Origin of the sequence: Okeania sp. SIO2C2 (genome assembly GCF_010692625.1) — a bacterium.
Classification (GTDB): domain Bacteria; phylum Cyanobacteriota; class Cyanobacteriia; order Cyanobacteriales; family Microcoleaceae; genus Okeania; species Okeania hirsuta.
The window spans coordinates 1-55,646 of the sequence record NZ_JAAHGM010000046.1; the positions used below are offsets into that span (position 1 = coordinate 1).

General features: G+C 37.6%; 35 protein-coding genes. 20 read left to right on the top strand and 15 right to left on the bottom strand.

What is annotated here, in order from left to right:
- Positions 1-237 precede the first annotated feature (237 nt).
- Both F6K18_RS26495 and F6K18_RS26500 read left to right on the top strand, forming a co-directional pair.
- Positions 238-1,908 (top strand): ShlB/FhaC/HecB family hemolysin secretion/activation protein, encoded by a 1,671-nt coding sequence (locus F6K18_RS26495; protein WP_287525266.1) that lies wholly within the window; start codon positions 238-240, stop codon positions 1,906-1,908.
- Between the two features lie 1,000 nt (positions 1,909-2,908).
- Positions 2,909-5,566, top strand: coding sequence for a CHAT domain-containing protein (locus tag F6K18_RS26500; protein ID WP_287525267.1), 2,658 nt, complete (start codon positions 2,909-2,911; stop codon positions 5,564-5,566).
- Between the two features lie 684 nt (positions 5,567-6,250).
- Here the strand turns inward: F6K18_RS26500 and F6K18_RS26505 are convergent.
- From F6K18_RS26505 to F6K18_RS26520, 4 genes are all read right to left on the bottom strand, one after another.
- Complete coding sequence (locus tag F6K18_RS26505; protein ID WP_353735182.1) at positions 6,251-7,351, bottom strand: heat-inducible transcriptional repressor HrcA; 1,101 nt, start codon at positions 7,349-7,351, stop codon at positions 6,251-6,253.
- A 1,031-nt stretch (positions 7,352-8,382) separates the two neighbouring features.
- Entirely contained in the window at positions 8,383-8,745 is a 363-nt protein-coding gene (locus F6K18_RS26510) for a rhodanese-like domain-containing protein (protein ID WP_287525269.1), read from the bottom strand.
- Positions 8,746-9,556: 811 nt separating this feature from the next.
- The gene (locus F6K18_RS26515; protein ID WP_287525297.1) at positions 9,557-10,861 is read right to left on the bottom strand and encodes a homoserine dehydrogenase; all 1,305 of its coding nucleotides are present in this window, start codon (positions 10,859-10,861) and stop codon (positions 9,557-9,559) included.
- Between the two features lie 1,156 nt (positions 10,862-12,017).
- A complete protein-coding gene (locus F6K18_RS26520; protein ID WP_287525270.1) occupies positions 12,018-12,224 on the bottom strand; it encodes a helix-turn-helix domain-containing protein in 207 nt (68 codons plus the stop codon).
- A gap of 1,030 nt (positions 12,225-13,254) precedes the next feature.
- On the opposite strand from F6K18_RS26520, the gene aroF reads away from it, so the two are divergent.
- The 13 genes from aroF (at position 13,255) to guaD (ending at position 31,788) form a co-directional block, all read left to right on the top strand.
- Complete coding sequence (gene aroF / locus F6K18_RS26525; RefSeq protein ID WP_287525271.1) at positions 13,255-14,352, top strand: 3-deoxy-7-phosphoheptulonate synthase; 1,098 nt, start codon at positions 13,255-13,257, stop codon at positions 14,350-14,352.
- 100 nt (positions 14,353-14,452) lie between these two features.
- Positions 14,453-15,037 carry a chorismate pyruvate-lyase family protein gene (locus tag F6K18_RS26530; protein WP_287525272.1) on the top strand — a complete coding sequence of 195 codons (585 nt, stop codon included), beginning with the start codon at positions 14,453-14,455 and terminating at the stop codon, positions 15,035-15,037.
- A gap of 138 nt (positions 15,038-15,175) precedes the next feature.
- Positions 15,176-16,714 carry a class I adenylate-forming enzyme family protein gene (locus F6K18_RS26535; protein WP_287525273.1) on the top strand — a complete coding sequence of 513 codons (1,539 nt, stop codon included), beginning with the start codon at positions 15,176-15,178 and terminating at the stop codon, positions 16,712-16,714.
- A gap of 49 nt (positions 16,715-16,763) precedes the next feature.
- Positions 16,764-17,018 carry an acyl carrier protein gene (locus F6K18_RS26540; RefSeq protein WP_287525274.1) on the top strand — a complete coding sequence of 85 codons (255 nt, stop codon included), beginning with the start codon at positions 16,764-16,766 and terminating at the stop codon, positions 17,016-17,018.
- Positions 17,019-17,155: 137 nt separating this feature from the next.
- Positions 17,156-19,756, top strand: coding sequence for a condensation domain-containing protein (locus F6K18_RS26545; protein ID WP_287525275.1), 2,601 nt, complete (start codon positions 17,156-17,158; stop codon positions 19,754-19,756).
- Between the two features lie 232 nt (positions 19,757-19,988).
- Positions 19,989-21,716, top strand: a complete 1,728-nt coding sequence (locus tag F6K18_RS26550) for an NAD(P)/FAD-dependent oxidoreductase (RefSeq protein ID WP_287525276.1) — start codon at positions 19,989-19,991, stop codon at positions 21,714-21,716.
- A gap of 437 nt (positions 21,717-22,153) precedes the next feature.
- Positions 22,154-23,356, top strand: coding sequence for a 4-hydroxybenzoate 3-monooxygenase (locus F6K18_RS26555; protein ID WP_287525277.1), 1,203 nt, complete (start codon positions 22,154-22,156; stop codon positions 23,354-23,356).
- 599 nt (positions 23,357-23,955) lie between these two features.
- Positions 23,956-25,074, top strand: a complete 1,119-nt coding sequence (locus F6K18_RS26560; RefSeq protein WP_287525278.1) for a cupin domain-containing protein — start codon at positions 23,956-23,958, stop codon at positions 25,072-25,074.
- A gap of 112 nt (positions 25,075-25,186) precedes the next feature.
- Positions 25,187-26,275 carry an SGNH/GDSL hydrolase family protein gene (locus tag F6K18_RS26565; RefSeq protein WP_287525298.1) on the top strand — a complete coding sequence of 363 codons (1,089 nt, stop codon included), beginning with the start codon at positions 25,187-25,189 and terminating at the stop codon, positions 26,273-26,275.
- A gap of 185 nt (positions 26,276-26,460) precedes the next feature.
- Positions 26,461-27,081 carry a glutathione S-transferase family protein gene (locus F6K18_RS26570; RefSeq protein ID WP_287277810.1) on the top strand — a complete coding sequence of 207 codons (621 nt, stop codon included), beginning with the start codon at positions 26,461-26,463 and terminating at the stop codon, positions 27,079-27,081.
- A 504-nt stretch (positions 27,082-27,585) separates the two neighbouring features.
- Positions 27,586-28,611 (top strand): sulfite exporter TauE/SafE family protein, encoded by a 1,026-nt coding sequence (locus F6K18_RS26575; RefSeq protein WP_287525279.1) that lies wholly within the window; start codon positions 27,586-27,588, stop codon positions 28,609-28,611.
- A gap of 84 nt (positions 28,612-28,695) precedes the next feature.
- Positions 28,696-29,304, top strand: coding sequence for a class I SAM-dependent methyltransferase (locus F6K18_RS26580; RefSeq protein WP_287525280.1), 609 nt, complete (start codon positions 28,696-28,698; stop codon positions 29,302-29,304).
- Positions 29,305-30,444: 1,140 nt separating this feature from the next.
- Positions 30,445-31,788: a guanine deaminase gene (gene guaD, locus F6K18_RS26585; RefSeq protein WP_287525281.1), complete on the top strand. Its 1,344-nt coding sequence runs from the start codon at positions 30,445-30,447 to the stop codon at positions 31,786-31,788.
- 224 nt (positions 31,789-32,012) lie between these two features.
- On the opposite strand, the gene F6K18_RS26590 is transcribed toward guaD, so the two are convergent.
- The 8 genes from F6K18_RS26590 to F6K18_RS26625 form a co-directional block, all read right to left on the bottom strand.
- Entirely contained in the window at positions 32,013-32,135 is a 123-nt protein-coding gene (locus F6K18_RS26590) for a hypothetical protein (protein WP_287525282.1), read from the bottom strand.
- A gap of 369 nt (positions 32,136-32,504) precedes the next feature.
- Positions 32,505-33,254 carry a DUF364 domain-containing protein gene (locus F6K18_RS26595; protein WP_287525283.1) on the bottom strand — a complete coding sequence of 250 codons (750 nt, stop codon included), beginning with the start codon at positions 33,252-33,254 and terminating at the stop codon, positions 32,505-32,507.
- Positions 33,255-33,381: 127 nt separating this feature from the next.
- The gene (locus tag F6K18_RS26600; protein ID WP_287525284.1) at positions 33,382-34,059 is read right to left on the bottom strand and encodes an endonuclease/exonuclease/phosphatase family protein; all 678 of its coding nucleotides are present in this window, start codon (positions 34,057-34,059) and stop codon (positions 33,382-33,384) included.
- Positions 34,060-34,870: 811 nt separating this feature from the next.
- Positions 34,871-35,719: an FkbM family methyltransferase gene (locus F6K18_RS26605; protein WP_287525285.1), complete on the bottom strand. Its 849-nt coding sequence runs from the start codon at positions 35,717-35,719 to the stop codon at positions 34,871-34,873.
- A gap of 843 nt (positions 35,720-36,562) precedes the next feature.
- Positions 36,563-37,654 carry a Gfo/Idh/MocA family oxidoreductase gene (locus F6K18_RS26610; RefSeq protein WP_287525286.1) on the bottom strand — a complete coding sequence of 364 codons (1,092 nt, stop codon included), beginning with the start codon at positions 37,652-37,654 and terminating at the stop codon, positions 36,563-36,565.
- A gap of 1,229 nt (positions 37,655-38,883) precedes the next feature.
- On the bottom strand, positions 38,884-39,636 hold the full coding sequence (locus tag F6K18_RS26615) for a glycosyltransferase family 2 protein (RefSeq protein WP_287525287.1): 753 nt from the start codon (positions 39,634-39,636) through the stop codon (positions 38,884-38,886).
- Between the two features lie 493 nt (positions 39,637-40,129).
- Positions 40,130-42,364: an adenylate/guanylate cyclase domain-containing protein gene (locus F6K18_RS26620; RefSeq protein ID WP_287525288.1), complete on the bottom strand. Its 2,235-nt coding sequence runs from the start codon at positions 42,362-42,364 to the stop codon at positions 40,130-40,132.
- 148 nt (positions 42,365-42,512) lie between these two features.
- Positions 42,513-43,241 carry a DUF928 domain-containing protein gene (locus tag F6K18_RS26625; protein ID WP_287525289.1) on the bottom strand — a complete coding sequence of 243 codons (729 nt, stop codon included), beginning with the start codon at positions 43,239-43,241 and terminating at the stop codon, positions 42,513-42,515.
- Positions 43,242-44,624: 1,383 nt separating this feature from the next.
- Here F6K18_RS26625 and F6K18_RS26630 point away from each other — a divergent pair.
- The 3 genes from F6K18_RS26630 (at position 44,625) to F6K18_RS26640 (ending at position 47,581) form a co-directional block, all read left to right on the top strand.
- Positions 44,625-44,918 carry a hypothetical protein gene (locus tag F6K18_RS26630; protein WP_287241142.1) on the top strand — a complete coding sequence of 98 codons (294 nt, stop codon included), beginning with the start codon at positions 44,625-44,627 and terminating at the stop codon, positions 44,916-44,918.
- Between the two features lie 443 nt (positions 44,919-45,361).
- Entirely contained in the window at positions 45,362-46,657 is a 1,296-nt protein-coding gene (locus F6K18_RS26635) for a type IV pilus twitching motility protein PilT (RefSeq protein WP_287525290.1), read from the top strand.
- Positions 46,658-46,801: 144 nt separating this feature from the next.
- Positions 46,802-47,581: a circadian clock KaiB family protein gene (locus F6K18_RS26640; protein ID WP_287525291.1), complete on the top strand. Its 780-nt coding sequence runs from the start codon at positions 46,802-46,804 to the stop codon at positions 47,579-47,581.
- Between the two features lie 817 nt (positions 47,582-48,398).
- On the opposite strand, the gene F6K18_RS26645 is transcribed toward F6K18_RS26640, so the two are convergent.
- Positions 48,399-49,913: a thioredoxin-like domain-containing protein gene (locus F6K18_RS26645; RefSeq protein WP_287525292.1), complete on the bottom strand. Its 1,515-nt coding sequence runs from the start codon at positions 49,911-49,913 to the stop codon at positions 48,399-48,401.
- Positions 49,914-50,080: 167 nt separating this feature from the next.
- On the opposite strand from F6K18_RS26645, the gene F6K18_RS26650 reads away from it, so the two are divergent.
- Both F6K18_RS26650 and F6K18_RS26655 read left to right on the top strand, forming a co-directional pair.
- Positions 50,081-50,212: a hypothetical protein gene (locus tag F6K18_RS26650; protein ID WP_287525293.1), complete on the top strand. Its 132-nt coding sequence runs from the start codon at positions 50,081-50,083 to the stop codon at positions 50,210-50,212.
- 79 nt (positions 50,213-50,291) lie between these two features.
- Complete coding sequence (locus tag F6K18_RS26655; protein WP_287525294.1) at positions 50,292-50,543, top strand: hypothetical protein; 252 nt, start codon at positions 50,292-50,294, stop codon at positions 50,541-50,543.
- An 809-nt stretch (positions 50,544-51,352) separates the two neighbouring features.
- Here F6K18_RS26655 and sbcC read toward each other — a convergent pair.
- The gene (gene sbcC / locus F6K18_RS26660; RefSeq protein WP_287525295.1) at positions 51,353-54,403 is read right to left on the bottom strand and encodes an exonuclease subunit SbcC; all 3,051 of its coding nucleotides are present in this window, start codon (positions 54,401-54,403) and stop codon (positions 51,353-51,355) included.
- A 962-nt stretch (positions 54,404-55,365) separates the two neighbouring features.
- A partial coding sequence (locus F6K18_RS26665; protein WP_287525296.1) for a CHAT domain-containing protein occupies positions 55,366-55,646 on the bottom strand: 281 nt, incomplete at its 5' end.

A 55,646-nucleotide genomic window follows, 5' to 3' on the forward strand; every position in this document is an offset into this window, starting at 1 on the left:
TATCATTTTCTTTGTGGGTTTAATACCCCACCGTCAACGGGGGTGTTCACGCATTACTTGGGGGAGCGAATCCCCATGTAATTTTCCTCCTGTCTCCAGTATAGCTGTCTCCTGTCTCCTTCTTCAAGTTGGGTCTTAACACTAAGCCATGAAAGGACACTATAAAAAAAAATTTATTATTTCGATGACCAAATTTTATTATTTGCTTAGGCAGGACCTCAACCTCGAAAAAAAGTTATGATTGTCTGGATAATAATTCTTATTTCTTTGTCTTATGTTTCTGCTTCTGAACCTGCCACTGCTCAAACAACTCCCAGGCCAGTTAACCCTAACCCTCAACCCATACCAGATGTAGAACCATTACCTCCACCAGATGATTTGCTCCAACCTCCACCAGTACCATCTCTATCTCCCCAGTCACCTCCTCTGCAAATTCCAGGTCAAATTACAGTAACCCAATTTGTAGTTGTTGGTAGTACGGTTTTTAGTTCTACAGAATTGGCGGAAATTCTTGAACCTTTTACAGATCGTCCTATTTCTTTTGCCGAATTACTAGAAGCACAAACAGCAGTAACTCAGCTATATTTCGATCGAGGATATGTTACTTCTGGGGCATTTATTCCCCCACAAACTTTGCAAGATGGTACAGTTACAATAGAAGTGATAGAAGGGATAGTTGAAGTAATTGAAATTTCGGGGTTAAAACGACTTAATTCTGGTTATATTCGTAGTCGAATTGAATCTGGTATTAAAACTCCTTTAAATCAAGATGATTTATTTCAATCTTTACAGTTACTTCAGCTTGACCCTTTAGTTGAGAGATTATCTGCTAATTTAACAGCAGGTTCTCGTCCTGGTTTGAGTAGGTTAGAGGTTGAGGTGGAAGAAGCACCTGCTTTTTTTGCTCAACTTTCTGCTGATAATTTACGTTCTCCTAGTGTGGGTACTGTTCGTCGTCAAGTTCAAATTTTTCATAGTAATTTGACTGGGTTTGGCGATCGCCTGAATGCGACTTATTACAATACAGATGGTAGTGATACTCTTGATGACTTTAGTTATACTATCCCCATTAATTCTAAAAATGGGACTATTAGTTTACGTCATCGTCGCACCAGTAGTGAAATTATTGAAGATCCTTTTAATGAACTAGATATTGAAACAAATTCTCGTACTTATGAGATGAGTTTTCGCCAACCTATTTATCAAACTCTTAGTAAAGAAATTGCTCTGGGTTTAACGGGTTCTGTAGAAGAATCAAAAACTACTCTTTCCGGTGACTCTTTTCCCGATACAAATGATGGGGAGATTAGAATTTCTTCAGTTCGTTTTTTTCAGGAATATACTTCTAGGAGTACTAATGATGTGTTTGTGGGACGGTCAGAATTTTCTCTAGGAATAAATGCTTTTGATGCTACTGTTAATAGTAATGCTCCAGATGGGAGATATTTTTCTTGGCGGGGACAAGCACAATATTTACGTTTATTTGCACCAGATACAGTTTTTTTAGTTAGGTCAGATATTCAATTAGCACCTAGAAGTTTGTTTCCCCAAGAACAGTTTAGTTTGGGAGGTGGGTTAAGTGTGAGAGGATATCGTCAAGATGCTTTACTTGGTGATAATGGTTTGTTTATTTCTAGTGAGTTTCGGTTTCCTATTCTCCGGGTGCGAGAGTGGGATGCTACTTTACAATTAACTCCTTTTGTTGATTTTGGTACTGTTTGGAATAGTAATGAAGTTGAATTGGTAGAGGAAACTTTATCTTCTGTAGGTGTGGGTTTAAGAATTCAAGTAGGAACTCGTTTTTCGGCTCAATTAGATTGGGGAATTCCTTTTGTAGATATAGAGACAAATGGAGATTCATTACAGGAAGAAGGGATATATTTTTATCTGAAATACAGAGCTTTCTAATTAGGGTTTGCGCATGGTAAAGTCTTTTGGTAGAGGTAGGAGACAGGAGACAGGAGACAGGAGAAACGGGAAATGAGCGAGGAGGTAGGAGTAAGAATTGTCCCAAGATTGTTCTTTCCTTAGTTTGCCTTTTATGTTAACTTTTTGAGGGTTTTAGATTAAAACCAGTGCACTTTTTGGGAATTAAAGAATACTCAAACCTTTACTTGTCAATGGTTTGATATTTTATCAGTAAGCCATAATTATTTATTAATTAATTAAATGTTCACAAATTTTTAAGCTATAAAAAATATAATATTAGATAATTGATTATATTTTGCTCGAAAAAAAATACTATAGCAGGGAACAGGGAATAGGCAAAAAGCAACAGGCAACGAGCAACAGTAGGAAAAACATTTCTCTGTCTAAGGTTTATCATCAGCATAAGTCAAACACCAATTCGTTCTTTGCTATATACTAATTTTCTCAAAAATTAAGATAATACTTTTCCTCAAAAAATACTTTCATAAAATTTTATGCTTTACCGAAAAATTCAGGTATAAATCCTCTTATATCATGTTCGGTTGAATACTTATAAATACCTGTTGTGAGGAGTCAGGAGTCAGGAGTCAGGAGTCAGGAGAGAAGAAAGGAGAAAAAGAGGAAATATTGGATAAAAATAAAGATAATTTCAGTATTTATTTGGTACTGTTGATACTGTCAATTATTAAATTTTATAGCAATATGATTTGAGTTGTGAAATATTGGAGACTTTAATAAATTATACTAGCTATTTTTAAGCATATCCGATCGATGTCTACATTTTTGTAGCATTCTTTTTTCAAATTGGTATAAGAATAAGAAAACTGCTATATTCTATGCTTTAAAGGAAAACCTCAATTCTCACATCTGATTCCTGATTGCTATATTTGTAACTGATTATCCGAACATGATATTCTTTATAAGAATAGGTAATTCTAAATTCTAAATTCTAAATTCTAAATTATTTTGTAGCAAATATATGCTTAAAGTCTTTCTTATTTCTTCTGCCTTCTGCCTTCTGCCTTCTGCCTTAATTTTAGGTATTCAAGTAAAGCAAGTTCAGGCAGTTTACCTAAATAATAATCTAGTTAAAAAAAGTAAAATAAATGGGGATGTACTAACTCAAGCATTGACTACATCAGCGAGTAATTTAGAACTACAAGCACAAAAATTTTTTGAAAAAGGAGATTTTTCTGCAAGTATACCTCTGTTAGAATCAGCTATTAATAATTATGCTACTCAAAGAGATAATTATAGTCAGATTAGAGCGCTAAGAAATTTAGGTTTAGTTTATCTCAAACTAGGAAAATGGCAAGATGCTGAAGCAGCTTTAAATAATTGTTTAAATTTAATTCAACAAATATCAAATATTCAAAAAACTGAAAAAATTACAGCTAGTGTTCTAGAAGTCAAAGGTCAATTAAAATTATCTATTGGTCAATCAGAAGCGGCTTTAGATACTTGGAAAGAAGCCAGTGAAATTTATGAAAAAATTGGTGATTCTTTAGGGTTTACTCGTAGTGGAATTAATCAATCTCAGGCTTTACAAGCTTTAGGTTTATATTCTCAAGCATTTAAACAGTTAACAAGAGCTAAACAAAATCTTGAGGAACAACCAGATACAATAATTAAAGCAAAAGCACTACAAAGTCTGGGTGATGTGCTTCGAGGAATAGGTCAACTATCAGAATCTCAAAAAGTTTTAGAGTCTAGTTTAGTAATAGCAGAAAATTTACAAGCAACAGAAGAAATTTCCATAATATTGATTAGTTTAGGTAATACATCTATCCTTTTAGATAATCCCCAAGCTGCTAATTTATTCTATCAACGAGCTATTCAGGAATCACCGATAGTAGAAATTAAAATTCAAGCAATGCTCAATCAGTTAAATTTATCTGTAGAACAAAAGCAATATTTAACTGCTACAGAATTAGTGACAAATATAGATGATTCTTTAAATCAATTATCTGCTTCTCAACCAGGTATTTATGCCAGAATTAATCTAGCTCAGAATTTAATAGAATTAAGAAAAGAAGTCTTAGCAAATGGCAATAATAAACCATTATATCCACCAGCAAAAATTGCTGATTACTTAGTGACAGCGGTACAACAAGCAAGAAGTTTAGAAGATGCAAGGGCAGAATCTTATGGTTTAGGAACTTTGGGAACTTTATATGAACATAATCAGCAATGGAATGAGGCTAGAGAGTTAACAGAAAAAGCTTTAATTTTGGCTCAAAGTATTAATGCCGCTGATATTGTTTATCAGTGGGAATGGCAATTAGGTCGGATTTTAACAGTTACAGGAAATAAAAACGAAGCGATAGTAGCTTATTCTCAATCAGTAAAAAGTCTCCAAGCTTTACGGAGTGATATAGTTGCTATTAGTTCAGAATTAAAGTTTGATTTTAGGGATAGTGTAGAACCTATTTATCGTGAATTAGTAGAGTTACTTTTAGAACCTGCCACTCCTGGAAAAACAGATATTAGTCAAAAAAATTTAAAACAAGCACGACAAGTAATTGAAGCTTTACAGTTAGCTGAACTAGATAATTTTTTTCGTAATGCTTGTTTAGATGCCAAACCTGTAGAAGTAGACCGCGTAGATAAAAATGCAGCTATTTTTTATACAATTATTTTGCGCGATCGCTTGGCAGTAATATTAGCCATACCAGAAAAACCTTTGGTTTATTACAGCACTAATATATCAAGAGCGGAAGTAGACTCAAAAATTGAAACTATGCTAACAGCTCTCACATTTCCGCAAAAGCGAATTTTTATTGAAAACTATTTGGAACCTGCTGCAGAAATTTATCAATGGCTAATTTCTCCCGCTGAAGAGCTATTGCAAGATAGTCAGATAAAAACTCTAGTATTTGTATTAGAAGGAAGGTTGCGAAGTATTCCTTTAGCTAGTCTTTATAATGATGATACTCAAGAATATGTAATTGATAACTATAATGTGGCGATCGCTCCTAGTCTAGAATTAATCGATCCTAAACCACTAGCACGAAAAAAACTGGAAGTACTGGGAATGGGAATAACTGAAAGTCGTCAAGGTTTTCCACCACTGCCAAATGTGAGACAAGAGTTAAAAGATATTCAAGCTCAAGCTTCTAGTGAGATTTTGCTAAATGAGTTGTTTACAGAAAATGAAGCTAATACCGAAGTCGCTGATACTCCTTACCAAGTAATTCACATTGCAACCCATGGCGAATTTAGTTCTAATGTTGAAGATACATTTATTCTGACCTGGGATGATAGGATTAATGTTGAAGAGTTACGAAGTATGATTAAATCTGGCGTTCAACAAACGCGTCCTGTAGAATTATTAGTATTGAGTGCTTGTCGTACTGCAACTGGAGATGAGCGAGCAACATTGGGGTTAGCGGGAGTTGCAGTCAGAGCAGGAGCAAGAAGTACCATTGCTAGTCTGTGGTATGTGAGTGATGAAGCAACTGCTGTGTTGATGAAAAATTTATATGAACAGTTGACCGACTCAACAATCACTAAAGCAGAAGCTTTACGTCGAGCGCAACGAAAAATTTTACGAGACGCTCAAATAAGAGAGGTAAATTCAGAATTTGAGCATCCCTACTTTTGGTCAACTTTTGTTTTAGTAGGGAATTGGTTATAGAAGTCAAAAGTCAAAAGTCAAAAGTTAAAAGTGAGAAGTTATATCATGTTCGGATAATCAGTTATAATAAACCTTCTGCCTTCTAACCTTGCTCTTTCCCTTCTGCCTTCTGCCTTCTGCCCTCTGCCTTCTGCCTTTGGTCCACAGATATTATAAGTATTCAACCGAACATGATATTAGAAGTTAAAATTTAGAACTCAGGAATCAGGAGCAAAGAAAAGGTTATATCAAATCCGGTAGCATCGGTGTAATTAGATAGTTAATCTAGGAGTCAGGAGTCAACCCACCCCTCGCCCCTCCCCCTCCCAGGAGGGGAACTCAGGAGTCAGGAGGGAAGAGAATGCGCGAAACATTTGCTATTGGATGAAGATGAAAATTTTTTTTATACCGAACCCGAGCGGATTTGATATTAGAAGGGAGAAAGTTTTTTTATCGTGCTATTATCCGGACATGATTATAAAAATAAAAAAAGAATGCTACGAATAATGGCGCTGGTGATTTGAGGTATGATATCTTGTCCGGATAATTACTGATAGAACTCAATTCTGCGCTCCACGTTTTCGGTACGGAATGCTGCACCTCACCTGTCGCGTAGCGTTAACGTGTGTTGTGCGCCAGCTAAACAAAAAACTTTCTTCCCTACTTACTCCTAACTTTTGACTTCTAACTTTTGACTTCTGACTTCTAACTTCCTCCAATAGCTTCTGAGAGAAAATCTGCTGTAGATTTAACTATGGCGATCGCATTCTCATAAACCATTCTCGTTGGCCCCAAAACTCCTACACTTCCCAGTGGAGTGGTCCCATTCCCATAAGTTGCAGAAATCAGGGCACAACCTTGGATGGGTTCTAGAGGATTTTCCGAACCTATTCTTACTGTCACCTGGTTCTCTGTACTGGGAACTTCAAATATTAAAGGCCACAACTGCTCCTGTTCTTCTTCTAATAGTTGAATAATAGTTTGAACCTGTTGCATTTTAGAGAATTCTGGTAAACGCAATACTTCTGCTATGCCACTAATCAGAATTCTAGTGTACTCTGGTGTCTGACAACGGAGAGCTAAATTTTCCAACAGATTTTTGATTGACTCAGCATACTTCTCAAACTCCCGGTCTAGCTCCGTCCAATCTAATGAAGATAATTCCCCTATCGCTCGTCCTCGTAGTTGGCCATTCAAAAAATTTGATAATATTTGTAATTCTCTATCAATATCTTCTGGGTCAGGCAGTACAGAATTATCTGGTAAATTTTTCCCATATTTTTTATGATTTAAAGCTCTCAAGTCCATCATCAGAGACTGAGTTTCATAGGTATTTGTCACCACAATTAACATGATTTTTTCTGCTTCCACTTGTACCAGTTGTAGATGTCGTAACTTAGCGGTAGCAGCTTGGGGCATTGTCACTAGGGTAATATAACCACTTAGAGTAGCCAAAATTTGAGCCGATCCTTGAAGTAGGGCCTCTAGGCGACTTTCTGGCAAATTCAATTGTTTTTGTAAAAGTTCTTCAACTTCAAAAGCCAGAGTTTCTGAAGGTTTCATTAATTGGTCAACATATATTCGGTATCCTGAGTCCGAAGGAACTCTTCCAGCTGAAGTATGAGGTTGATATAAAAGTCCTATTTTTTCCAGAAAGCTCATCCCAGTGCGAATTGTCGCTGGACTAACACTGAGATTGTACTCTTCTGCTAGAGATTTGGAGCCAACTGGTTCTGCCGTTGCAATATAATGACGAACTGTTGCCCATAATATATGTTGATGACGATTATTAAGATTAACTTGCAGTGACATGGACGTAGAGAAAGTATATTAGGTAAAGTGCCAGACAATAGCAAAAAATATGATGTTAGTTAATCATAACACCAAAGTTATTTTTCTTTATATAACTTATACTTCGTGATTATCTACTCATATTTATCTTAGTTTGTAGATATAGCAGGGAACAGCGGTGCAACTCCGCGTCAACAATAAAGATGGGAAGGAAGCGCCACCTGTGGGTATCTGAGCAAACCAAGCTAGCATCTGGTAGCGCACTCCTGTGAGGCAACAAGCAACAACGAAAAATATTTCTTTATCTAAATAAATATCAAGTCTCATTAATTAGACGTAATCAAAATTCTCTTCTCAAGATACAGCCTATTTCAGATTAGTAAGGTACACCAGTCGCAGGCAAGATGCCTATACTACAAATACTTTACCATTCTTATGTGTATCTCATTTACCTGAAATCTGCTGTAATTGAGAACTTTATATCAAATCCGGTAAAATTGGTGTAATTAGATTCATAGTGTGGAGACCTACCCCCAACCCCTCTCAGGAGGTGAATGTGGGGAAATAAAGAAATATTTGGCAATGGCTGAAAATGGAACATTTTTTTTATACTGAACCCGAGGGGATTTGATCTAAAATCTTCCAACCGTAGCAAATATAAAATTTGCAATATTTTATTTTATGTTAGAGCTGATTTATTAACTGAGCTGTTTGCGCAGCATTCCGCAGGAAAACTCTTATGCTATCTAGGTCTCATAAATTTCTACTTTACTGGCCGACAATCGGTAAAACCTTTTTCCTGTAAGAAATTCAGCCTCTTAATATTTACTTTGTGAAGAAGGAGACAGGAGACAGGAGACAGGAGACAGGAGACAGGAGACAGGAGACAGGAGACAGGAGACAGGAGGAAAATTACATGGGGATTCGCTCCCCCAAGTAATTTTGAACACCCCCGTTGACGGTGGGGTATTAAACCCACAAAGAAAATGATAAATCAGCTCTTAGGTAACTAAAGTTTGCCGGAAACGAAAAGTTCCGAATTCTGACTAATAGCGAGGTATACTTTGATCTACTACCATTGAGTAGGCATCAATACCACCAATAATATTTTTCACATTTGTAAAACCCTGACTCTTCAACCATTGGCACATTTGAGCTGAACGTATACCATGATGACACAAGACTAGAGTTTCTTTCTCATGGTCTAAATGGACATGAATTTGGTCTGACCATTCAGAAAATTTACTTAAAGATAAAACTTTAAAACCTTTGATAGAAGCTATTTCTACTTCTTGATCTTCCCGAACATCAACTAATTGTAAATTTTCAGGAATACCATCTGTTAACCGGTCTGCTAGTTCTTCGACAGTAATATCTAGTAAAGGTGCTTCGGAAGATTGTCGTGACATTTGAGAGAGTGGAGTTAATGACTTTGTATTAACGGTCGAGTTATAGAAAGCTTTTCAACATTACTATAAATATTTAGTGTAAAATTATATAATTTTTTCTTATTTTAGTCAAGTAGACAAATTTTTGAAGTTTGCCATCGCTTATTCTTGATTAAATATTCTGGTATGAGAGAGTTTTTTTGTGTCTTGAGTGGGTCTTACATTCTGGGGAGGCCCAAGAATTAGGCACTCGCTTTTTGAGAGGCAGCTCTCACTAAACTAATCTACCGTATTATAGGCCAAATTCACTGTTCGACTAATGCCTCTTAAAACTACTGTCCATTAGGAGTAAAATTGCTATTAAATTTTACTCCTAATGGACTGTGGTAGCTAACGAATCATACCTTTCATCCGACAGATTTGAAGAAGGAGACAGGAGACAGGAGACAGGAGACAGGAGGAAAATTACATGGGGATTCTCACCCTAAGCAATATTTCCTTGACAAAGACAAAATAAAGATAAAGATTGTCTTTTTTTTAATAATTTGACTATTTTTTTAAGCAATTTATCGTACGTTACTTGCAATGTCTAATTAACCGGATTCTATATTACTCATATCTAATCTTAGTTTCGGTTTGTTGTACCACGCACTGTTATTTTTACCCTATTTGCTCTATTTGTGCAACAAAGCCCGCACGCATACGAAATTATACACTATTTGTAGGGGGTTAACGGTCGTTAGCCCCCTACAAATGGTGGTTATGCGTGAGTCCTGTTGAAGTTAATTTTTTCGGGCGTTGATGTTTAATTGCCATCGGATTTTTTTTATTTCTACAACACCCTCAATACACTAGGAATACTATCAATAACATCTAATGATTGAATTTCCTCTAATGCTTGCCGGAAGTTACCTTCTTTTACATCATGGGTGACAACCACTATTTCTGCAAGTCGATCATGTACTCCTGTTTGCACTACAGATTCTAAACTGACATCATGACTGCCAAAACAAGTACCCAGTTTACCAATAACACCAGGGTGGTCTTTTGTTAGGAAGCGGGCATAAAATCTGGTAACAAGTTCTGCCATTGATGCTGTTTCACAATAATGTTGATGAGTACAACTTAACAATGGGTGAGCAATAGGTTCAGTTTCTGTTTTGAGGATGGCAGCGATACTCATAATGTCGGAAACAACTGCACTTGCTGTGGGACCTGAACCTGCACCCGGCCCGAAAAACATTACTTGTCCAATGGGTTCTCCTTCTACCAGAATAGCGTTATAAACATCATTAATACTTGCGAGGGGGTGAGTTTTTGGCACAAGGGTAGGATGTACTCTCAGTTGGAGTTTGTCTGTGGTGGAGTTAATACTGTTGGGGTCGCATTTAGCGACCGCTAATAATTTGATGACAAAGTCTAGTCTGTCAGCATAAGCAATATCAGCTGCCGTTACTTGACGAATACCTTCACAATGAATATCTTCTAATTTAATTAAACCGCCAAAAGCGAGAGAAGCTAAAATCGCGATTTTATCTTTGGCATCTAACCCATCTACATCTGCAGTGGGATCAGCTTCTGCATAACCTAAATTTTGAGCATCGGCAAGAACATCTGCAAAGTCTGCTCCCTCTTTTTGCATTCTGGTGAGGATGTAATTAGTTGTCCCGTTAATGATACCGATAACCGAATGAATGCGATTAACTCCCAAAGATTCTTTGAGGGGTTGAATAACAGGGATACCGCCACCCACTGCTGCTTCTAACATGACATAAACACCTTTTTCATTCGCTGCTTCAAAAATTTCTGGACCATAGCGAGAGATAACAGCTTTGTTGGCGGTGACGACGTGTTTGCCATGGGCAATAGCTTTGAGGATTAGGCTTCTTGCGGGTTCCAACCCACCAATCAGTTCTACTATAATATCTATCTGTGGGTCAGTAGCGATCGCTTCTAAATCTGTTGTTAAAATATCTGAAGGTAGATTAATATCTCTGGTTTTGGAGATATCGCGCACTCCCACTCGATGTATTTCCAGTTCCTGAATTAAAGGATGACGACCTTCTGGGGATAGCAAAATTTTTGCTGTCCCTATACCGACTGTACCTAATCCCAACAAACCAATTTTGAATCCCACGATTGTTAACCCATAATGAATTAAATATTTTGAGCAAGGTTCAGCCATAATAGCTGAATACTATCCTAAATATTAACAAATAAATCGAACAAAAAATAGTCTTTTTAGGAAAAATATTATGTCCGGTTAAATACTGGTTATTCAAAGAGTAGGGAAGCGCTGAGAGTAATACCAAATCTCAAAAATTTTTCTATGTTTTCTTGAGTGTGGGAGATGGAGACCCATCCCTAATATCATGTCCGCTTGAATAGTGATACTTTGGAGGGGGGTTGCACATTCTGGAATGATATTGCCAAAAATTAGTTTAGACTTTGACTAAAAATAACCATTAATTAATCATTCTAGCAATTGATTAATCCACAATCCAATTCAATCAAAAATCTCAAATCATTCGTCGCTGTGCAACGCCTTGGAGGAGGGAAGGCAGAGGGTAGAAGGCAGAAGGCAGAATGCAGAAGGGAAAGAAAAGTTAAAAGGGAGAAGGTTTTTTTATAACTGATTATCCGGACATGATATAACCCCTCCTAGTAGCGCGTCAAGCTTGAAATAGTGTTTTAGGAAAATTATCCAAACCTTAGTCATAGTAAGAATTATACTAAAAAATTGGCTTTGCATAAATGCGGGATGATTTTAATAGTTCTGTGGAATGGGTATCTTGCCCGTTCCTTATATTTTCGGACGGGCAGGATCCCACCCCACTTAATATTCATCCCCTAATTCAGCAACGCCTACTAAAAAATTTAATACATTATTTTCAGCTTGACGCGTCAGTAGTTTTTTGTGTTAATTTTGGAGTAAATTCATAGCTACAGCTAAGATACCAATCTGACACCTGTCTACTAATAGTTATTTTTTGAGTTGTTGCCTCAATAGGTTCGTAAGTTTTGACAATACTAATAAAAGGTAATTTATGGTTCCATCCGTTTCATTCTATTAGCTTTCCACAATTATCAATTGTGTTTGCGTAGCATTCCGTTGGAAAACTATCATGTTTACCTTTTTTCTTAAACCTTGGATATTTACTCAATCCTTGTTTGCGTTTGCGTAGCATCCCGTAGGGAAGCATTCCGCAGGAAAAGAATCTTTTAAACGCTTCACCTAAACTGATGTTTGCGCAGCATTCCGTAGGAAAAGCGTATTGATAAACTTTAGATGATCAGCTTTTCATCCAGGGATCAAGAGGTTTTGTTTGATTAGTAAAAACCTTTCTGAGTTTACGGGCATTAGGTTTATAACCATCCCTGTAAGCCGCATTCCACAAACTTAACCCCCAATTATAACACCATCTGCTATAACCCGCGTGTTGAGCCATCAGAGTTTTTTGCTTATTATTTAATTTGAGTTTGGTTCTGATGGATTTCATGTATGAGTGAACCCAGACTGTCTAATAGAGCCACTTTTTAACGTATTAAATCGTTATTCTTTGATTAAGTCAATGCTCCCCCGATTTTTTTCACTCTCTGCATAACCTAATTTAGACCAGATATAACGCATATTTACAGTTACAGGAAACAACTTAATTCCTGAGATTAATACTAGCTCAAATGACGTAAATTCGTTTTCAGCTTAGTAAATGCAGAAAACTTGGCACTTAATTATAGTTTCTCTAGTTTTCAGGCAACTTCTCAAAAATGCATAACCTAACTTAGACCAGATATACGCATCTTTACAGTTACAGGAAACAACTTAATTCCTGAGATTAATACTAGCTCAAATGACGTAAATTCGTTTTCAGCTTAGTAAATGCAGAAAACTTGGCACTTAATTATAGTTTCTCTAGTTTTCAGGCAACTTCTCAAAAATGCATAACCTAACTTAGACCAGATATACGCATCTTTACAGTTACAGGAAACAACTTAATTCCTGAGATTAATACTAGCTCAAATGACGTAAATTCGTTTTCAGCTTAGTAAATGCAGAAAACTTGGCACTTAATTATAGTTTCTCTAGTTTTCAGGCAACTTCTCAAAAATGCATAACCTAACTTAGACCAGATATACGCATCTTTACAGTTACAGGAAACAACTTAATTCCTGAGATTAATACTAGCTCAAATGACGTAAATTCGTTTTCAGCTTAGTAAATGCAGAAAACTTGGCACTTAATTATAGTTTCTCTAGTTTTCAGGCAACTTCTCAAAAATGCATAACCTAACTTAGACCAGATATACGCATCTTTACAGTTACAGGAAACAACTTGATTCCTGAGATTAATACTAGCTGAAATGACGTAAATTCGTTATTACAGTTTCTCTAGTTTTAAGCCATTTACAGATATAGAAATAGAACTGGTGGCAGGGACAGAAATAGAGATGTTAGTTTAACCCACATCTGCTTTCTCAAACCTTTCTCCATCATTCTGTTTAGCAAACCCAATCTCAAAGAAAATAAAGCATGATAATTGTCCTCAAAGCAGCCACTCCGACAGTCGAAATTGAACACATTCAAGACGAACTGTCCCAATACAAAGTCAGCGTCGAAAAAATCATCGGCAAACACCGAGTGGTGATTGGTTTAGTCGGTGAAACGGCTGAACTCGATCCCTTAAAAATTCAGGCTGTCAGTCCTTTTATTGAAAAAGTCTCACGAGTTGAACATCCCTTTAAACGGGCAAGTCGAGACTTCCGACATGGTGAACCCAGTGAAATTATTGTTGAAACACCGAACGGTTCTGTTGCTTTTGGCGAACACAATCCCATCGTTCAAACTGCCGGTCCTTGTTCGGTTGAAAATGAACAGATGATTGTCGAAACCGCCCAACAAGTTAAAGCAGCAGGTGCTCATTTCCTACGTGGTGGAGCTTACAAACCTCGGACTTCTCCTTATGCTTTTCAAGGACATGGTGAGAGTGGTTTGGAATTGCTAGCCATTGCACGTCAAAAAACAGGCTTGGGAATTATCACCGAGGTAATGGATGCAGCCGACATTGAAAAGATAACAGCTGTTGCAGATATTCTCCAAGTTGGTGCTCGTAATATGCAGAACTTTTCTCTATTAAAAAAAGTTGGTGCTCAAGAGAAACCGGTTCTGCTGAAGCGGGGAATGTCTGCAACCATTGAGGAATGGTTAATGGCGGCTGAATATATTTTAGCAGCGGGAAATCCCAATGTTATTTTGTGTGAACGGGGAATTCGCACCCATGACCGCAAATATACCCGGAATACCCTCGATTTATCCGTGATTCCTGTCTTGCGTACACTGACTCACCTTCCCATTATGATTGACCCCAGCCACGGGACAGGTAAAGCCGAATACGTCCCGGCAATGGCAATGGCTTCAATTGCAGCAGGAGCTGATGCTCTGATGATAGAAGTTCATCCCAACCCTTCCCAAGCTCTGTCTGATGGTCCTCAATCCTTGACGCCTCATCGCTATCAAGAACTGATGCAAGAAATGGCAGTTATTGGTGAAACAGTAGGTCGTTGGCCAGAAAAGTTAGCCCTCACTCCTTCATTCCCTCAAGCTACCAAAAAATTAAGTGCCATTGTTTAAATTTTGTTGTGAGTTGAAGGAAAAATTGAAGGCTAACTTAGATTGATTCAACTCACAATATCTGATCAAACATGTCTTTTTAGCCAATTCTAGAAAAATAATGCATATGAACGCTCAAACCCTAGTCTTAAGACCAATTTTTTCCCAACACTTTCCGCGAAAGCGGAATTACATCGAACCTGTATTACTCAGCCCATTTCAGCGAATATTACTCACAACAAACGGCACTGTTACAGATATGATTGAAGCTTACTCGGGGGAAGCAATCAAAATCAAAAAGCTGTTTGAAGACAAGATTCAACTTGAAGAAGACATCGTGCCGATGAACCTCAAAAAAGGCACAGAAGTTATCGCTCGCAAAGTGTTACTTCAAGGTAAGATGAGTGACCGCAACTATGTCTATGCGGATTCAATTTTAGTTCTCGACAGACTGAATGAAAAAATGCGAAACCAACTGTTACAGACCAAAACTCCCATTGGGAAACTCTGGATCGAGAACAAAGTGGAAATCTTCAAAGAAAATGTCGAACTTGGCAAAGAACATGCAGGGGATTTAGCAAATTATTTCCAGATTCAACCCAAAGACAATCTGCTGTATAGAAGCTACTGCGTCATCTCCAATCATCAGTACACCATGATGATTACAGAGAAGTTTCCGGAAAATAGTTTTAGGCGAAATTTCTAATAGACATCTCCAATAATAAAAAAGAAAATCAACTATCGTAAAGAAATTATCAATTCTTTCCCACTACTCCCTACTCCCTCTTTTGGAGGAGATGTCTAATAGCATCGGTTGTTCAAGTGGCACAATAGAGGTAAAATTATGATTATTAAACAGTTGAAAGAAGCGGCTCATTCCTTTCCCAAACATACAGCAATTGTCTATAATGAGTCCCGAATTAGTTATGAGCAACTTAACTTCAAAGTTCAAGGATTAAGTGAGGGATTAAGTTCTCTAGAAATCGGCAAAGGTGATTGTGTCGCTTTCGTTTTACCCAACTGTCCTGAGTTTGTTTATAGCTTCTATGCAGTTGCTCAGTTACAGGGAATTGTTCTGCCTCTCAATCATTTATTCAAAGCCGAAGAACTGAGTTATTGTCTCAGGGATAGCAAGGCAAAAGCAGTAATTACTGACCTCAAACGTGCCAAAATTTGTCAGGATCTTATTGCAAATATTGACCGAAAAATTGAGTTGATTGTTGTGGATGGTGTTTATCCCGAAAGCCACTATATATACCATCTAATTCTGCCAGGAAAATTTCAACATCAAGACTATTCAGAAAAAGCTCTTTCTTCTGATCTTCTGTATCAATATTCATCCGGTTCAACGGGGAAACCAAAACGAATTGCACGCACCCAGGCGAGTCTTTGCCATGAGGTAAAAAACTTCGCAGAAACCACCAAAATTCAGCCCTCTGACAATATTCTTTGTGCAGTTCCGATGTATCATGCTCATGGGTTAGGAAATTGTCTCCTCGCAGCAACTTGTAATGGTGCAACCTTAGTTATTTTAGAACAGGTTTTGCAGAAGGATGGTACACCTGTTGAGGTTCCCTTTGTCTTCCGGTGCCCCCGAATTTTTGAACTGATTAAAACGGAGAAGATTACCATCTTTCCGGCAGTACCTTATATCTTCAATGCTTTAGCAGAAGCTAGAACAAAAACCTCGGTGAACCTATCTAGTTTGAGATTATGCTTTTCAGCCGGAAACTTTTTATCCAAAGACATTTTCGATAAGTTTTGGCAGCGATTTAAGATTCCTATTCGACAGCTTTACGGCTGTACTGAGGCTGGCTCTGTAGCAATTAATTTAGAGGAAGACATCAACAAAATCTATCACTCTGTTGGGTTTCCACTCAATAATGTTGAACTCAAAATTGTTAATGAAAGTGGGAATGAGCAACCCATGGGAATGAGTGGAGAAGTTGTGATCAAAAGTCGCTCTCTAACTCAAGGTTATATTAATCAGCCAGAACTGAATCAACAAGTCTTTAAGGAAGGATGTTTCTATACAGGTGATTTAGGGAAAAAAGATGAGTGGGGTCGAGTGTATATTACTGGTCGCAAAAAGCTGCTCATTGATACCGGAGGTCGCAAAGTAGACCCGATAGAAGTAGAAGATATTTTGATGAATCATCCTCACATTAAAGAAGCTGTTGTTGTTGGTGTAAAAGGGTCTTATGCTGGCGAATTGGTTAAAGCTGTAATTGTCAAAAAAAGTCGAAAAAATTTTGACGACCAAGAGATTCTTTCATTTTGTAAGCAGCGTCTAGCGGAGTTTAAAGTTCCAAAAATCATTGAATTCCGCCCAGAGATTCCCAAAAGTCCACTTGGAAAAATTCTGAGAAAGGAATTAGTTTAAACCGATATCATCACAGTCCAAATACTGAAATTTTAAGGAGCATAACACCATGATGACAACTACAACAATTCAAGAACAAGTTCAAGGGTTAGTTTTGGAAGTTCTACCCGATGTGACCTTAGAAGAGTTGCAAGACGATGTAGATATCTTCAACTTGGGTCTAGATTCAATTAACACGATGACTCTAATTTCTAACTTGCAAGAGACTTTTGAAATTGAGTTAGATGTGAGTGAGATTAGTTTTGAGAACTTTCAAAATATCTCAACAATTGTGGAGATGATTGAAGAAAAGAAAAGTTGTTAAATTTTAACAATCTATTTAGGGTTTCGCTCAGTTACGCTACCGCTAACACACCCTACCCATAGCTTTCTTCCCTTCTGCCTCCTGCTTTCTGCCTTCCTTCCTCCAAAGTGTAATTATTCAACCAGACATGATATAATATGTCACTCGAAACATTAAACAAAAAACAACAAAAAACTTCTCCAGTTACCAAGAACTCAACTCAATCAGTGGCTGCTAAAAAGGAGCTATGGGAAGCAATGAGAACGGTCATTAGCTTACAAAATCAAGCTCCACCCTTAGTCTCTGTTTCCCGAGAAAATCCACTTCCTCTGTCTTTTCCTCAAGAGCGATTATGGTTTTTACAACAGTTGGAACCAAGTAAAGCTGCTGCTTATAATATGCCGTTTGGGTTTCGCATTTCCGGTTCACTTAATCCATTAGCTTTAGAGCAAAGTCTGAATGAACTTATTCAACGTCACGAGGCTTTACGGACGACTTTTATCTTAGTTGAAGGTCAACCAACTCAAGTCATTCACTCCTCTTTCTCCTTTCGTTTATCTGTAGTTAATGTACAGAACTTCCCTCAAAAACAACGGGAAAATAAGGTAATGGAATTAGTGAAAGGAGATATTGAGCAACCGATTGAATTGACTCAACTACCTCTGTTTCGAGGAACACTTTTTAAACTTGATGAACAGGATTATTTTCTGTTACTGAATGTTCACCATATTATCGTCGATGCTTGGTCAAAAGGAGTTTTATTTCAGGAGTTAGCAACACTCTACGAAGCATTTTCTCTCGGTCAATCTTCACCACTACCAGAACTTCCAGTGCAGTATGCGGACTTTTCGGTTTGGCAACGTCAATGTATTCAAGGTGAGTTTAAAGAGACTTTGCTAAACTATTGGAAGCAACAACTTGGCGATAATTTACAAGCCTTAAAGCTGCCAACTGACCATCCTTATCCGACTAATCCTACCCATTCTAGTGCCTACAATAAACAGTTACTTTCTGTTGAACTCACGACTCAACTTAAAAGCTTCAGTCGAAAACAAGGAGCAACGTTATTTGCAACGTTATTAGCTGCATTTAAGGTGCTATTATATCGCTACTCTGACCAAGACGATTTTTTTGTATGTAGTCCAATTGCGAATCGGAGTCGGAAAGAAACAAAGGGATTAATCGGTTACTTTGCGAACTTACTGATTCTACGGACACAGTTGAACATAAATCAAACGTTTGGGGAGTTTTTGAGTCAAGTTCGTCAGGTTGTTTCCGGAGGTTACGCTTATCAAGATTTACCCATTCAAGAAATTATTAACGCTCTAAATTTACTGCAAACTCCTCTATCTAAGGTGATGTTTGCACTGCAAAATACAACAATTCATACCTTAAACTTACCCGATTTAAATGTCGAAACCTTTAATCTTGATAGCGGAACAGCGGATTTTGACCTCTATCTCTATCTGATTCCAGAAGGTGATACTTTTGCTGCTATCTTCAAATACAATGCTGATTTATTTGAGGAAGCAACCATTGCTCAAATGCAGGAGCATTATCGTACTATTCTGGAAAACATTTTAATCAATCCAGAGCAGTCTATCTTGGATGTACTCCCTTTGAGCGCAACTGAACAGCAACAATTAGAGGAAAAACGAGCTAATCAATCTACATTCAATCCATCCAGTAATTCTTCTAAACCTGCTTATCTTGCACCCCGCAATTCAACTGAACTCAAACTCGTTCAATTATGGAGTAAAGTATTAGGAATTGAATCCATTGGAATTCGAGATAACTTCTTTGATTTAGGTGGACAGTCCTTAATGGCGATGAGTTTGTTTACTCAAATAGAACAAACCTTCGGTAAAACTTTACCCTTGGCAACACTACTAAAATCTCCAACCATTGAACAACTAGCCGAAATTATTGCTGAAAATGAATCTTCTCTCCCTTGGTCTTCATTAGTTCCACTTCAACCTCGTGGTTCTAAACCACCTTTCTTCTGCATTCATGGACAACAAGGAAATGTATTGAACTTACGAGAATTAGCCAAATCTCTAGGTTCAGAGCAACCGTTTTATGGATTGCAAGCTAAAGGGTTAGATGGCAAACAAATGCCTGACTTTACAATCGAAGCAATGGCGGCTAATTATCTTCAAGAAATTCGCAGTGTTCAAGCCCATGGCCCCTATTTTATCGGAGGAAACTCTATGGGAGGTACCATTGCTTTTGAGATGGCACAACAACTTCAACAGCAAGGAGAAAAGGTGGCATTACTGGTGATGTTTGACACTTTCAATAAAAGTGCTTTTCCTCGCCTTGTATTCCGAAACCAACACTACTTCAAATACTTATCCCAATTGGGACTATCCAAGTCACTATTTGAGGAACTCAAAGAGGTTACTCAACGCCAACTGCAAGCCATCCTTTGCCAGCTTTATCTACGTTTAGGAAAACCTCTACCTCATCATCTCAGTCGTGCGATCGTAGCTGAGGCGAATATGCAGGCAAAGTGGACTTATTCACCACAGGTTTATTCCGGTAAAATTACCCTGTTTCGGGCTAAAAAATCTGCTAAATTCAACAAGTTTTATTTACCGAATCAAGCAGATTGGGAAACTCGTAATCCTGAACATGGTTGGAGTAATTTTTCTAGGGATAAATTAGAAATTTACGATGTACCGGGAGACCATTATTCAATTTTTGATCGACCAAATGTACAGGTCTTAGCTGAGATTTTAAAGACTTGCTTAGGTTAGTATCACTTTTCCTTGAATTAATGTTAACCGAAATAATGTTTACTCTCAATACAGCAGGAGATTTCACAATAGATATCTCCAAAAATCAAAAATCAAATCAATTCTTATCCATAAATTATCAATTATTCTTCCCTGTTCCCTGTTCCCTCTCTTGGTGCGCGTTCCCTTGCGTCTGTCGCCGACGCGGGGTCGCACCGCTGTTCCCTGTTCCCTCTTTTCTGGAGATTTCACAATGAATACAATGACTTATGATGTAGCAATTTGCGGTGGTGGTTTAGCGGGTTCTACTTTAGCTAGACAGTTGAAGTTAACAATGCCCGATCTTTCTATTATTGTCCTAGATCGTTTGGCTCGACCTCTACCTGAAGGTGCTTTTAAAGTTGGAGAATCAACGGTTGAAGTGGGTTCCTATTATCTGGCTGAAACACTCCAATTTGGTGATGGTTATTTCAAACTGAATCATATGCCAAAGTTGGGACTGCGTTTCTTCTTAGGTGATGCTCAAGGTAAATTTGAAGAACGTCCTGAACTCGGACTATCTAAATTTCATTCTCCTTCCTCCTATCAAATTGACCGAGGTAAGTTTGAAAATGATCTGCGAAACTTAAACATCGAAGCAGGAATTGAATTTTTAGAAAATTGCAAGGTTCTTGATATGATCCTATCTGAAAATAATCAAGACTTCCATGAAATTGTTTACACTCAAGATGACACGAAGCAAAAGAATACCATTCAAGCTAAATGGGTTATTGATGCGATGGGTCGTCGTAGATTTTTGCAGAAAAAACTGGGTTTAGCTCAACGAAATAGTTCTAAACATAGTGCGGTTTGGTTCTGGGTCAATGAAAGGGTTGATATCAGTGATTTTGTTCCCAAAAGTAACCAAAGCTGGCATGAGCGTGTCCCTGGAAATCAACGATATTATTCAACCAATCACTTGTGTGGAAAAGGCTACTGGATTTGGATGATTCCGCTCCCCAATAACTATACCAGTATTGGGATTGTCACTGATGAAACAGTTCATCCTTTCGGAGAACATAACACTGAGGAAAAAACATTTAATTGGCTCCAAACCTATGAACCTACTTTAGCTAATCATCTTCAAGGGATTTCAACTCAAAAATTTATGAAGATGCCTCACTATAGCTATTCCTCTAAGCAAATTTTCTCAAATAATCGTTGGGCTTGTGTTGGTGAAGCTGGGGTATTTCCCGATCCCTTTTATTCTCCTGGTACTGACCTAATTGGATTTGGAAATTCTCTCGTCACTCAGATGATTGAAGCGGATTTGCAAGATAAGTTGACTTCAGAAATAGTGGCGGAAGCAAATCGCTTTTTGCTCACCTATGCTGAAGGGGTAAAAGATAATATTCATAAGGTTTACTCCTGCTTTGATAAAGATTTGGTAATGGCAATTAAGGTGATTTGGGATACCCTATCCGGCTGGGCCTTTAGTGCGCCTCTGATGTTTAATTCGATTTTCCTTGACTCTGAAAAACGGGCAAAAATTCGTCAAGGTTCAGGTCAATTTTTTCTATTAGCTCACAGGATGCAAAAGTTGTTTATAGACTGGGCAGAACGCTCGCAAAATCGGGGGACTTATGAGTATATTGATTACTTAGAAATGGATTTCATCAAGCAATTGCGATCGCGAAATTTACAATCCAATAAAACGGAGCAACAACTCATCGACGATCATATTGCTAGTTTAGAAATGTTTGAGGAACTTGCTCAGGTTATTTTTCGCATGGCTCTTGAAGATACAATGCCTGAAAAATTAGCCGATTTTCCGGAATCTGCCTGGTTAAATTCTTGGGCAATTAGCCTCAATGAACACCGATGGGAAAAGGATGGATTATTCCGCCCCAGAACTCAACCCCGTGACTTACATCCAATGACTCAACAGCTGCGACAAAAAATTCATTTCCCTTCAGTTTTTCAGGAGCTTGTAATGGTTTAATGATTCACTTACAGCAGTTTTCTAGTTGATGAGGTACAAAGTTTTATTGCTCTAGGGAACAGGGAATAGGGAACAGGGAATAGGAAATATAAGAATAGTTCTATAGAACCCATTTGGTATCTTTGCACGCGGTATGTACTTTTGGCTGTGGTTCTCAGTCTGAGCGAGCCAGTGGAAATTCAGGAACTAGAATAGCGGAAAAAGCGGATGCGACCCCGCGATGGTTAGTCGCACTTGGTACGCTACCAAGTAGGTAGAAAAATGCTCCCTACTCCCCTACTCCCCTACTCCCCTACTCCTCCTCTATTTTTCAATAGATCCCAAATGGGTTCTATAAGTGTACCTCACTGTCCTCAAAAGAGCTGTAAACTGACGAATAAGGTAGGTATTGAACTCACCTTTACCTCAAAAAAAATGATAATTTTAAGGAGTTGACGATGAAAAATTATACACAGTTACAAACATCGGTCTGTATTCTTGGTTCTGGCCCTGCTGGTATTGTTCTGGGAAGTATTCTGCTGAGAAACGGGATAGACTGTATTATCATTGATAAATACAATCGTGAAGAAATTTATGCCAGAGGACGAGCCGGAGTTATTGAAAGTACAACGGTTGAAATTCTCAGAAAAAATGACCTGGCGGATACCCTGCTGAAAAATGCTTATACTCACGGTTGTTGTGAGTTTCGCTATCCCGATAAAAGCCTAACTTTTGAATATGGAAGCTTAAGTGGAGGAGATGTTCATCATGTTTATCCTCAAAGCGATCTCAACGATGATTTGATAGAAAAATATATCAAGGATGGTGGTAAGTTACTTTTTCATCATGAAGGAAAAAAGATTGTTCAAAGTGATGACAAAGTCGAAGTTGAATGTTATGATTTAGATAGTCAAAAAACTGTAACGATTCAAGCGGATTTTGTAGCTGGATGTGATGGTTATCATGGGTTAGCTCGTCAATCTGTTCCCTCTGAAGCGGTAGAGATTTACAGCAAACAATACAACTATCGCTGGTTAGCAATTTTAGCCTACGCTCCCCCTTCAGCCCAGCATACTCTTTATGGTGTACATCCAGATGGTTTTGCGGCTCATATGCTTCGCAATAGCAAGATTTCTCGCTATTACCTTCAAATTCCCAGCACCGATACTTTAGAAGATTGGTCAGATGAACGCATCTGGGCTAATTTACGCCAGCGGCTTGCTAAAGAAGGATGTCCGTTAAATGAAGGTGAAATCTTTCAAAAGCGTATTATGGAGCTACGGAATTATGTGATGGAACCCATGATTTATCAGCGATTATTATTAGCTGGAGATGCCGCTCATATTATTACCCCAATGGGTGGAAAAGGTTTAAACTTAGCGGTGCAAGATGCGGGAGTTTTAGCAGAGACATTGATTAGCTACTATCTTGAAAACCATGATCTTTCTTATCTAAACCGCTACTCCGAAATTCGCTTGCCCTACATCTGGCGTGCTCAAGAATTCTCTTACAGCTTGTTGACCATGTTGCACTCACCGGAAGGAGAGGATTTAGAAGATGTGCGTTTTCGACGCAAGTTAAGTGAATCCAAACTTTCTCAACTGACAACTTCATTAACTTTTGCTAAAAATTTCGCCCGGAACTACGTTGGTATTGTATAATTTTCGAGATTCCTTGGCAAACCAGGGAATTTCAGACTATTACTAGGTATACCCGTCAATGACCCAAACACTAACCTACGAGTATAGTGTGGGCTTGTCCCGGAGTTGACCCGGCTAAGTGCTTTGCGCACTACGTTAACGGTAAGCGTTAAAGAACCTACCTTGGGATACCTCGCCAGTTCCAAGGTCTAGAACTAGATAGCTAAACATCCTATTTTTGTATTGGAAGTACTATTTGGAAGTTACCGACCGTTAACGTAGCTTAGGCGAACATTACCCTAGTAATAGGAGATTTCAAATGTTAATTTGATACTTCTGAGTTGACTACTAGATGTAAAAATAAAAAGTTTAATGGTGCACTTCGGGGGATCAATTAAGTTTGTTCTCAAATTTTAGGGGAAAGTAATTTATATGCTGGTTGCTTTCCTCCCAACACTAAAACACACTTTATCAAAATAATTGGGTCTAAAACCCCGCCTTTTAAGGCGAAATATTTTTGGAGCGAGGCTTAAATCCCCTACTTCCCCTCCTGGGAGGGGCGGGGGTGGGTTAACTTCTGACTTCGTTATAGTGTGGATCACCAGCAACTATTTTTATTGATGAATACAAAAACTAAGTCTACCGCATTTTACGTCGCTAGCTCATTTCTATTAGCTTTAGGAATCAGTTTCCCCGCACAAGCTCACGTTGGTTTACATTTCCATGAGCATGAACAACAGGATTCCTCAACAGAAACATCTAGCTCGACAGAAACATCTAGCCCGATTGATATCTATGATTTTTTGAATGGCCCCATTCCCACGCCTATCACTGATTATTTAGCTGGGTTAGATGATACATCATCGACATCTTTATTCTACCAAGATTTAGAAACTGCATGGGTTGCAGGTGGACGAATTTCCTTTGTTGAAACAGGCGAGACCACTAATGAACAATACACCCTATTAGATGTGGTTGTTGTCCCTGGTGGTGGTACTCCATTACACTTCCATGAAAATGAAGCTGAGTGGTTTTTCATGCTGGATGGTACTTTAGAGTTTCAATTAGAAGACCAAACAGCACTGACACCACCTGAAACGCTTATTTTTGGCCCCGAAAATGGCAAGCACGCCTTCCGAAATCAGACATCAGATTTGGCGAGGCTACTCATTTATTATGAACCTACAGGAGTTGAAGACTTTTTCCGGGAAGTCGGTCAGCCCGTAACAGATCCATTTAATCAACCTCCTGTAAATCCTGAAGAACTTTTGGAAGCCGCCCCAGCAAACGGGCTTATATTTCCTAGCTCACTAGAGTTTGCCGGTAATCAATTCTTCACTGAGGAAGGGTCTTCTGTCGCAACAGTAGATGTAATCCGCACTGGTGCTGTTGAGGATATTGTTGGTGGTAGCATTTTTCTAGGCACTGGAACTGAAATCCCAATTGAGTTTGGTATTGGCGAGAGTTTTCAAAGGGTAAATATTCCCCTACCTAATGACATTAACACCATTGACTTATTGTTAAAAAATCCTACGGGTGGAGCTTCTATTGGTCTGCTAGCAGACCAGGCTATTATTAGGACAAGATCAATCCCTGAGTCTTCTTTCCCTGTTGGTTTGTTAGCTTTTGGTACAATCGGTGCAGGTTTAATGCTCAAAAATCGCAAGTCAAATCAATGGAATGTAGAACGTAGTTTCATGTTTAATTCATCTAAAACAAAGTCTTCTAAAACTGTATAAACAGAAGTTTAGCGTCAGACTTTTTTAATCTCAGAAAATAAAAACTGGAGTGGAAAAAATCCTGCTCCAGGACTTAAATTGATAACTCAACTAGGACAAGGAGAAATTTTTGATGAGCATCACTATCGATCAAATCTTTGATGAAGATTTTTATCTTTCTCAATATCCAGAAGTGGCTGATGCGATCGCAAATGGTACTGCCAACAGTCCCCTCGATCATTACCTAACAGTTGGTCAATATCAGGGTTATCTTCCCGGCAAACTTTTTAGCGATGTTTATGTCTTTGGAGATAGTTTTTCTGATGATGGGAATTTGTTTGAACTGACTAACGGTATTTTTCCAGAATTTCCAAATTTTGAAGGACGTTTTACCAATGGGATAATTTGGATTGAAACTTTAATCCCTGAGTTGGGTTTAGAGATAAATCCTGAAAATAATGTCGCCTATGGAGGTGCAACGACAGGAACCGATAATGTTCTCAATCCGAGAACAGATGTTTTACCCGATAACCTACTGCCTTTACCCGGAATCCAAACACAAATTGATGATTTTGTCGCCGAAAATCCTGTTGCCGATCCCGATGCACTTTACATGGTTTGGGGAGGAGGTAATGATTATGTAGGTTTAAGTCTAACGGAAGTTGATACACCCATTACCAACTTATTAACAACAATTGATAAGTTAGCCGATGCAGGGGCAAAAAATATTATGATACCTAATCTTTTTGATTTAGGTGCAATTCCCCTGGCTGTTAATGGTTCTCCTGAAGTTCAGCAAAGGCTGGCACAAGTTACTCAAGATCATAATGCAGCGTTGCAAACAGCTTTAGAAGAAGTTGAACAAAATTCAGATATCAATATTATTCAGGTTGATATGTATTCAGCCCTGAATCAAGCTATAGAAAATCCAGCTAACTTTGGGTTTTCTAATGTCACAGAGGCTTTTTTAGATACCAATGCAACCAATCCTGATGAATTTGTATTCTGGAATCCCATTCATCCTACTGTCCGTTCTCATAATATATTTGCAAATCAGGCTCAGAAATCTCTTTCTGAGGTTTCTGAAGTGCTGAGTATTGTCGAAGCCACTCAAGAATCTCCCCGTCAATCTGTACCCGAACCTTCAATTTTTGATTCCGGATTGGTGATTGTATTGGCATTATTATTTTTGAGTCATAACTTATCAAAAAAAACAAGATAAATTATCTGGAATAAAGCTACATTTTGTAGTTAAAAAAAGACATTGAGAGGAGAAAAAAATCAAACAAATCAAGCAAGATTTAATTATTTAAAATTTTTAATTATCAAAAAAACCAAAACAATTAAATCTTGATGATTTCCTCTCAAGTTCACTGAACATTTCACTACTCAACCCAAGAATATTCAATGATTGAACTGTATACACACAATACCCCAAACGGTCACAAAATTTCTATTTGTTTGGAAGAACTTGAAATCCCTTACACTGTAAAGCATATAAATGTCTATGAGGGAGAACAATTCAAAGAAGAATTTGTTGCACTCAATCCTAATGCTAAAGTTCCAGTAATTGTAGATCAAGAAACTGGACAAACGATATTTGAATCCTGTGCAATTTTACTCTATCTTGCAGATAAAACTGGACGGTTAGTACCGCAATCAACTCAAGGTCGTTGGGAAGCAATTCAATGGTTGTTTTTCCAAGCGGCTTCTATTGGACCAATGTTCGGACAACGAGCGCACTTTGCCTTGTTTGCTCCTGAAAAAATCCCTTACGCAATTGAACGCTATACCAAAGAAACTGAAAGGCTGTATGGTGTCCTTGAACAACGTTTGAAGCAGCAAAAATATCTCTGCGGTGATGAATACTCTATTGTAGATATTGCCCATTGGGGTTGGGTTTATACTGCTAAACGTATGGGATTTGGCTTCGATCAGTTTTCCTGCTTAATCGCATGGCACGATCAAATTGCAGAACGTCCTGCGGTTCAGAAAGGAATTCAAGTTCCTGGACCTCTTCCTTTCTAAGTTCATCACAATAGATAGAGATGTCTGGTGCTATTTCAACAGAAATATTATGCATTATGTAATTTTATGATTCCAGACATCTCTGGAGATGTCTATTGAAAAACACTATTCATCAAATATCAACAACCCATCACTTTTTGAGGATAAACTGATTTGCAAAATTTTTACAACTGATAAAACTCAACTCACGAGTTGTTTTTTTTGACTGTTTTTTAAATCAGTAATAAAATATGAGGATTTTTAATCCCTGTTATATCATGTTCGGATGATTAGTTATAAAAACTTCTTCACTTCAAACTTTGCTCTCTTCCTTCTGCCTTCTGCCTTCTGCCCTCTGCCTTTCCTCTGCCAAAGTATAAGTATTTAACCTAGGATGATATTATATCAATTTGTTTACTAATAATCAACTTAAGGGATATTAATTATATTTGATCAAAGCCGCAATCAAAAAGCTGATAAAATTAGCTTTTTTATAAAAAAATAATCTTCAATAGTTTAAAGTTTATGTATTCATTATTTCAGTTGATTTTATCCCAACGTTCCATTCGTTATAGTCTATTGTGTGTACTCACAGTTTGGACAAGCTGGCTGATTATTCTTGAACCTAGTCGAGCTATTTATAACCTGATTGAACATTGGGAATTTGCCTTCACAATGGTCTTTGGTTCCATGGTTGCAGGAGCGACAAGTATGGGAGGAGGCGCAGTTGCTTTTCCAGCTTTAACAAAGTGGCTTCACGTCTCTCCCCCTGATGCAAAACTCTTTTCTTTAGCCATTCAAAGTATTGGCATGAGTGCCGCATCTTTTACGATTGTGGCTATGAAAACTCAAGTAGAATGGAAGTTAATTCGTTGGGTGAGTTTAGGGGGAATTCCAGGTATTTTTATGGGAACAGCTTTTCTGGCTCCTTTACTTCCTCCCGAAGTCATAAAAATTTCATTTACAATGATGATTGGCAGTTTTGCCCTCATTTTAATTCACTTAAATTTAACTAAGAATGAACGGAAATTTACTATTGAACACTGGGGTAAACGAGAAAAAATTTTATCTCTAGTCGTCGGATTAATGGGTGGTATGATTAGCGGTTTAGTCGGAAGTGGAATGGATGTTTTTGCCTACTCTGTAATGGTGTTACTATTTGGTTTGTGTGAGAAAGTTAGCACTCCTACTTCAGTAATTTTGATGGCAATTAATGCCGTTACAGGCTTTTTCATTCATCACTTTATCCTGGGGGATTTTGTTACTCCCGTTAGTAATTATTGGTTAGCTGCGGTTCCGGTTGTGGTAGTGGGTGCGCCAGCAGGAGCAATTCTTTGTAGTCTGATGGAACGCCAAATGGTGGTTTGGATTTTGATTAGTTTAATCGGAATTGAATTGCTGACTTCCTTACTGTTGATTCCGCTCACGACATCGGTAGTATCGGCTGGATTGTTTGCCCTGATTTTATTTACTTCATTTTATTATCTGATGTATCGCACAAAACTAAGATGCTCTTCTCCAGGAGTGACAAGCACTTCAAAATTATTGTAGGATACAGGATTAAACCCACATTCCGCACCACGAAATGTAGTATAAAAGAAGGAGTTATATCATAATTAATTGGAAAAATGTTTAATGAATCAACTTAACTTAAATAATTACAAACAAGAGATAGCAGATTTATATACTCGCAGAAGCGATAAATATGATAATAGTGATTGGCACTGGAGAATTGCTAATCGTTTAGTAGAATATGGACAAGTAAATACTGGTCAACAAATTTTAGATATTGCTACAGGAACAGGCCATTGTGCAATTGCCGCAGCTAAATTAGTAGGCAGTTCAGGTAAAGTAATTGGCATTGATATTGCACCTGGAATGATTGCTCAATCCCAAAAAAAAGCGAATATTCTCGGTCTAAATAATCTAGAATTTTTACTAGCTGATGCTGAAGATATTGATTTTCCTGAAAATCATTTTGAGCGTATTTTTTGTGCATCTGCATTTATTTGGATGTCCGATCTAGTTAAGTCTCTACTTCTTTGGCGTAAATTTCTAAAACCAGGAGGAATTCTGGGAATTCAAGCTTTTGCTGAAACTGCCTTTGTTGGTGGAGTTATTACACAAAATATTCTAAAAAAATATGGTATTTCATATTTAATGAGTCAGCCAACTGGAACAGTTGAAAAATGTCAAAAATTACTTCAAAAAGCAAGTTTAGAGTTAATTGAAATTAAAGTTTAACAAGACGGTAATTATATTAGTTTAGAGTCAGCAAAAAAAAAGTGGGCTGGAAGTTATCATCCTGCATCCGGACAATACCTAAGCCTTTATCACAGCTTTCAACAGAGGAATTGAATTAAGCTAAATTAGAGTTTGAAAATGAATTAAAAGCCTTAAAAACTGACCAAGGTATTTGGAATGACATTACGACTTTCTATATATATGCTCGGAAACCAAAGGTTTAGATTTTGAAAGGGAATTGGGAGGTATGAATAAATTGAATATTTTTCCAAATACTTTGATTTAAGCGAGGTAAAGTTTGCAAGTTTTTTTATCTATGAGCATAACTATTACGGAATAATTTTGATGAAGATTTAGGATATTTTTCCTCTCTATATTCCAATCTTTATTTTACTATAAGCAAGCAGTGGTATTGACGAGTAACGAGGAAGTGAAAAATTAATTTTTAGGTTACTAATTTATATCAATTTGATAAATATTTGCTATAAATAGCTAGGATATTTCTGAGGAGTCAGGAGTCAGCTAGGGGAGGTGTCGGATTGGCAACGTACAGAATGAATAGCTTTGATACAATTTATTAGGTCATAATTTATCTTTTTAATCCAAGATACATCTCCTGTAAAGGCGTTGCACAGTGGCGAATGATTTGAGATTTTTGATTGAATTTGATTTTGGATTTGATAATTGCTAGAACAATTAATATTAGGTTTTTTTAGTCAAAGTCTAAACCTCTTTTTGGCAGTATCATTCCATAATGTGCAACCCCCCTGTAAAGGGCGAATGGCTATTTGCTGGCGCCAAAGCTCCGCTTTACATGTTGCGGAGCAAAACGCCCCTACTGCCCTTGTTATTCGTAACATTCTTTTTCCAAATTGGTATTACATACTAATATGAAATGGGAAAAATAATGCTATTGAAGTTCTCCCCTAACCTCCCTTAAAAAGTCGGGGACAGCTTAAAAAAGGGTAAATATGTATAGCACTCACCATTACTTTATTTGATATATCAAAAGCTTAAAACTCAGACAATGCAAGATTTTTCCTTCTCTGCTAGATAATTAATCTCCTAGATAACTAAACGCCTTCTTCCTTCTTCCTTTCATTTTCTTCATATATACTATTGCCCAAATATTAGATAAAAATGAATCAAAATATTAACATCTCAGCCATCAGGGGTTCATTCCTAGATTTTGTTGCAGATCCGTTTTACTATCCAGAATTAGAAACCGTTCGTTATATTCATGATGGTTTAATGATTATCTCCGGAGGCATAATTCAAGAACTAGGAAACTACGACAAATTAAAGCCTAAATATCCTGAAATTCCTATTATTTCTTATCCAGGAATGCTAATTTTACCAGGATTTATCGATATTCATATCCATTATCCCCAAACAGAAATAATTGCCTCCTCTAGTAAACAACTTTTGGAATGGTTAGATAAATACACTTTCCCAGCAGAAGGAAAATTTAAAGATAAAACCTACGCTCAACAAATAGCATCCTTTTTTCTAGATCAACTACTAAAAAATGCCACGACAAGTGCTTTAGTTTTAACCACAGTTTATCCTCAGTCAGTTGATGCCTTATTTGAAGTAGCAGAACTACGAAATATGCGGATAATTGCTGGTAAAATGCTCATGGATCGGAATGCTCCAGATTATTTGTTGGATACTCCAGAAACTAGCTACGAAGATAGCAAAAACTTGATTAAAAAATGGCATGGTAAAGGCAGAGTTCTATACGCCATTACTCCGAGATTTGCCATTACTTCTACCCCAGAACAACTACATCTAGCTGGAGTTCTCAAACAAGAATTTCCAGATGTGTATGTACATACACATTTATCTGAACAAAAATCTGAAACTGAGAAAGTTGCCCAACTTTTTCCTAATAGTAAAGACTACTTAGATGTTTATGAAAAGTTCGGTTTAGTTAGTAATCAATCAATTTTTGCCCACGGTATTTATCTCAGTGATTCTGAATTTAATCGACTCTCACAAGCAGGTTCAACTATTGCATTTTGTCCGACTTCAAATCTATTTTTAGGCAGTGGTTTATTCCAACTACACACAGCAAAATCTCAACAAACTCCAGTGAAAGTTGGTTTAGGTACAGATGTGGGAGGTGGCACTAGCTTTTCAATATTTCAAACTATGAACGACGCTTATAAAGTATCTCAATTACAAGAGAACAATTTATCTTCTTTAAAAGCTTTTTATATGGCTACTTTAGGAGGAGCAAAGTCTCTATCCCTGGAAGATAAAATTGGCAATTTTGATGTAGGGAAAGAAGCAGATTTAGTTGTGCTAGATACCAGAGTAACTCCGTTGTTAAAGTTGCGGAATTCTCGAAATAATTCCGATTTATTAACTGACATTATTGATGAATTATTTACCCTGATTATTTTGGGAGATGAACGAGTAGTTAAAGCTACTTATATAGCCGGAAATTTAGTTTATGAACCTAAAATTTATGTCGAATAACTGTAAGCATTTCCTGCTGAATACTGCGCAAACAGCTATTAGCTGTCAGCTCTCAGCAAAAGGAGGGGGTTTTGAATGAATATAGACTTTAAGGCCAGCTTTTATAGTAAGTATAAATTATGACTTAATTAGTGCTTGCTGATTAATTTTCGCGTGTATTGACTGAATATTGGCTTTAGCGTTTTTGGGTTGAAAAAAAGTGCCAGCTTTTCGGTGGAAAAAGCTCAAGAAGCTAGTATTTTAGGATGATTATGGCAGAAAAATTGTCCCTCAATTTTTCCGACTACCTCCTCTATAATTCCTCGTTTCTCCTGTCTCCTACCCCTACTAAAAGACTTTTTCAGCAAACCCTAATTAGTAAAGCTTTTATCTAAAATTAAAAGCAATAGCTGTTAACGCAGTTCCTCCGTAGGAGGCTGGCTAAATGCTTACGAATAACTTTTTCCTGCAGCAAAGAAATTGTATGAGCGATCGCTATTAATAATATTTATACTTTTGTCATAAGCGAACGCTTATACTTAAATATCAATCTTTTAGAGTAAAGAACGAATTGCTAAAAACATAGACTGATGATGAATTAAACACAGTCCGATTTTTTTTTCATTAGACATCTCCAGAAAAGAGGGAATAGAGAATAGGGGGAAAGAACTGATAATTTATGTACGATAATTGATGGTATTTTTGATTTTTGGAGATGTCTACTTTCCCCTGCTATACTACAACTTCAACACATGATATTGCACGCCTGTTTCAAAAATTCTTACCCCACCCCCTTCAGCAACAGTTTGTCTTAAAGCTTGAGAATTACTAACAGTAACTCCTGCCAAATAATCAATCCCAAATTGTTTAAAATCAGCCAACCAAGGCATAGTTGGACCCATCAAAACTAACTGAGAATTTTTTGCCAATTCCACCAAACGAGGAAAAGTCTTATTAGCAATAGAAGTCGCTGTCAAAAACACCCATTCCGCCTCTGGCAATAAATACTCCGATGCTTGATCTGGAAAATCATCCGCTCCTGGTTGCCTTTCGATGACAGTCATTTCCATCTCATTTTCATAACGAGACAACCTAGGATACCTACCAATAATAACAACTTTTTTTCCACGAATCATTGGTAGAAAATATTCAAATACTGCCAAATTTCCCGGTCCATAAGGAGATAATGATTCTCCTTGAGCGGGAAGTTGGGAACGCCCATTTATTTCTGCATTAATAGCTGCCATTCCCACAGTTGCCTCAAAACTATTCCAAGAGCGTAACCAGGATGCCAACTCTTTCACAGGTTTATTTACCAGAGTTCCTGACCAAGGTAATGTGCGTGTAACTGTACCTGGACTCATACATAAACCAATACTTTCAGTTTCACACAGAGTCCAGGTTAAACCAATTAATACTTCTTTGATAGGAGTATTAGTGTTGCCATAATCTAACAATAAGTCGTATATTTCTTTTGGATGCACCATAGTTTAAAAGTCAAAATTCAAAAGTCAAAATTCAAAAGTTAGATTTGAGTCAAAATTGCCAAATTTTAGGGATTATTTTAATATAATGCCACGATTTGTACTTGAACAAAATACAGGACTAGCAAATTTATATTCTGTTACCAGTAATGATTAAATCTGTGATTAAAGGTAAATGATCTGAACCTATATTTTTACCACTTTTTATTTTGACAACCCTAATATTTTGACTTACCAAACAATGGTCTATTGGAATAGATAATAACGGGATGAAGCTTGGCCAAGTGGGAATCATACCAAAGCCTGTTCGTGCATTATACAGTCCAGAATTACGAATCAACTCTTTGTAATATGGAGACCACATCGTTATATTCAAATCCCCAATGACTACAATTGAGCTTTTCTGACTTGCTACATAACTGGCAATTTCTGATAGTTGTTTATTCCGCAAATTAAACCCATATTTTCCAATACCCCAGCTAGGATGAGTTGCTAATATTGAGAGAGTTTTTCCCTGAATCTCGATTTGGGTACTTATGGTTTTTCTTCCTCCTCCTAAATCTTGTATTGATGTATTTTTTAGAGGTATCTTACTATAAACCGCTATTCCCAAATTTACATTTTCATTGAAAGCAATTTGTGGTTCTTGATGAATTACCCAATAAGAATAATCTTTTTGTAAAAGTTCTAATTTTTCTGCCCAAGCATCAGTCACTTCTATAAATATAGCTACATCAGGATTTTCTTCTTTTACTTCAGAGATTAATCGCTCATACTGTTGGTTCTTATAGAAAACATTCGCTTCCAAAAATCTGATTTTTTGAACGCTTCTATCTTTGATTAGATTTCGGGAAATATAAAACGGGATTACTTCTAATAAATTAATCGTCAGGCAGAATAAACTAATCAGCAACCAGAGAAAATTGCCAACCCATAAAAAAAACGATATCCCCAACAAGCTCAGAAATGTATATTGGATTTTAAAATGGCAGGTTAGTTCGAGCAGAAAATGAAACTTCCCTAAATAACTTGCCAGAGAACATAGAGTCACTAAAACGATGGTAATGACAAAAATCAAGTATAGTAGTTTTTCTATCCCCAAAATATCCATCAGATTTCCTGTTTAAATTACCAAGCAAAAATAGTCTTATCAAAATAATTGGGTCTAATAAGCTGTTGTGCATTTAAACCACTTATTTGTTGTGTACCTAATATAAATTATAGTCCCTATTAATTCTGATTTCTGACTTCTAACTTCTGACTTGCTAAGGCACATTTTAAATGCGTCTTAGCTTACCGAATAATTAATAATTAATAATTCAATAATTCGCGCCTTGAAGCCTCCTTTTTTAAGGGGAAAAAGCCGTCGTTAGCGGAGCTTCCCGAAGGGTGGGATGGCGAGGTCTCCTCGCTGTCCGACCATCGACCAAGATAAAAGAAATAATACTTCCTTATATTCAATTCCGTAAAGGTTAAAACCCGAGGTAATTATCAATTATCCACGCTTCAATTATCAATTAATGAACCCGTCTTTTAAGGCGAAATATTTTTGGAGAGTTGCTCACGCATCCCCGTTACAAAAATAACTTCTGACTTCTGACTTCTGACTTCTGACTTGGTTATTGGGGAAGTGCCAGAACATTTATACTTCCACCCGGAGGACATAATTTTTCGATCGCCTCCTTTGTCATCAGAATTGGATATTTAGCAGTTAAATGTACCAGTCGATATTGAGCGTCTTTTAACTCAGCAAGCAATTTCTCTAACTGTTTTTCCTCTTCCTCATTCTGACGAGCCATCTCAAGAATTATCTTGGGGGAATCTCGTAAAAGAAGTTTCCTTGCACCTTTGAGAACAGATAGTTCGTAGCCATCCACATCTAACTTAATTAGATCAACTTTCTGGCAAGGATTCTTCTCGAAATATCCATCAAGTGATATCCCTTGACCCCCATCAGTCGTCATTAATCTTCCTTTGTGTTGTGGGTGCGTCAATTTGTCCTCGCTCACCGACAGATTCCAACTCGAATACACAAAAGATGGCAGTTCTTTTTCCTCTTCTAGTAACATCATCTGCTCAGTCCTAACCCGATTGAGCAAATGAGGGTTTAAAGATAAATTATTCTGTAACTTACCATAGGCCCATGAGGTTGGTTCAAAAGCAATAACACATCCATCAATTCCCACATATTGAGCTAAGGGAAGCGTTATTGCACCGATGTTAGCACCGATATCCACAACAACATCTCCCGGCTTGACAATACGCTTTAGTTCCTTGATTGTTTCTGGCTCGTAAACTCCTAAATAAATGGCAAGGTCTATACCCTCTTTTAAATCAAGAGACCAACATAAACCTCGACGATATACTTTAGTAATTGATGAAAGCCCAAAAATTGCTCTAACCCCAACAATCAAATTACTAATCAATCGGGCAATTGTGATTTTTTTCTCAGTTGGAAGTTTCACCATGTCATTTCAGTTATCAGTTATCAGTTATCAGTTATCAGTACCTCTGGCTGTTTGCGCAGCATGACCTAGGAAACCCAGAGGCTTGAAATATGGAAACTTACTTTTTTTATCCCCTTAAAAGGGGAGGCTTTAGATCTTAATTTTTTTGCAAAATTACCTTTCGTTAATTATTGCTCTGCTGATTAAATCTAAAAGTATTTACAGATAAAGGTTTTAGCCTTTTTGGAACTTTTAAAAAATGCCTGGTTTTCAGCTGTTTACGCTCATGCATGGAGCGTATTTTAGACTCATAGTTGGGCAGAAAAATCATTCTGACAATTCTTACTCCTACCTGCTCGCTCCCGACCCTTTTCTCCTGTCTCCTGTCTCCTGTCTCCTACCCTCACCCATAAGACTGTTTCAGCAAACCCTAATTAACATCATCCTAAAGAAATCTTAGCAAAAGTCTCCCTGAAAGGGGAAGGCTTCAGACCCACTTTTTCGGTGAAGCCTTTCAATATTTTTCTCCAATGGCACGTTATACCAATTCACTTTAAAGATGTGAAATACTTTCCTGAAGTTGCTGTAGTCTCAAAGTTCTGAGTCTATAAAATCTTACTTTTGACTTTTGAGTTTTGACTTTTAACTTCCGTGAAACGGTATCTAAGTCTATAAAATCTTACTTTTGACTTTTGAGTTTTGACTTTTGACTTCCGTGAAACGGTATCTAAGTCTATAAAATCTTACTTTTGACTTTTGAGTTTTGACTTTTAACTTCCGTGAAACGGTATCTGAGTCTATAAAATCTTACTTTTGAATTTTGACTGTCTTGAGTGCGTCTTACATTCTGAGGAGACCTCAGAATTACGCACTCGCTTTTGAATTTTGACTTCCGTAAAGAGGAACGCCACCTCCCTCGCTAGACTGGTAGGCTGCTTCCACGCACGACATGGTGACGAAAGCATCTTCCACTGAAGTTGGCAAGGGGCGAGATGGGCCTTCCAACTTGCGCATCAGGCTAGACATGGAACCAATGAAGGCTTCTGGGAACCACGACCCCCGAATCTCGTAGCTTTGCCACTCCGCTTCCTCCTCCCCCTGCAACAGACAAACTTCAAATTTATCGCTAGTTCCCTTGGGATAATCCATCAGCACGCCCAAGTGGATCTTGATTGCTCCTTGGGTGCCCTCGAATTTTAAATATGATTCCTGATGTTTTAGACCAAACTCATGACAGTGGTTGGTATTGATGGTAGCCCGCACAAACTCGCCATAGTCCAACATCAAGGTCGTGCGCACTGACGCCATCTCGATCATCTTAGGATGCTTGACAGTTTTGGCGTAAACCCCCTTGGGGTCTCCCAAGAATGAGCGGATGAGGTCGATATAGTGGATGCTGTGGTAAAGAATTTCTACCCGCTGGCACTTTTCAAAGAAGTCCCATAAATGCCAAGGGGTGTCAACTGTAACCCGCATCTCAATGTCGAGAAGCTCGCCCAGGCAACCTTCTTCTATCAAGTGGCGAGCTGCTATTATCGGCGGTGCCGTGCGCAACTGAAAATTAACCGCCGCAGTGTACTCCCGTTCGCGACAGATGCTTAACAACTGACGTGCCTGAGCTAGATCCTCGCCCATGGGCTTTTGGATCAATATCCCAGCTCCTCGGGGAAACTTGGGAAGCAGTTCCAGCAAAGCTGAGGCTGGTACAGCAATATCAAAGACTGTGTTTGCTGGAGCATCGGCGACAGCTTGCTCAACACTAGCGTAAACTTTGGGAATGGAGAATTTCTGAGCCAGGGAGGCTGCTTTCTCCTGCTTAATATCAGTAATTCCTGCTACCTTAAAACCAGCGATCTGATATGCTGGCAGGTGAGCATCGGATACAATGCCACCAGCACCGATAATTACTATGGGTCGTGGCTGGTCAGGCATGGGAATTCGGTCATTTATCTGCATGAGTGACACCAAAATATTACTACTTAGGGTTTGCTGAATAAAATCTTTTGGTAAGGGTAGGAGTCAGGAGTCATATAGAATCCATTTGGGATCTATTTAAAAATAGAGGAGGAGTAGGGGAGTAGGGGAGTAGGGGAGTAGGGAGCATTTTTATACCTACTTGGTGCGCTACCAAGTGTGACTAACTGTCGCGGGGTCGCATCCGCTTTTTCCGCTATTCTAGTTCCTGAATTTCCACTGGCTCGCTCAGACTGAGAACTACAGCCAAAAGTACATCCCACGTGGAAAGATACGGTTAGGGGTTCTATAGAGTCTGGTTATATAACTATATGTTCATAATTTTATCTAGACTTCAATATCCAATCTCCTCCTATATCCTATCTTCCCATCCCCCTCAAATATATAATTAAGTGTTTAACCTGATTTTATATGAGGGTTTGGAGACTAAATGAGGGGTCTGACCCTTAACTGCAACGTTGTAGTTATTATGAGGGGTCTGACCCTTAACTGCAACGTTGTAGTTATTATGAGGGGTCTGACCCTTAACTACAACGTTATAGTTATTGAAATTTTTGGATGATATAGAATCTGGTGATTTAACGAAGTCAGAAGTCAGAAGTTAACCCACCCCTAACCCCGACCGTGGAGGGGAAGTAGGGGATTTGAGCTTCGCTCCAAAAATATTGCGCCTTAAAAGGCGGGGTTTTAGACCCATATTATTTTGATAATATGTGTTCATAATTCTCGATAAGACTTCAATATTCAATCTCCCCTACTGCCCAAACTATATACTATATATAAGTACTATTCAACCGGATTTGATATCAGGTAAGGGAGCCGTCGGATTAGCGATGTACAGGAGAAATGGGAATTATAGAGGAAGTCGTCGGAAAAACTGTCCATAGATTTTTCTGCCATAATCAGCCCAAAATACTAGCTTTTTGCAGCTCTTTCCACTGAAAAGCTGGTACTTTCTCCAACCCAAAAAGGCTAAAGCCTTTATCTTTCAATACGCGCGAGAATTAATCAGCAAGCCCTACTTAAATAGGTATTAGTTTTTAGCATTTCCGTTCCGGAATACTTTCCTAGGTCATGCTACGCAAACGCAAACAGCTATCAGCTTTTAGAGAAAATCAAGTCTATAGATTTCTTAGTAAACCAGTATTATTAACTAGGCTATAGATAAATACTAAAAATTTCTGAAAAAATTGCATTATTGCATTAATTTCTCACCTCCTAACCTCTGAAGCAGTATATAAAATCATTTTTAAAAGTTGGAAACCGCCTTGGATATGTTTAAGATTTGATTTCCCATAAGTTCTTGGTAAATATTCTACAGGAACATCCTGAATAGTTAAGCCAAATTTTTTGCTCCCAATGAGCAAATCAAAATCCCCAAAAGGATCGTATTTACCAAAGTTTTGCCAATTAGCAACTATCTGGAGATAGTTTTCTTTGGCAATAGCTTTAGTTCCACAAAGAGAATCCTTAATTTCGACTCCCAATACTATTGATAGTAATTTAGCAAAAAAGTGATTAGCAAGTTGATTGAGCAATGGCATTGTTTTCAATGATACTGAATGGGTCAGTCGCGATCCATTCGCTAATTGGCAATCACCTGAAGCGATCGCCTCGAAAAATTTGGTTAACTCTTTTGGTTGAACAGTTAAGTCAGAATCTAGAATAATCAGAACATCACCTGTTGCCATGTTAAAACCCTGACGAACAGCATCGCCTTTTCCTTTACCATTCTGTTGACATATTTTGATATCCCATTGCTCCTCATATAAACTCTTAACTCTCTTAATTTCTTCCCAAGTATTGTCTGAGGAATTACCCTCAATAAATATAATTTCTGTATGTTTGCCTAGTTTTGGCATTTTAGTAATGCAATCTTCAATAGTACCAGCTTCGTTTCGGGTGGGTATAATTACACTTGCTGTTTTTTGATAACTTGGTGCTTTTTTTGTTAACTCTAACATATATTATATTACCGAAAAATTAAGGTTTAAAGCCTCTCCTTTCAAGGAGAAAAAGCGGTCGTTTAGCTAGCGCACAACTACGTTAACGGCTGTCGCCCACATGAATGCGGGAATGCGGAGCATTCCGAAGTACGTCAGATCCAATCGACCAAGAGAACAAAAAAATTCCTTTTAACCAATCCTCTTCTTAAAAAGAAGAGGTATTAATTATTAATTATCATTTTCTTTGTGGGTTTAATACCCCACCGTCAACTGGAGTGTTCAAAATTACTTGGGGTGAGAATCCCCATGTAATTTTCCTCCTGTCTCCTGTCTCCTGTCTCCTGTCTCCTTCTTCAATAATTATTAATTATTGAACTATCTTTATTCTTTATAGTTTTTTTATAGTCATCTTTTGTGTAACAAAGCGGTGTTTTACCTAAAATGACATCATACCAAATATTTGAACTATCAAAACTCATCAATCAGATTTAATACTACTAAAAATCAACCACTAACTTTGCAGGGATTTATACAAAGATTCTAATTTAGCAGAAACATCTGGAGGTTTAGCCGTAAAACGAATATAAAAATTACCATTTTCTCCTGATTTCTCTAAAACTTTGCCATAAACATCCTCACTTTCTTTTCCATCCCAGATAAAATTAAGTTTAATATTAATCAAAGCTGGTGGAAGATGATCTCGTGTTTGCACAACCTGAATTTCTGCTTCTTTTTCTGATAATTTGATTAAGCTTCCTTTTTGCAAACAATCACCGACATTTTTGCCATCTAATACTACATAATTTAGAGATATTGTTTCTGTGAGTGGAAGATAATGTTCTTCTTCTTTTGTCAAAAATAAATTATATTTACCATCAATACCAGCAACATCATAAATAGTAATTGGTTTTTTAACTCCTTTCGGCATTACTTCTTTTTCATCATTAATTTTAATTATCGGTCCCACTTCTTTTAAAGTTGTCTCAGAAATTAAAATTTGACCACCTGTAGTATAAGATTCAATCCGATAAGTTAAATTTACCTGACTGCCTACCACACCATATTTTGTCCGTTTATCAGAGCCAATATTACCAACAACAACTTCTCCAGTATTAATACCAATTCCCATTTCTAATGGCGGTAAACCCCATTCTTTCATCTGTTTATTCACAGGTTCCATAGCTAATTGCATATCAATAGCACAAGCAACAGCTCTTACCGGGTCGTCTTCTCTAGTTATAGGGGCACCGAATAAAACCAAAATTCCATCCCCCATAAACTCATCAATAGTTCCCTGATACTTAGTAATTACATCTGCCATATATCCCAGATAAAAGTTAAGAATTTTCACAACTTCTTCTGGTGTTATACGTTCTGATGTGGCAGTAAATCCTCTTAAATCGGAAGTTAAAATTGTGATGTTTCGGCGTTCACCTCCTAGCTTTAATCCTCCTGGACTTTCTAATAAAGTAGCCACTACTTCATCAGTTAAATAACGACCAAAAGTTTTGCGAATATCTTGTGCAGTACGAGCAATATAAGTTGTAATTGTAACTGCTGATCCAGTCAGACCTAAAAACGCAGGAATTACTGGCAACCACCAATTCCATACAAAAGCAGTATAGGTGCTAGCGAATAAGACTATACCTGAAGCGAACATTGTCAAGACTTTCCAAATAGAAAAATAGCTAACACCACCAGCAGTACGCCATTTCCAAGTTGTAGCTGCTCCCACCAAAGACCAGAATAAAATCCACGCCCACTCAAGAGGTTCCCCCCAAATCTGAATCAGAGAACGACCATCCATAGCAGAACTAATTAGTTGACTGATTAGATTAGCATGAACTTCTACCCCACTCATGGGTTCTAGAGTTGTAATTAAGTTACTACTGTAGGGAGTAGAAAATAAATCATTAAAGCCTTCACTGACTGCTCCAATCAAGATGATGCGATCGCGACCCCAATCAGCAGGCACTCTGTCTTCAAGAATATCCATCATGGAAACAATCTCAAAGTAACGACTCGGACCCCGGTAGTTTAAAAACATTAAATAACCACCTGCATCTGCTCTAATATAACCACCATCATTGGCTTCAAATGGCTCTATTATTGTCTTTCCTAGCTGAAATTTGTCACCATCAATTTTCTCTAGACTAATATCAAAAGTATCTAAATAACGCAAAGCAATATGAGAAGCAAAACTCCAGACATTTTCTCCGTTTTGTAGCGTGATATATAAATAGCCTCGTCGAATTTTTTTATCTGGGTCTACCTTTACATCATTAGCACCTGCTTGATGATTAGTTTCCAGAGCTGGTGGTGCTTCTAATACGTCATTTTGCCTTTCCCCCACTACTTTTTTAATTCCTACCAAATTGGAGGTAGACTGGAATACTTTCACTAAATCCTGATGGCCAGGTTCTACAGGTAAGTCTCGATAAATGTCTAAACCAATAACTTTTGGCTCCATTGCTTTTAATTTATTCAGCAATTCAGCGTAAATAGCGTCAGGAAAAATTGGCTGTCCGACTGCTCTAACATCATCTTCATTAATACCTACAATCACAATGCGATTGTCTGGACTCTCCAAAGGCCGTAATCGCATATATTGGTCATAAGTTGCCCATTCCCAAGCTTGTAGTAAGCCAAGAAAACGTAGTATAATTACTAACCCTGTGACGGTGGGGGCGGTAATCCATACACCATACCACTGATAAAAAAAATTCTTGCATTTATTCCATAACATTGGTGTAAGCTGCTCTGTAAAAATTAAAAGTTTTTGGGGGAGGGTAAAAAAAACAGATCTATCTGCCCACCTTTACCATGAAATCAATGTGAGAGTATTTTACCAGACTCAACTTAGTTACTGACAGCTATTTCAATGCTAACTTAATTTATTCTTCTACTTGACAGCAGGGTGCAAAGGGTTCAGAAGCAATCTCGTGTAATCCTACTGATGTTAGTAATTCTTCCCACTCTGTCGGGTTAGAATTGCGTAACTCGGCCACGGTAGCGATCGTTTCATTCCAAATTTTGGCTTTTGCATATATCTCTGCTTGTTCAAGGGGACTAGCATTTTTTAAGCTATTTTCTAAGTCTGAACTGATTTCTACTTTTCTGATAATTCCTTTAACAGATTCGTCACCACTGCGATCCCATTCATTACAAATGATTACAAATATCCAAGTATATTCTTTATTGGTTGTCAGACTTACATTTTTTGGCAGGGCAAGTTTCACAATACCAGAAGTCTCGGAAATATCTAATTTAGTTAAATAGATGCTCTTACCTGATTTATCAAATACTTCAAATTCTGCTGACTTTGCTTCGTGTTCGGGAACATACACGAAAAATTTGGGGTTATTGGCAACTGTTGTTCCGACATTATCTGCTGGCATTAAGGCTGTCAATTTGATTTCACCACTAGTACATGGGTCTCCACGAGTACCCGCACCTCTTGTTTCTCCTGGACTTGCTCTTTGTGGCCCAGAAGGAAATTCTACACTAATCAACAATTCTGCGGTTGACTGTGCTTGTACTAACTGCACGCCTGAAAAAGTTACAATAATTGGGGATGTAGCTAAAGCCAAAAGTCCCCAAAACTTGATATTTTGCCTCGCCATAATCAATGATATCTCCTTTTTTTGATATTTTCACTATTTTGTGTAATTTTAACATATCTCTAAATCAGTTTTTATCGATGTATTAATTTACTTCATACTTTTAATTATTTATCTTTGATAGATTATTACTGATAATTAATCTGAGATGCAGTTGAATTGTTATACATGAAGTGATTAGAGGTCAGGAAAAAGAATAGAGTCAAGAAGGATAGGGCAGAATAAACTTTTTTGAAAGCTCATTCAGCGGACATGATATAACCTATTAAATATTGCTAATCAATAGAAAAAACCACAAAAAATATTTACCCTATATCTTGCAGTAGAGGAGTGAGAAGATCAAAAAATTGTTGTAATTTGTTCTTCATATACTAACTTAAAGATCGATATAGCAATCCTAAATAGGTCGTGACAAATCAAAAAGTAAATAAAAAAACTGAAACTCTTACCAGTTAAGTGTTCCCAGTGAAGTGTTCCCTAAAAAGCAGTAAGATTTTTGACACGAATAAAATAGGATTGCTATATCAGAAACCAAAAGGAAAAAAGATTAAATTTTGATCTTGATAAAAAAGTTTATGGATAGAGGTAAAGTCCTACTACATTTTTCCAGGAATTTCCTCTAAAACTAACATTTTTTTGGGAAAATTCTATATTTACCGAAATTGGAATTGTTGGATTTGATATATAAGTAAGGGATCATCAGAAAGTAAATCTAAAATAGATGTGAGAGGATAGGCAAACTGATTAAGTATAGTCATCAAGGAAGACAAAATAGAACAACATTTAGGAAAATCTTGATTTGTTGATGTAGCTACCATTTGAATCAGTGAACAGTTAATAATTATTTAATTAGCATTCTGGGGAGGAACTGCGGAATTTAGGTGTATGATGGAAAATGAGCAACCCGCCACAAAGGTGCAGCACGCACTTTTCAAGCAGAAACGTGGGGGTATTAACCTGTTAAAAATATTAACTGTTAACTGATGAGTGATAAATAACATCTTTAAATACTGAGTTAATTGACAATATCTCACAAAAACTTTTAACAATAGTCTGTTTTTTTAGGAGATGTATTATATAAAGTTGTTAGTGATGTATACAAAAATTGTCTACTTATCCGGCCTCTCTTTTTGAATAGTCCCAACCTGGTGAAAAGATAGTTAAGCTACTCTATATAAATACAGCTTTTTATTTGGGCAAAGTATATATTCTAGCTTAAAGGTAGCAATGCAAAGGTTATTTTCCTTAAAGTGAAAAAAGCTGTAAATACTTTTCACATATTCTCTCAAATCAGGCTAGTAATTATTACTCAAAGCCATTAATATTTTGAGTCTGTCGCTCAAACAACCTGACATTTACAGTAGCAGATTTAAGAAATGAGGTAGTATGACTATTTTATTATTAAAACAACTCGGTTTGATTTCTGTTATACCTATATTTTTAATAATATCTTTTGAGTATCCTTCTTTGTCAAAAAATTATACTCAAAATCAAAAATTCTCAGATCATGAAGCAAACAATATATTAAAACTGAACAAACCTCAATCTACTAAACTTCAAAATCAACCTGCTAATAAATATCTAAAAAATAGAATAGAAGTATCAGAAAATGGATGTATAATTAAGAACTTGAGATTGAGAAATGGTATGAAGATCAAAATAAGACAAAATTGCAATTAAGTGAAATTTAAAAAAAATCAGGTTTGAAGAAGGAGTTAGGTAGGCGAGCCGTCGAATTGGTGACGTACAGGAGTCATAAAAATGTGGTCTATGGGGATTCTAACCCCAGCAACCACATTTGCACCACAGGTGATGGTGGGTGATTAAACCCATAAGGGATAAAGATAAATAATACAAGTATTTTACAGCCAAAAATAAGGAATTAAATTAAATTTACCGATCATTATTGAAGTCTTAAAAAGTCAAATAATACTCTAGTAATAGCAATTTAAAAAAGTAAGACTTAACAATAAATTTAAGTAGGCAATAAACCTTTTTAAGCCTAATGTTGTTGGTATCCAAAAAATAATTAAATATTTTAAATACTACCCATTTTAACTTGCCATTAGAATTAGAATATATTTGTTGACTGCAATATCCGAATTCAGCAAGGTAATGCAACTATGACACAAACACCACCACCTCGTCCCCCAGCTCCTCGTCCTCCTGGAGGCCGTGGTTTACCGCGTCCCCCAGCTCCACCTAGTCCACCAGCAGCAAGAAGACCGCCAACATCTCCTCCAACTTCTGCCGATCCTCCAGCATCATCAACACCTGTTTCTCAACAACTAATTCCTCCAACGGAAACAGCACCGGTACCTCAAATAGCAACTCCTGGTAGTCCACAACTGGGTTATGGACAAATTCCGCTGACAGATATTGTCCGGCGAGCTAATCAAGAAGGTGTTTCAGATGTTCATTTAGGGGTGAAAGAAATACCACGGTTCCGCAAACTTGGAGACCTTCTACCGCTTGAATATCCAGAAACTGACTTGAACACCTTTATGTTTTGGTTGCGAGAAATTCTTACAGATGAAGAAATTCGTGGATTCCAAGAAAATCTTGACTTTGATGGTGCTGCGGACTTAGGTTTTGTCAGGATTAGGATTAGCTTGTTTGACTCTCTTGCAGGTCCAGGGATGGTTTTACGACTGATTGGGTCTAAAATCCTAACTATGGAACAACTTAAATTGCCAGGAGTCTTGAAGAAAGTCTGCCATAACCATAAAGGGTTAATTTTGGTGACCGGACCTACAGGTTGTGGTAAGTCCACCACCATGGCGGCGATGATTGATTATATGAACAATACTTTTCCTTATCATGTCATCACTATCGAAGACCCTGTAGAATTTGTCCATGAAAGCCGAAAATGTTTGATCAAGCACCGGGAAGTAGGTAGACATACTCTAAAATTCTTCAATGCTCTTAAAGGTGCTCTCCGTCAAGACCCTGACTTAATGTTAGTAGGGGAAATTCGAGATAAGGAAACGGTGGGAATTGCAATTAAAGCTGCTTCTACAGGACATTTGGTGATGGGAACATTGCACACCAACAGTGCCATCAAGACTCTGACTCGTATTTTGGATATGTTTTCTGCTGAGGAGCAACCAGCGATTAAATTAGCTCTTTCAGAAATTCTGGTAGCAATTATTGCTCAGTTGTTGTGCAAAACTACTGATGGTAAGCGGGCAGCTTTCCATGACATTTTGATTAATACTGATGTAATTAAGGAATATATTATTAAAGACCAGTATGAAGACATTAACCAAATTATGCTCAAAGATACTTATGAAGGTATGATTACTATGAATAGGTCTTTGTTTGAGCTTTACCAAGAAGGTCGAATTACAGAAGAAACAGCAATAGATCAATCTCCTTACCCAAATGAAATGGCTATGATGTTACGAGGTAGAATTTAAAAAGATTGTGAAGTTTTAAATTTTAAGTTCTCAGGATGAACTAGAGTATAAGTTAAGGTTACAGTTTTAAGTTAAGCTAATGCCTTAAGCAGTTGAGTTTAATGGAAAAACTCAAAAGTCTGTAGTCGATCCTAATTGATTTTCTTGAAACCAGCTCCAGTAAAATTTCCCCTGTTGTTCAAGGGTATTGCCTTGTTTACACCTGGGGGAGATTTAATTTATTGTATAGACCCAAGTAAACAAAATCGATGGCATTTACACCTCTGTGTAGAGCTACAAGAAATATTGGGGTTATCAGAACCACCTCATTTCTTAATACCAGGATACACTGCAACTATTGATAAATGGTTAGACCATCGCACTCAAAAAGTCCAAGTTTCTGCTGAAGCTTATGCTCCAGTCTTAAGATATCAGATATTACTTAATGCCATTTTTAAGACTGATGACTTGATTTGGCAACCTGCTCCTTGGTCAGAGGAATTTTGTAATCCAATGGTAATTGCTAGTTATTACGACCAGTTTTCTCAACTCTGGGAAAATCATGACCTTGTTGTACATCTTGAGCAGCAAGAGGTTAATCTGGATTCAACTCCAGAGGAATTTTTGACCTCCAGTCTCGACCTACAACTAGAAAAACCAAAAGTTCAAGGGTCTGTTCTTCGCTTATTTGTATCGGGTAACAATATTGGCACTGAGCGGACTCTCAAGAGTCTGCACCAAATATTAGAAAAGTCTCTTTCTCATCCTTATACTTTAAAGGTAATAGATGTGTTGCAAAATCCGGAACAAGCTGAAGCAGATCAAATTACTGCTACTCCTACGCTGATTAGGGTTTGGCCTCTACCTGTGCGGAGAATTGTTGGGGAATTTAATGATGTGGAAAAAATTATTAAGTTGTTGGAAGGTGTTAATTCTAGATTTTAAATGTTAGATTTTTTTAGCGTTTGGTAGTAAAACTTTTCAAATTTATAGTGCTACGCGCTAGGGAATAGGGAACAGGGAATAGCAAACTGTCAAAGGGTTTTAGCATTGAAAAATGTCCTAACCAATTCTTGTAGTGCTATAGTATGAAACAACCTATGACATTCCAGCAGCTAAGATTAATTTTTTAGTTGCTGGTAATGCTTGTATACTAACAATTCACTAACTACAGCTTGCTGATTAAATCTAAAAGCATTGACATATAAAGACAAGTGCCTTTTTGGGGTCGAAAAAAGTGTCTGGTTTTCAGCTCTTCATACTCATGCATGGAGCGTATTTTAGGCTCATAGTTGGGCAGAAAAATCATTCTTACAATTGTTATATCTCACATTCCGCACTTCATTTTGTAGTGCAGATCATTTTTCGTCAATAGTTATACATCATAAAAACTACAGCTATTATAAGTATAATTACATACTACATATAATTATTGACTCTATTCTCAATAACGAAGCCTGTGATTAACTTTCTTCGTTGAAAAATGTCTTGTAGTACGTTTGAAGTGAGGAATGTCGGTTATATCATGTCCACTTAATTAGTGATAATACAGTTTGTAGTTGTAGGCGTTATATAGAATCCGGTTATATAGTATATGTTTATAACTATACTTAAAGCCTTCAATCTCCCCTACTCCCCTACTCCTCTACTCCCCCAAACTATAGTTCAACCGGATTTGATATTACTCCTACCTCCTCGCTCATTTCCCGTTCTTCCAGCCTCCTGTCTCCTACCTCTACTACAAGACTTTTGAGCGCAAAACCTAACTAGGTAAACAGACATCAGGAGCGCACAAACCAGGAAAATTTACGGTTGTGACTTGCAAGGTATCTAGCTCAACTTTGCGGATAATACAATTATTTGTATCTGCAATAAATAAATGTTGCGCGATCGCACTTAATCCTGATGGCTCAAAAAATTGACAGTTAATACCTTGTCCATCTTGATAACCTGCGGTGCCATTTCCCAACATGGTAAGGCATAAACCTGCGTGATACTCTACCCGCTTAATTTTGTGATTATAGGTATCAGCAACCCAGACATAATTTTGGGTATATTCTATTCCCAAACAATGTTGTAGCAAAACTTCTGAACCTCGGCCATCTTTGTCGCCAAAGCCAAATAGTCCTCCACTACCACAAATAGTCCGCACTTGCGGATGCTCATTAATACCTACTGCTCGAATAGAGCTAATTTCACTATCTGCCACAAATAATTCGTTGCCATCCGTACTAATACCACTAGGTTGAGCAAAAGCAGACTCTGTCAGAGAGCCATCTACACAAGCTTCTGCACCAGTCCCTGCATAAGTACTAATCATTCCAGTATCCAGTTGCAACAGCCAAATTTGATGGGAACCTGCCATAGCAATAAAAATGCGTCCGCCTATCTTGTCCACATCCCAAGGTGAATTAAGTCTAGTTTCTCTAGCAACTCCACTATGAGGTGAAATTTGAGAACTTTTTTCTCCAGTACCTGCAATAGTCTCCACCTGCTGAGTTCTAAAATCGATTTTGCGTAAAGCATGATTTTCTGTATCGGCAACATATAAAACTTGATTCTTGGCATCAAAAGTAATACCTTGGGGAGCAAAAAATTGAGCTTCAGAAAATGAACCATCAATTAATCCTGCTTTCCCAGTACCAATAATATGCAAAACTTCTCCCTCAAGAGTACTAACAACAATACGATGATGTCCTGAGTCAGCGACAAATAATTGATTAGTATCACTATCAGCAAGAACTTTACCTGGAAAAGCCAAAGGTGTAGTCACAGGTTGCTTTTGCTTTTCTAGAATGGAGCTAACTTCACTAAAATTAATAGTACCTTTGTCTTGATGTTCTTCTATCAACTTACCAATAATTTCATCCAAGACATCACGTTTACCTTCACCAGAAACAGACCCCACTACATACCCTTCTGGATCGATAATTTTGAAAGTAGGCCATGCACGAACAGCATATTGTTGCCAAACTCTCGATCCACTGTCCACTAAAACGGGATGTCCAATGTCGTAGCGGAGGATAGCTTGGCGGACATTTTCCACATCTTTCTCATTCTCGAATTTGGCTGAGTGGACACCGATAATAGTCAGACTATCTGGATATTTTTGTTCTAGGAATTTTAGGTCTGGCAGAACGTGGAGGCAATTAATGCAACAGTAAGTCCAGAAGTCCAGGATAACCACTCGTCCTTTTAGAGATTCGAGGGATAGGGGTTTGTCTGTATTTAGCCAGGGATAATTTTGGGGTAGTTTAGGTGCTCTGATACGGGACATAGATATGCTCGGTAATAGTAAAAATTGCTCTTATCTAAATTTAACCAAGTCTGAGGGTCTTGTTTGACTGAGTTGTAATATTGTCCCAATTTTCGGGTAGTCCTGCTCTGTTCTCTACTAATGCGTATATCGCAATAATACAGTGTAAGATAAATGTATTTCAAGCGTTGGTTGAGAGAATATTCGCGATCGCTGTTTTTGAGTTCTTAAACCTTTATGGGATCAAAATAGAGGAAGTTTGGGTAGTGTTGGGTGAGGGGGGAGCGGGTGCAGGGGAAGTATTTTCAATTATTGCTTAACAGTATGTACGACTGTGTACCTCTCAAATTTTGACTGGGGAATTCCAAAAACAGAGTCAGAAGATACCGATATAGCGCTGTGCGCAGGCAACAGGCAACAGGCAACAGGCAACAGGGGGAAGAAATTGCCGATAATATAAGACTTTTAGCTATTTTGCCCCTCCTGCAATTTGTAAATATACCAGCGCTCATTGCTATATTCATCATTGAGGAGTATGGTCTGATTTTTCCACGTTTTTGTGCTATTGCCTCTATGCCACGGATGACTCCATGGCTGAAAATTTTCATCTACCTCAAGATATTATCAGGGTTCTATAAAGCTGCTAGTTAACATATTTGTTCTCTACTAATGCGTCTGTCGCAATAATACAGTATAAGACAAATGTATTTCATGCTTTGGTTGAGAGAATATTCGCGATCGCTGTTTTTGAGTTCTTAAACCTTTATGGGATCAAAATAGAGGAAGTTTGGGTAGTGTTGGGTGAGGGGGGTGCAGGGGAAGTCTTTTCAATGATAATCAAAAATAAAATCATATCAAATTCGGTTAAACAGCCATAGAATGGTTAAGTTAGGAGGAGTCAACCCACCCCTCGCCCCTCCCCCGACCGTGGAGGGGAAGTCAGTCGGACCTCCTCAGGAGGAGAAAGAATTACAAAGATAAACGTAGTTATGGCGATTGAAGATTTTTTTTATGTCCAATTAAACGGATTTGATATCAATTATCGTGCATAAATTATCAATTATTTCTCCCTACTCCCTATTCCCTACCCCCTCTTTTCCGGAGCAGGGCTAATTCTTTGTCGTCATACCAATTTGATAAATGTTTGTTACAAATGGTAGGGACGTTGCATGCAACATCCCTACGAAAGAAGGAAGAAGGAAGAAGGAAGAAGGGATAAATATTTAAAAAAATGGAAAAACGATATAAATAACTATCTAAAATGAACTAGACTAGCTATTTTTAAGCATATCTGATCGAGGTCTATCTTTTTGTAGCATTCTTTTTTCAAATTGGTATCAGAGAATATTTACAACACTATATTTTTTTGAGTTCCTGTGCTTCCCACACTTGCCACACTTGCCACACTTGCCACCCTCCTTACCCCCTTCTTCCTTCTTCCTTCTTCCCTCTTCCTTCCTTTAAACAGATAACATAATTTGAGAACCTTGAGGTGTTTTACTAACTTCAATTCGCGCCTGAAAAGCTTCTTTAAAATGAGGAATATGAGTCACGCTTAAAATACAGGAAAAATCAGAGGAAATGGCATTAATAGCTGCAATTAATCTATCGCATCCTTCAGCATCTTGAGTGCCAAAACCTTCATCAATAATTAGTAGTTGTAATGCAGTACCAGAACGTTGTGCTAATAATTTTGACAATGCTAAACGGATAGCAAAGTTAACTCTAAAAGCTTCTCCTCCGGAATATGTTTCATAAGGTCTTGTTCCTTGAATATCTGCAATTAAAATATCTAATGTATCTATCCATTTACTATTTTTTTTACTCCCTTTTGTAGCTTTTTGAGTCACGAATTGAATGTGTAACTGATTACCACTTAATTTTGCCAAAATCTGATTTGTTTCAGCCTCTAACTGTGGCAAAATATTTTCAATCATTAGCGCCTGAATACCTTTTTTGCCAAAAGCTAAAGATAATTCTTGATAAACTCGATATTGCCGTTTAGCAGTTTTTAATTGTTCCAATTGTTGACTGGTTTGAACTTTCAATTTATCTAAATGTTGTAACTGCTGTTGCACTTTTCCTAAACTTCCCAACTGTTCATCTAACTGCCGACGACGGTCTTGAATTTTTTTATCTAAAAATAGAATCTTTTCATCAGCATCAGGAGTTTGTTCTAACTGTTGATTTAAAGTAAAAATCTGGCTTTTAATACCTGCTAAATCTTTTTGCTGATTTTCGATAACTTCCTTCAACTCATTAATTCGTTTTAGTAGGTGGGGATATTGTTTTTGAGCCTGACATAATTTTTCTATACGAGTTAACCAAAATTGTGTTTTTCTCAATTCTGACCTCACACAATTATGCTCTTCTAAATCATATCCAATTTCAGCAATTTCTCTCTCAATCACAATAATTTGCTGTTGTACATGGGAAGTTTGTTTTTGTTGCTCCAACTCCTGTTTTAAACTAACTATTTGCTCTTCAATTTCTGGCAAATGAACGCGAATTTTCCCTAACTTTGTCTCCACATCTTTAATCTGACCATACTTAATTTCTGCCCACCTTAATTTCTTCTCTTCTTGTCTAGCTAAACTATGACTCCGGTCATCATAATTAAGCTGTTTAATTTTTTCCTCTAAAATGCTAAGTTCAGCATATAAATTAACAGCAAAATCTCCCGTCTGTAGCGATCGCTCTACCTGCTCCACTTCCTTGACTAACTCTTGCAACAAAGTTTCATCTTTACCAATATTATCTAACTGCGCTTGTAAACTGCCTCGACATTCCCGCAACTCATCATATTTCTCTAACTCTCCCTCTATTTGCCGATATTCGGTTCTCAAAACCTGAATTTCCCGCTCAGAAATTGCTAGTTGTTCCCGTGTCACCCATAATAAGTCTCTAATTTCCTTTTGCTGACTCTGATGTTTGTCCACGACTAAATTCCAGTGATGTTCATCCAAGGGACGGTTGCATAACGGACAAGGTGGGTACTCTGTCACTCCTATTTCAATATTATCGGTACCTTTATTTAATAATTTCAACTTTTGGTCTAACTCGGTAAGTCTAGTTTCATAGTCTTTTTTATTACGAACTAAACGTTCGAGAAAATGATGTCTTTCCTGTCCTTTTTCCTGTACCCGTCGCAGATAAACCCGCTTATTATCTAATTTAGAAATTTCTTCTACTACTTCCTGTAATGCTGCTTGTAGTTGAGGTTGCTTTTGCCGTTGAGTTTTTCTGAGTTGGTGCGTTCTAGAATTGAGTTCTTCCAAACGAGCGCTCAAACGTGCTTGCTCCCGTTCCAGTTCAGTTTGTAATTTTTGGCGTTGTTGCTGTAGTGGGGTAACTTCCACCTGTAACTTATCTAGTTCATTTAATTTTGTTCTGGCAGTTTGTAGTTGTACTAGAGCAGTTTCAATATCAGCACGCTTGCTCAGAATATCCAAATTTTCTTGTTCCTGCTGTTTGAGAGAATTTAACTGTGCTTGATGTTGCTGAATTTTGTTTTGTACTTCTTGGAGTTGTTGACGTTGTTTTTCCTGGAGTTGTTGACGCTGGTTTAGAGCATTTTGATGGGTTCTAAATTTTGCAGATAAACTCTCTTCGGTAGTTTGCAAGTTTTGGAAATGAGCATATCCAGCTTTAATTTCATTTTCCTGTTGCAAAACTGCTAATAGTTCGTCTTGTTGTTGTTGGGTAGTTTTGAGTTCCTGTTGGAGGCGATAACATTCTTGTACCAGTTTGTCATATTGTTGTTGTTGTCCGTGCAGTAGTTTTTCCCAGGTTAGACGATGGTTTTGTTGAGTTTGCAGTTGTTTGAGTCGTTCTTGATCGCATTCTTGTTGTTGCTGGAGTTGAGTAAGGGTAGTTTGGAGATGAGTCTGTTGTTGGGCGATCGCCTCTTTTTGTTCGAGTTGCTTTTGGTTTACTTCTAAGGTCTGTTCGAGTAATTCCACTTTTGCTTTAAATTGTCGAGCAGTATCTTTTGCTTTTTCTCCAAGGGTGTCATATTGGTCAAGTTTAAGGAGGTTGGCGAGAATTTCTTTCCGTTCATTAGGACGTTTGAGCATAAATTCATCTGCTCTACCTTGACGCAGATATGCTGAGTTAACGAATGTGTCGTAGTCGAGTTTGAGATGTTGGATAATAGTTTGTTGAGTTGCACGGACACCTTTTTGAGTAAGACTTTTAAACCTAGAACCAGTGCTAATTTGAAATTCTAGAGTAGCTGAACTTCCCCGACGACGACCACGAATAACACGGTAGATGTTACCGTTGCTGCTAAAGGTGAAGTCTACCCGTACTTCCTTTTCCCCCAGACTGATAATATCATCTTCAGTAGCGGCGCGACTATTTCCCCATACTGACCAGGCGATCGCTTCTAGTAAAGAAGATTTTCCTGCACCATTTGGTCCGCAAATACAGGCAGTATGCAAACCTGTAAAATCTAGAGTTGCTTCCTGATAGCTGAGGAAATTTTTTAGTTTCAATTTTTGAGGAATCATTTTGTTATCGCACTTTTAGTTGTCAAGCTTTACTAAACTAATATTTCACCGAGTTTTGTTCTAACTAATTTAGTCTATCGGGACTTACGCAGAGACTCTACATATAGAGAGGACGAATGCCATTCGCCCCTACAGATGCTGGTTTAAAGGTCAATTTGCGTAATTCCTGTTGATGTTAATTCACCCTAGTTTTTACTTTCTTTTATACGTTACTTTTAGACAACAACTATATTAGTTTGCTTAGATTTTTCACATTTCACATTAGCACAAAAAAATAACTATTGTGCTGAGGTTTCTATCTGCAAATATAAATTCTTGAGTTTCCTATGGTAGACTTAATCTCATTTTTTCTACATTTGGTGTCATTAATTTCTTGTTTACACTATATATAAATTTTTTAGGGGGTGGCGATCGCTAAAAGTTGATTTATAAATTTATTTATCTGGTGTTATGCCATATCCGGTAACATCGGTATTGTATAGCAAAGGTAGGGAACAGGAAACAGGCAGGAAAGCTTAATAGCAAAAAAACTTAAATTTACTAAATTTACTGTATATATTCACCCTTGGGTTTATACAAACGATACTAACGGACATCATATTATATCATGTCCGGTTGAATAATTAGACTTTGGTGGAAGGAAGGCAGCTATGTATCCCCCCTAACCCCCCTTTGAAGGGGGGGGAAAGGCAGAAGGTTTTCTCAAAAAAAACAACTAAAAAGTCGCCCGCTTAGAAGTAATATCATGTCCGGTTGAATACTTATTATTAAAATAGTAGGAGAGCGGGGGAGTGGGGAGTAGGGGAGTAGGGTACCCACCCCTAACCCCTCCCTGGAGGGGAAAATAGAAAGATTTACTGTTTAAGCACTTATGATAAGTTTTTTCATCACTAATTATCCGGACATGATATAACCAGTTATGCAGCGGACATCTATAAAAATGCTCAAACGAGCGTCAAAGATTACTTCTGACTTCTGTACGGGCGAATGCCATTCGCCCCTACTGACTTTTGACTTCCGATCTCCCGCCATTCCCCAGACGGAATAAACGATGCCCAATAATAGGGATGTTGATATTCCTCAGTTCCCAATATCTCTAACTGGGTCTGTCGTAACGCTTCCGATCGCCCCTCATTATCCAACACCCGCTGATAATATTTCACCATCAACTCTTTCGTAACAAAATCATCCACCTGCCACAAACTAATTACCTGACTTTCACTACCCGCAAGAGCTAATGCTC

What these genes read in the sequence shown, in the direction of transcription:
- F6K18_RS26500 (WP_287525267.1), top strand. Translation starts at nt 2,909, where the DNA reads ATGCTTAAAGTCTTTCTTATTTCTTCTGCCTTCTGCCTTCTGCCTTCT.
- F6K18_RS26545 (WP_287525275.1), top strand. Translation starts at nt 17,156, where the DNA reads ATGTCACTCGAAACATTAAACAAAAAACAACAAAAAACTTCTCCAGTT.
- aroF (WP_287525271.1), top strand. Translation starts at nt 13,255, where the DNA reads ATGATAATTGTCCTCAAAGCAGCCACTCCGACAGTCGAAATTGAACAC.
- F6K18_RS26520 (WP_287525270.1), bottom strand. Translation starts at nt 12,224, where the DNA reads ATGAAATCCATCAGAACCAAACTCAAATTAAATAATAAGCAAAAAACT.
- sbcC (WP_287525295.1), bottom strand. Translation starts at nt 54,403, where the DNA reads ATGATTCCTCAAAAATTGAAACTAAAAAATTTCCTCAGCTATCAGGAA.
- F6K18_RS26530 (WP_287525272.1), top strand. Translation starts at nt 14,453, where the DNA reads ATGCATATGAACGCTCAAACCCTAGTCTTAAGACCAATTTTTTCCCAA.
- F6K18_RS26610 (WP_287525286.1), bottom strand. Translation starts at nt 37,654, where the DNA reads ATGCAGATAAATGACCGAATTCCCATGCCTGACCAGCCACGACCCATA.
- F6K18_RS26625 (WP_287525289.1), bottom strand. Translation starts at nt 43,241, where the DNA reads ATGGCGAGGCAAAATATCAAGTTTTGGGGACTTTTGGCTTTAGCTACA.
- F6K18_RS26575 (WP_287525279.1), top strand. Translation starts at nt 27,586, where the DNA reads ATGTATTCATTATTTCAGTTGATTTTATCCCAACGTTCCATTCGTTAT.
- F6K18_RS26550 (WP_287525276.1), top strand. Translation starts at nt 19,989, where the DNA reads ATGAATACAATGACTTATGATGTAGCAATTTGCGGTGGTGGTTTAGCG.
- F6K18_RS26645 (WP_287525292.1), bottom strand. Translation starts at nt 49,913, where the DNA reads ATGTCCCGTATCAGAGCACCTAAACTACCCCAAAATTATCCCTGGCTA.
- F6K18_RS26620 (WP_287525288.1), bottom strand. Translation starts at nt 42,364, where the DNA reads ATGTTATGGAATAAATGCAAGAATTTTTTTTATCAGTGGTATGGTGTA.
- F6K18_RS26495 (WP_287525266.1), top strand. Translation starts at nt 238, where the DNA reads ATGATTGTCTGGATAATAATTCTTATTTCTTTGTCTTATGTTTCTGCT.
- F6K18_RS26560 (WP_287525278.1), top strand. Translation starts at nt 23,956, where the DNA reads ATGAATACAAAAACTAAGTCTACCGCATTTTACGTCGCTAGCTCATTT.
- F6K18_RS26540 (WP_287525274.1), top strand. Translation starts at nt 16,764, where the DNA reads ATGATGACAACTACAACAATTCAAGAACAAGTTCAAGGGTTAGTTTTG.
- F6K18_RS26615 (WP_287525287.1), bottom strand. Translation starts at nt 39,636, where the DNA reads ATGTTAGAGTTAACAAAAAAAGCACCAAGTTATCAAAAAACAGCAAGT.
- F6K18_RS26630 (WP_287241142.1), top strand. Translation starts at nt 44,625, where the DNA reads ATGACTATTTTATTATTAAAACAACTCGGTTTGATTTCTGTTATACCT.
- F6K18_RS26555 (WP_287525277.1), top strand. Translation starts at nt 22,154, where the DNA reads ATGAAAAATTATACACAGTTACAAACATCGGTCTGTATTCTTGGTTCT.
- F6K18_RS26635 (WP_287525290.1), top strand. Translation starts at nt 45,362, where the DNA reads ATGACACAAACACCACCACCTCGTCCCCCAGCTCCTCGTCCTCCTGGA.
- F6K18_RS26595 (WP_287525283.1), bottom strand. Translation starts at nt 33,254, where the DNA reads ATGGTGCATCCAAAAGAAATATACGACTTATTGTTAGATTATGGCAAC.
- F6K18_RS26570 (WP_287277810.1), top strand. Translation starts at nt 26,461, where the DNA reads ATGATTGAACTGTATACACACAATACCCCAAACGGTCACAAAATTTCT.
- F6K18_RS26605 (WP_287525285.1), bottom strand. Translation starts at nt 35,719, where the DNA reads ATGGTGAAACTTCCAACTGAGAAAAAAATCACAATTGCCCGATTGATT.
- F6K18_RS26580 (WP_287525280.1), top strand. Translation starts at nt 28,696, where the DNA reads ATGAATCAACTTAACTTAAATAATTACAAACAAGAGATAGCAGATTTA.
- F6K18_RS26510 (WP_287525269.1), bottom strand. Translation starts at nt 8,745, where the DNA reads ATGTCACGACAATCTTCCGAAGCACCTTTACTAGATATTACTGTCGAA.
- F6K18_RS26565 (WP_287525298.1), top strand. Translation starts at nt 25,187, where the DNA reads ATGAGCATCACTATCGATCAAATCTTTGATGAAGATTTTTATCTTTCT.
- F6K18_RS26535 (WP_287525273.1), top strand. Translation starts at nt 15,176, where the DNA reads ATGATTATTAAACAGTTGAAAGAAGCGGCTCATTCCTTTCCCAAACAT.
- guaD (WP_287525281.1), top strand. Translation starts at nt 30,445, where the DNA reads ATGAATCAAAATATTAACATCTCAGCCATCAGGGGTTCATTCCTAGAT.